The sequence below is a fragment of the Cellvibrio sp. pealriver genome (assembly GCF_001183545.1).
In the GTDB taxonomy this organism is placed as follows: Bacteria; Pseudomonadota; Gammaproteobacteria; order Pseudomonadales; family Cellvibrionaceae; genus Cellvibrio.
Window position 1 is genome coordinate 2,707,604 of the sequence record NZ_KQ236688.1, and the last position, 57,671, is coordinate 2,765,274.

General features: G+C 46.4%; 61 protein-coding genes (1 of these 61 cut by a window edge). 30 read left to right on the plus strand and 31 right to left on the minus strand.

What is annotated here, in order from left to right; all coding sequences use genetic code 11:
- Positions 1-27: 27 nt before the first annotated feature.
- Both VC28_RS11615 and VC28_RS11620 read right to left on the minus strand, forming a co-directional pair.
- Positions 28-759: an SIMPL domain-containing protein gene (locus VC28_RS11615; protein WP_049630788.1), complete on the minus strand. Its 732-nt coding sequence runs from the start codon at positions 757-759 to the stop codon at positions 28-30.
- A gap of 153 nt (positions 760-912) precedes the next feature.
- A complete protein-coding gene (locus tag VC28_RS11620) occupies positions 913-1,779 on the minus strand; it encodes a substrate-binding periplasmic protein (protein WP_049630789.1) in 867 nt (288 codons plus the stop codon).
- Positions 1,780-1,904: 125 nt separating this feature from the next.
- Here VC28_RS11620 and queG point away from each other — a divergent pair, with 125 nt between their 5' ends.
- From queG to VC28_RS11665, 9 genes are all read left to right on the plus strand, one after another.
- Positions 1,905-3,062: a tRNA epoxyqueuosine(34) reductase QueG gene (queG, locus tag VC28_RS11625; protein ID WP_049630790.1), complete on the plus strand. Its 1,158-nt coding sequence runs from the start codon at positions 1,905-1,907 to the stop codon at positions 3,060-3,062.
- A gap of 247 nt (positions 3,063-3,309) precedes the next feature.
- A complete protein-coding gene (gene gnd / locus VC28_RS11630; RefSeq protein WP_049630791.1) occupies positions 3,310-4,764 on the plus strand; it encodes a decarboxylating NADP(+)-dependent phosphogluconate dehydrogenase in 1,455 nt (484 codons plus the stop codon).
- Positions 4,765-4,848: 84 nt separating this feature from the next.
- Positions 4,849-5,649, plus strand: coding sequence for a DUF2971 domain-containing protein (locus VC28_RS11635; protein WP_049630792.1), 801 nt, complete (start codon positions 4,849-4,851; stop codon positions 5,647-5,649).
- A 56-nt stretch (positions 5,650-5,705) separates the two neighbouring features.
- Positions 5,706-6,104, plus strand: a complete 399-nt coding sequence (gene fos, locus VC28_RS11640; protein ID WP_049630793.1) for a fosfomycin resistance glutathione transferase — start codon at positions 5,706-5,708, stop codon at positions 6,102-6,104.
- Positions 6,105-6,169: 65 nt separating this feature from the next.
- A complete protein-coding gene (locus VC28_RS11645; protein ID WP_049630794.1) occupies positions 6,170-6,427 on the plus strand; it encodes a type II toxin-antitoxin system Phd/YefM family antitoxin in 258 nt (85 codons plus the stop codon).
- Positions 6,415-6,723, plus strand: a complete 309-nt coding sequence (locus VC28_RS11650) for a type II toxin-antitoxin system RelE/ParE family toxin (RefSeq protein ID WP_049630795.1) — start codon at positions 6,415-6,417, stop codon at positions 6,721-6,723. The genes VC28_RS11645 and VC28_RS11650 overlap by 13 nt, the downstream gene beginning before the upstream one ends.
- A gap of 27 nt (positions 6,724-6,750) precedes the next feature.
- Positions 6,751-7,149, plus strand: a complete 399-nt coding sequence (locus VC28_RS11655; protein ID WP_049630796.1) for a GFA family protein — start codon at positions 6,751-6,753, stop codon at positions 7,147-7,149.
- A gap of 81 nt (positions 7,150-7,230) precedes the next feature.
- Positions 7,231-8,328: a DUF2817 domain-containing protein gene (locus VC28_RS11660; RefSeq protein ID WP_053094197.1), complete on the plus strand. Its 1,098-nt coding sequence runs from the start codon at positions 7,231-7,233 to the stop codon at positions 8,326-8,328.
- Positions 8,329-8,423: 95 nt separating this feature from the next.
- On the plus strand, positions 8,424-10,613 hold the full coding sequence (locus tag VC28_RS11665; RefSeq protein WP_049630797.1) for a tetratricopeptide repeat protein: 2,190 nt from the start codon (positions 8,424-8,426) through the stop codon (positions 10,611-10,613).
- Between the two features lie 66 nt (positions 10,614-10,679).
- On the opposite strand, the gene VC28_RS11670 is transcribed toward VC28_RS11665, so the two are convergent.
- Genes VC28_RS11670 through rfbF form a run of 13 tightly spaced genes read right to left on the minus strand, consistent with a single transcriptional unit; the run spans position 10,680 to position 22,238 of the window.
- Positions 10,680-11,459, minus strand: coding sequence for a cephalosporin hydroxylase family protein (locus tag VC28_RS11670; RefSeq protein ID WP_049630798.1), 780 nt, complete (start codon positions 11,457-11,459; stop codon positions 10,680-10,682).
- Positions 11,456-12,160: a metallophosphoesterase family protein gene (locus tag VC28_RS11675; RefSeq protein ID WP_049630799.1), complete on the minus strand. Its 705-nt coding sequence runs from the start codon at positions 12,158-12,160 to the stop codon at positions 11,456-11,458. The genes VC28_RS11670 and VC28_RS11675 overlap by 4 nt, the downstream gene beginning before the upstream one ends.
- Positions 12,157-13,143, minus strand: coding sequence for an ATP-grasp domain-containing protein (locus tag VC28_RS11680; RefSeq protein ID WP_049630800.1), 987 nt, complete (start codon positions 13,141-13,143; stop codon positions 12,157-12,159). Before VC28_RS11680 ends, VC28_RS11675 begins: the two co-directional genes overlap by 4 nt.
- A complete protein-coding gene (locus VC28_RS11685; RefSeq protein ID WP_049630801.1) occupies positions 13,143-14,021 on the minus strand; it encodes an NAD-dependent epimerase/dehydratase family protein in 879 nt (292 codons plus the stop codon). The genes VC28_RS11680 and VC28_RS11685 overlap by 1 nt, the downstream gene beginning before the upstream one ends.
- Positions 14,018-14,740, minus strand: a complete 723-nt coding sequence (locus VC28_RS11690) for a class I SAM-dependent methyltransferase (protein ID WP_197085521.1) — start codon at positions 14,738-14,740, stop codon at positions 14,018-14,020. Before VC28_RS11690 ends, VC28_RS11685 begins: the two co-directional genes overlap by 4 nt.
- Positions 14,730-15,458, minus strand: a complete 729-nt coding sequence (locus VC28_RS11695; RefSeq protein ID WP_049630803.1) for a WbqC family protein — start codon at positions 15,456-15,458, stop codon at positions 14,730-14,732. Before VC28_RS11695 ends, VC28_RS11690 begins: the two co-directional genes overlap by 11 nt.
- Positions 15,458-16,603: a class I SAM-dependent methyltransferase gene (locus tag VC28_RS11700; protein WP_049630804.1), complete on the minus strand. Its 1,146-nt coding sequence runs from the start codon at positions 16,601-16,603 to the stop codon at positions 15,458-15,460. The genes VC28_RS11695 and VC28_RS11700 overlap by 1 nt, the downstream gene beginning before the upstream one ends.
- Before the next feature lie 36 nt (positions 16,604-16,639).
- Complete coding sequence (locus VC28_RS11705; protein WP_049630805.1) at positions 16,640-17,503, minus strand: phytanoyl-CoA dioxygenase family protein; 864 nt, start codon at positions 17,501-17,503, stop codon at positions 16,640-16,642.
- Positions 17,500-18,615 (minus strand): DegT/DnrJ/EryC1/StrS family aminotransferase, encoded by a 1,116-nt coding sequence (locus VC28_RS11710; RefSeq protein ID WP_049630806.1) that lies wholly within the window; start codon positions 18,613-18,615, stop codon positions 17,500-17,502. Before VC28_RS11710 ends, VC28_RS11705 begins: the two co-directional genes overlap by 4 nt.
- Positions 18,612-19,847: a class I SAM-dependent methyltransferase gene (locus VC28_RS11715; RefSeq protein WP_049630807.1), complete on the minus strand. Its 1,236-nt coding sequence runs from the start codon at positions 19,845-19,847 to the stop codon at positions 18,612-18,614. The genes VC28_RS11710 and VC28_RS11715 overlap by 4 nt, the downstream gene beginning before the upstream one ends.
- Complete coding sequence (locus VC28_RS11720; RefSeq protein ID WP_049630808.1) at positions 19,844-20,407, minus strand: dTDP-4-dehydrorhamnose 3,5-epimerase family protein; 564 nt, start codon at positions 20,405-20,407, stop codon at positions 19,844-19,846. The genes VC28_RS11715 and VC28_RS11720 overlap by 4 nt, the downstream gene beginning before the upstream one ends.
- Complete coding sequence (rfbG, locus tag VC28_RS11725; RefSeq protein WP_049630809.1) at positions 20,392-21,483, minus strand: CDP-glucose 4,6-dehydratase; 1,092 nt, start codon at positions 21,481-21,483, stop codon at positions 20,392-20,394. Before rfbG ends, VC28_RS11720 begins: the two co-directional genes overlap by 16 nt.
- The gene (rfbF, locus tag VC28_RS11730) at positions 21,465-22,238 is read right to left on the minus strand and encodes a glucose-1-phosphate cytidylyltransferase (protein ID WP_049630810.1); all 774 of its coding nucleotides are present in this window, start codon (positions 22,236-22,238) and stop codon (positions 21,465-21,467) included. Before rfbF ends, rfbG begins: the two co-directional genes overlap by 19 nt.
- A gap of 174 nt (positions 22,239-22,412) precedes the next feature.
- On the opposite strand from rfbF, the gene VC28_RS11735 reads away from it, so the two are divergent.
- From VC28_RS11735 to VC28_RS11770, 8 genes are all read left to right on the plus strand, one after another.
- A complete protein-coding gene (locus VC28_RS11735) occupies positions 22,413-23,231 on the plus strand; it encodes an alpha/beta fold hydrolase (protein ID WP_049630811.1) in 819 nt (272 codons plus the stop codon).
- Between the two features lie 127 nt (positions 23,232-23,358).
- The gene (locus VC28_RS11740) at positions 23,359-24,003 is read left to right on the plus strand and encodes a gluconate 2-dehydrogenase subunit 3 family protein (protein WP_082191516.1); all 645 of its coding nucleotides are present in this window, start codon (positions 23,359-23,361) and stop codon (positions 24,001-24,003) included.
- A gap of 76 nt (positions 24,004-24,079) precedes the next feature.
- Positions 24,080-25,813, plus strand: a complete 1,734-nt coding sequence (locus tag VC28_RS11745) for a GMC oxidoreductase (protein ID WP_049630812.1) — start codon at positions 24,080-24,082, stop codon at positions 25,811-25,813.
- Between the two features lie 84 nt (positions 25,814-25,897).
- Positions 25,898-26,764 carry a sugar phosphate isomerase/epimerase family protein gene (locus tag VC28_RS11750; RefSeq protein ID WP_049630813.1) on the plus strand — a complete coding sequence of 289 codons (867 nt, stop codon included), beginning with the start codon at positions 25,898-25,900 and terminating at the stop codon, positions 26,762-26,764.
- A 130-nt stretch (positions 26,765-26,894) separates the two neighbouring features.
- The gene (locus VC28_RS11755) at positions 26,895-27,965 is read left to right on the plus strand and encodes an SGNH/GDSL hydrolase family protein (RefSeq protein ID WP_049630814.1); all 1,071 of its coding nucleotides are present in this window, start codon (positions 26,895-26,897) and stop codon (positions 27,963-27,965) included.
- 111 nt (positions 27,966-28,076) lie between these two features.
- Positions 28,077-28,277 carry a ParD-like family protein gene (locus VC28_RS11760; protein WP_049630815.1) on the plus strand — a complete coding sequence of 67 codons (201 nt, stop codon included), beginning with the start codon at positions 28,077-28,079 and terminating at the stop codon, positions 28,275-28,277.
- Positions 28,270-29,046: a type I methionyl aminopeptidase gene (map, locus tag VC28_RS11765; RefSeq protein WP_049630816.1), complete on the plus strand. Its 777-nt coding sequence runs from the start codon at positions 28,270-28,272 to the stop codon at positions 29,044-29,046. Before VC28_RS11760 ends, map begins: the two co-directional genes overlap by 8 nt.
- Positions 29,047-29,257: 211 nt before the next feature.
- The gene (locus tag VC28_RS11770; RefSeq protein ID WP_049630817.1) at positions 29,258-30,232 is read left to right on the plus strand and encodes a family 43 glycosylhydrolase; all 975 of its coding nucleotides are present in this window, start codon (positions 29,258-29,260) and stop codon (positions 30,230-30,232) included.
- A gap of 135 nt (positions 30,233-30,367) precedes the next feature.
- Here the strand turns inward: VC28_RS11770 and VC28_RS11775 are convergent, their stop codons facing one another.
- From VC28_RS11775 to VC28_RS11790, 4 genes are all read right to left on the minus strand, one after another.
- On the minus strand, positions 30,368-32,554 hold the full coding sequence (locus tag VC28_RS11775) for a xanthine dehydrogenase family protein molybdopterin-binding subunit (RefSeq protein ID WP_049630818.1): 2,187 nt from the start codon (positions 32,552-32,554) through the stop codon (positions 30,368-30,370).
- Positions 32,555-33,019, minus strand: a complete 465-nt coding sequence (locus tag VC28_RS11780; RefSeq protein WP_049630819.1) for a (2Fe-2S)-binding protein — start codon at positions 33,017-33,019, stop codon at positions 32,555-32,557. It lies immediately after the preceding gene.
- An 87-nt stretch (positions 33,020-33,106) separates the two neighbouring features.
- The gene (locus VC28_RS11785) at positions 33,107-33,718 is read right to left on the minus strand and encodes a nucleotidyltransferase family protein (protein WP_049630820.1); all 612 of its coding nucleotides are present in this window, start codon (positions 33,716-33,718) and stop codon (positions 33,107-33,109) included.
- On the minus strand, positions 33,715-34,770 hold the full coding sequence (locus VC28_RS11790; protein ID WP_049630821.1) for an XdhC family protein: 1,056 nt from the start codon (positions 34,768-34,770) through the stop codon (positions 33,715-33,717). Before VC28_RS11790 ends, VC28_RS11785 begins: the two co-directional genes overlap by 4 nt.
- A gap of 258 nt (positions 34,771-35,028) precedes the next feature.
- Between VC28_RS11790 and VC28_RS11795 the strand changes: the two genes are divergently transcribed.
- The 3 genes from VC28_RS11795 to VC28_RS11805 all read left to right on the plus strand — a co-directional run bounded on the left by VC28_RS11795 (position 35,029) and on the right by VC28_RS11805 (position 37,688).
- Positions 35,029-36,195 carry a GGDEF domain-containing protein gene (locus tag VC28_RS11795; RefSeq protein WP_049630822.1) on the plus strand — a complete coding sequence of 389 codons (1,167 nt, stop codon included), beginning with the start codon at positions 35,029-35,031 and terminating at the stop codon, positions 36,193-36,195.
- A gap of 75 nt (positions 36,196-36,270) precedes the next feature.
- A complete protein-coding gene (locus tag VC28_RS11800; RefSeq protein WP_156184323.1) occupies positions 36,271-36,735 on the plus strand; it encodes a hypothetical protein in 465 nt (154 codons plus the stop codon).
- Positions 36,736-36,755: 20 nt separating this feature from the next.
- On the plus strand, positions 36,756-37,688 hold the full coding sequence (locus VC28_RS11805) for a hypothetical protein (protein WP_049630824.1): 933 nt from the start codon (positions 36,756-36,758) through the stop codon (positions 37,686-37,688).
- A gap of 38 nt (positions 37,689-37,726) precedes the next feature.
- Here VC28_RS11805 and VC28_RS11810 read toward each other — a convergent pair whose 3' ends face one another.
- Positions 37,727-38,380 (minus strand): phosphatase PAP2 family protein, encoded by a 654-nt coding sequence (locus VC28_RS11810; protein ID WP_049630825.1) that lies wholly within the window; start codon positions 38,378-38,380, stop codon positions 37,727-37,729.
- Positions 38,381-38,569: 189 nt separating this feature from the next.
- On the opposite strand from VC28_RS11810, the gene VC28_RS11815 reads away from it, so the two are divergent.
- The 8 genes from VC28_RS11815 (at position 38,570) to VC28_RS11850 (ending at position 43,218) form a co-directional block, all read left to right on the plus strand.
- Positions 38,570-39,493: a peptidoglycan-binding domain-containing protein gene (locus VC28_RS11815; protein ID WP_049630826.1), complete on the plus strand. Its 924-nt coding sequence runs from the start codon at positions 38,570-38,572 to the stop codon at positions 39,491-39,493.
- Positions 39,490-40,032 carry a hypothetical protein gene (locus tag VC28_RS11820; protein ID WP_049630827.1) on the plus strand — a complete coding sequence of 181 codons (543 nt, stop codon included), beginning with the start codon at positions 39,490-39,492 and terminating at the stop codon, positions 40,030-40,032. Before VC28_RS11815 ends, VC28_RS11820 begins: the two co-directional genes overlap by 4 nt.
- A 69-nt stretch (positions 40,033-40,101) precedes the next feature.
- A complete protein-coding gene (locus VC28_RS11825) occupies positions 40,102-40,644 on the plus strand; it encodes a hypothetical protein (RefSeq protein ID WP_049630828.1) in 543 nt (180 codons plus the stop codon).
- Positions 40,645-40,732: 88 nt separating this feature from the next.
- The gene (locus VC28_RS11830) at positions 40,733-41,074 is read left to right on the plus strand and encodes a type II toxin-antitoxin system RelE/ParE family toxin (protein ID WP_049630829.1); all 342 of its coding nucleotides are present in this window, start codon (positions 40,733-40,735) and stop codon (positions 41,072-41,074) included.
- On the plus strand, positions 41,067-41,354 hold the full coding sequence (gene nadS / locus VC28_RS11835) for a NadS family protein (RefSeq protein ID WP_049630830.1): 288 nt from the start codon (positions 41,067-41,069) through the stop codon (positions 41,352-41,354). Before VC28_RS11830 ends, nadS begins: the two co-directional genes overlap by 8 nt.
- 239 nt (positions 41,355-41,593) lie before the next feature.
- Positions 41,594-41,860 (plus strand): hypothetical protein, encoded by a 267-nt coding sequence (locus VC28_RS11840; RefSeq protein ID WP_049630831.1) that lies wholly within the window; start codon positions 41,594-41,596, stop codon positions 41,858-41,860.
- Positions 41,861-41,887: 27 nt separating this feature from the next.
- The gene (locus tag VC28_RS19755; protein ID WP_156184324.1) at positions 41,888-42,064 is read left to right on the plus strand and encodes a hypothetical protein; all 177 of its coding nucleotides are present in this window, start codon (positions 41,888-41,890) and stop codon (positions 42,062-42,064) included.
- A gap of 284 nt (positions 42,065-42,348) precedes the next feature.
- Positions 42,349-43,218, plus strand: coding sequence for a toll/interleukin-1 receptor domain-containing protein (locus tag VC28_RS11850; RefSeq protein ID WP_049630832.1), 870 nt, complete (start codon positions 42,349-42,351; stop codon positions 43,216-43,218).
- Between the two features lie 74 nt (positions 43,219-43,292).
- Here the strand turns inward: VC28_RS11850 and orn are convergent, their stop codons facing one another.
- Positions 43,293-43,838 carry an oligoribonuclease gene (orn, locus tag VC28_RS11855; protein WP_049632362.1) on the minus strand — a complete coding sequence of 182 codons (546 nt, stop codon included), beginning with the start codon at positions 43,836-43,838 and terminating at the stop codon, positions 43,293-43,295.
- A 119-nt stretch (positions 43,839-43,957) separates the two neighbouring features.
- On the opposite strand from orn, the gene rsgA reads away from it, so the two are divergent.
- Positions 43,958-44,977: a small ribosomal subunit biogenesis GTPase RsgA gene (gene rsgA, locus VC28_RS11860; RefSeq protein WP_049630833.1), complete on the plus strand. Its 1,020-nt coding sequence runs from the start codon at positions 43,958-43,960 to the stop codon at positions 44,975-44,977.
- A 180-nt stretch (positions 44,978-45,157) separates the two neighbouring features.
- On the plus strand, positions 45,158-45,967 hold the full coding sequence (locus VC28_RS11865) for a sulfurtransferase (protein WP_049630834.1): 810 nt from the start codon (positions 45,158-45,160) through the stop codon (positions 45,965-45,967).
- 124 nt (positions 45,968-46,091) lie between these two features.
- Here the strand turns inward: VC28_RS11865 and VC28_RS11870 are convergent, their stop codons facing one another.
- The 10 genes from VC28_RS11870 to VC28_RS11915 all read right to left on the minus strand — a co-directional run.
- The gene (locus VC28_RS11870; RefSeq protein WP_049630835.1) at positions 46,092-48,527 is read right to left on the minus strand and encodes an ABC transporter permease; all 2,436 of its coding nucleotides are present in this window, start codon (positions 48,525-48,527) and stop codon (positions 46,092-46,094) included.
- Positions 48,527-49,231 carry an ABC transporter ATP-binding protein gene (locus VC28_RS11875; protein WP_049630836.1) on the minus strand — a complete coding sequence of 235 codons (705 nt, stop codon included), beginning with the start codon at positions 49,229-49,231 and terminating at the stop codon, positions 48,527-48,529. The genes VC28_RS11870 and VC28_RS11875 overlap by 1 nt, the downstream gene beginning before the upstream one ends.
- 53 nt (positions 49,232-49,284) lie before the next feature.
- The gene (locus VC28_RS11880; RefSeq protein ID WP_231591734.1) at positions 49,285-50,625 is read right to left on the minus strand and encodes an efflux RND transporter periplasmic adaptor subunit; all 1,341 of its coding nucleotides are present in this window, start codon (positions 50,623-50,625) and stop codon (positions 49,285-49,287) included.
- A gap of 110 nt (positions 50,626-50,735) precedes the next feature.
- Complete coding sequence (locus VC28_RS11885) at positions 50,736-52,007, minus strand: sensor histidine kinase (protein WP_049630837.1); 1,272 nt, start codon at positions 52,005-52,007, stop codon at positions 50,736-50,738.
- Entirely contained in the window at positions 51,994-53,358 is a 1,365-nt protein-coding gene (locus VC28_RS11890) for a sigma-54-dependent transcriptional regulator (protein WP_049630838.1), read from the minus strand. Before VC28_RS11890 ends, VC28_RS11885 begins: the two co-directional genes overlap by 14 nt.
- 229 nt (positions 53,359-53,587) lie before the next feature.
- Complete coding sequence (locus VC28_RS11895; RefSeq protein ID WP_049630839.1) at positions 53,588-54,460, minus strand: PEP-CTERM sorting domain-containing protein; 873 nt, start codon at positions 54,458-54,460, stop codon at positions 53,588-53,590.
- A 202-nt stretch (positions 54,461-54,662) separates the two neighbouring features.
- Complete coding sequence (locus VC28_RS11900; protein ID WP_049630840.1) at positions 54,663-55,988, minus strand: ATP-binding protein; 1,326 nt, start codon at positions 55,986-55,988, stop codon at positions 54,663-54,665.
- 18 nt (positions 55,989-56,006) lie between these two features.
- Complete coding sequence (locus VC28_RS11905; RefSeq protein ID WP_049630841.1) at positions 56,007-56,726, minus strand: response regulator; 720 nt, start codon at positions 56,724-56,726, stop codon at positions 56,007-56,009.
- A gap of 38 nt (positions 56,727-56,764) precedes the next feature.
- Positions 56,765-57,178, minus strand: a complete 414-nt coding sequence (locus VC28_RS11910; protein ID WP_049630842.1) for a DUF3019 domain-containing protein — start codon at positions 57,176-57,178, stop codon at positions 56,765-56,767.
- A gap of 11 nt (positions 57,179-57,189) precedes the next feature.
- Positions 57,190-57,671: the 3' portion of a MipA/OmpV family protein gene (locus VC28_RS11915; RefSeq protein WP_049630843.1), read on the minus strand. 373 nt of this gene lie beyond the right edge of the window; 482 of the gene's 855 nt are visible here — the last part of the coding sequence; its start codon lies beyond the right edge, outside the window; its stop codon occupies positions 57,190-57,192.

The following is a 57,671-nucleotide window of genomic DNA, read 5'->3' on the forward strand; positions in this document are numbered from 1 at the left end:
CATTCACACAAGCGCAGCCTCACTTAATTACTTCAACAAATAAACAACATAAATTTGTGCGCTAATTCTCATTATTCCAGGCTCAAATGGTTCAGATGAATCGGCCATGCGCATTGCGCTGACCTCTGCAAGCTTTCCGGAACTTCCTCTCAACTGGCGATTAGGAATTAATTTCCAGCGCTCTTGTTCACGATCATTAAATTCAGAAATGGACCATGGCTCACCCACCGCCTTACCCTGGGATTTTGCCAGGCGATTAGCGCGGGCTTTGGCATCCTCCATTGCAGCGGCTTGCACTTTTTCTTCAATGGATTTTTTATCTGCAACAGTAAGGTTGGTGTTTATAGTTTCAGAAATTTTTGCATCAACCATTGCTTTCATCATGTCCGGATATTTTTTCAGATCGCGCAAATTAATATCGACCTGACGTGAAACACTATTGCCCGTCAATACACGCTGGTTATCTTTGTATTCATATTCAGGGCGGATATTTAACGCTGTGGTCGCAATATCATTCGTTTTGATACCAAATTTTTTCACTGTATCAATCAGCAAGCGTGAGCGCGCATCAACATCGGCTTTGGCTTTGGCCAAATCCATATCCACTTTCTGGATGCTAAGCGTAAACGTCATCATATCCGGCTCGACTTCCAGTTCTGCTGAACCTTCAACATACACATGAGGCTGTGCAGGTAATGGATTTGCGGCAACAAACGAACTGATTGCCATTAATGCGACTGCAAATAGTGCTGATTTCATAGATAACTCCTTAAGGAAAAAATACATCGCCAGTCTACCGCGACAACCTGAATCCGAACGAAATAACTTGTTAAAGAATGTAAACAACAAGGGCATCATTTCGATGCCCTTGTTGTAATGTTTTGAACGACTTCTGTGGAGGGAATAACACAACTAGAGACTATTCACATCAAGCCAAAGTTCAGGGCGGTTTATAGGCGTTTCTTTTGAGAGCGTTGGATTATCCAAATGCAAAATAATGCGATTTTTTATGTCTGCCTTTTCAAGCGCAGAACGAATGGATGGATCATTAAAAAATACTTTATCAAAACTACCATCAGCAATAGCGCGGTTTAAACCCAGCTCAATATCTTTGGCCAGAGCACCATTCGACTTGTTAGTAAAAAAATACATTGGCATTTTGTAAATCAACATGATGCGCTTTTCGACTTCTAATTGCAGACCACCAAAATTCACTTCCGACCAAGGTTCTGACACCCCGCGCGGAAAAGCGTCAAAACGCCCACCATCCAACATATACATAAGTCCAGCAAACTTTTGTGTGGTCACCACATTGAGATTATTAGCCTTCATTATTTTGGTATCTGCCCAAGTGGTGCCCTGCCCCAGTTTTATCTGCTTCAAGTCATCCAGTGTCTTCACGTGATCAAAACGCGCCTGATCGCCCTTGCGGATCAAAAAAATCCTATGCCCTAAAAAACCCTTCAAAATAGGAATGCGAATTGGGGTCAGCTCTGATTCCAATGTTTGATCCGTCGCCGCCCACATGATTTGGGTAACACCATTTTTAATATCCTCGATGACCCTGCCCTGGGTGCGCTGCTCGCCCGTCTGCGGAACCTGCACATACTTGCCGTCCGTGTGCTCAAATACCACCTTTAGCAGCTCGACCGCATAGCGATCCAAATCAGAGCTGATCGGCATGGTGCCAATTTTGGTGGGAGCTTGTGCTTGCGATGGGAGCGAAATAGAAAGTGAGAGAAGTAATAGTGTGGTGGTCATTAATAGTGGACGGGGCATGCTAACCTCAGGGTTATTGGTTTAGTTATATGTCTTTGAGTGTAGCCAAGATCAGCCAAAGTGCCCGTGCACTCACGCACCGTAATTCTGGCAAAATGCTCGCCTGTCCAGCCGAATGAACTCACATGCCAGACCTCGATCTCAATCAACTTGCCGCCGATATCAAACTCTGGGGGCGCGAACTCGGCTTCCAGCAAGTCGGCATTACCGATATTCATTTGCAGGATGCAGAAACGCGTTTGCAAGAATGGCTGGCGAAGGGTTATCACGGCAGCATGGAGTGGCTCGCCGCCCACGGCAACAAGCGCTCTCGCCCCAATGAATTATTACCTGGCACCCTGCGGGTGATTTCGGTACGGATGGATTATCTGCCGGGCGATACCGCGCAAATCAAAATCCTCAAAGACCCGACCAAAGCCTACATCTCGCGCTACACATTAGGGCGCGATTATCACAAGCTTATCCGCAAGCGGCTCAGCGTACTTGCGCAGAAAATCGATGATGCATTGCCGGAGGATTATCCCTTCAAAGGAAAGGGTCCACTCACAGGCCAAAATCGCGCTTTCGTTGACAGCGCACCGGTCATGGAGCGCCCACTTGCCGAAAAAGCCGGTTTGGGCTGGACGGGGAAGCACACGTTGATCATCAACAGCAACGCAGGTAGCTGGTTTTTTCTGGGTGAGATTTTTACTTTTATTCCGCTCCCAACAGATGAGCCACAACAGCTCAACCAATGTGGCGAATGCACCGCGTGCCTCAAAGTCTGCCCAACTGACGCATTCCCGCGCCCCTATGAATTGGATGCCCGCCGCTGCATTTCCTACCTAACCATCGAAAACAAAGGCGCGATTCCCGAAGAATTCCGCGAGCCCATCGGCAACCGTATTTTTGGCTGCGATGATTGCCAAGCCATATGCCCTTGGAACAAATACGCGCAATTCACTAACGAGACCGATTTTTTGCCACGACACGGCTTGGCCGATAGCGACTTGGTCGATCTTTTTAATTGGACAGAAGAGGAATTTTTAGCGCGCACCGAAGGCTCAGCGATTCGCCGCGTGGGCTATGAGGGCTGGCTTCGGAATATCGCCGTTGGCTTGGGTAATGCACCAGCTGATGAACGGATTATCACTGCACTGCGACAGAAGCAGCCGAGCGCATCACCACTGGTACAAGAACATATCGATTGGGCTTTGGCGCAACAGGCCAATCCCCAGCGTCGCCGCAAGCGGAAAATCCAGCAGATAAGGAACACTGCACAGCAAGATCAGGGGTTAAATTAAGTAAAACAATCACCAAAATAGCCATAAGTTTTCCGCTGTCGGCTGTTTTTTTGGCGCGCAAACAGGAATAATACGCACCCCTTCAAGAGCGCAGCCAAAAGAGCAGCGCCATTTAGATAGACATCGGTCAATCACTGCTCCCTGGATTGTCTCCGGGTCAGCGTTCGGTGACACAACGGCCGGAACTGCCCTGTTGAACTGCTCCTGCGAGCCAGGACATCAACCACAACGATAGGCTATTACTACTATGAAACCACTTTCCGATATAGGCTTGGTTGGCTTGGCTGTAATGGGTGAAAACCTCATCCTGAACATGGCTAGCAAAGGCTATACAGTTACCGCTTACAACCGCTCCGTAGAAAAAGTAGACGCATTTATTGAAGGCCGCGCTAAAGGCAAAACCATTCGTGGCGCGCGCTCTATTGAAGAGCTGGTCGCATCACTCGCTAAACCACGCAAAATCATGCTGATGGTAAAAGCCGGTAAAGCGGTAGACGACTTTATTGAATTGTTGATTCCACATTTGGAAGCTGGCGACATCATTATCGATGGCGGCAACACTCATTTCCCCGATACCGACCGTCGCACTGCTTATTTGGCGAGCAAAGGCCTGCGTTTCATTGGTACCGGCGTTTCCGGTGGTGAAGAAGGCGCACTGACTGGCCCATCCATTATGCCCGGCGGTTCACCTGAAGCTTGGCCATTCGTGAAAGACATTTTCCAAAGCATCTCTGCCAAAGTGGATGATGGCTCACCTTGCTGCGATTGGGTTGGCGAGAACGGCGCTGGCCACTTTGTGAAAATGGTTCACAACGGTATCGAATACGGCGATATGCAATTAATTTGCGAAGCCTACCAATTGTTGAAAGAAGTCGTTGGCCTGTCTGCAGATGAAATGCACGAGGTGTTTGCCGAGTGGAACAAAGGTGAACTCGATTCCTACCTGATCGAAATCACCCGCGATATCCTCGCGTACAAAGATACTGACGGCGAGCCACTGGTCGAGAAAATCCTCGACACCGCTGGCCAAAAAGGTACTGGTAAGTGGACTGGCGTAATCGCACTGGATTTGGGTGTACCGCTCACCCTGATTTCTGAAGCCGTATTCGCACGCTGCTTGTCATCGCAAAAAGCAGAGCGTGTTGAAGCCGCAAAAGTGATTAAAGGCCCAGCGGTGAATTTCACTGGCGACAAAAAAGCGTTCATCGACGATTTACGCAACGCGGTATTTGCATCAAAAATTATTTCTTACGCGCAAGGTTATTTGTTGATGCGTGAAGCCGCTAAAGAATACGGCTGGAATTTGAACTACGGTGGTATCGCGCTGATGTGGCGCGGCGGTTGTATTATTCGCTCATCTTTCCTCGGCAACATCAAAGAAGCATTCGATAAGAATCCTGAATTGAAAAACCTGCTGTTGGATGACTACTTCGCGAAGACTGTTGATGCCGCCCAAGCTGGCTGGCGTCGTGTTGCTGCGGCGGCGATTGTGAACGGCATCCCCGCTCCAACCATCACCTCAGCACTGACTTACTTCGACGGCTACCGCACTGCCCGTTTGCCAGCAAACTTGCTGCAAGCCCAGCGCGACTACTTCGGCGCGCACACCTACGAGCGCACCGACAAACCACGCGGTGAATTCTTCCACACCAACTGGACCGGCCGCGGCGGCAACACCGCATCGACTACTTACAACGTTTAAACTTTTAAACGCGGTGTGAGAAAACAAAAACCCCGAATCAGAAATGGTTCGGGGTTTTTGTTTTAAGCTTAAACGGAGATAAACATGAAAGTTTACAGATTTGAAAAAAACACTGAAGAGAGACTGCAGACAATTCTGGATGGATCAATTTATCTTTCAACTCCAGAGTCTTTCAATGATCTGGACGACTGCAGAATCAAGGCTATTTATACACCTAATTTCGACGAAAAATCCTACAACCAAGTACAAGCCTGCATTGAGACTCTTTATGATAATGAAGATAGTGATTACTTCCCTTTACCAAAGGAAATATTAACCATATCGAGAGAATTTCTTTCTTACGGAAGACCTCGCGAAAAAAACATAAAGGATCATTTAAAGGCTAATTTTGCCAAAGCATCGATCGTAAGAAAAATTCGCGACTATCTAAGAAAAACTACAGGCATCTGCTGCTTTTTTAAGGGAGCGCCTATACATCCACTAATGTGGGCACACTACGCCGCTGGCCATACAGGATTTTGTATAGAGTATGATATTGATGATATAGATCATCCCTTGGAAGACGTTAATTACACCACCAGAGCTTTAACACCATCGATAAACGAACTACTATTTTGTCCGCACGAAACATTTACAGAAATACTTACAACAAAAAGTCTTGAGTGGAGCTATGAAAAAGAGAGCAGGCTTATATATTTAGGTGAATTTCAGAATGAAGAAAGAGGTAAAAAAATTCCTCTACCAGAAACAATGAAACCATCCAGATTAATAAAGGGTGAAAAATTTGATTCCACAAAAAACACTTCATTGATAGAAAACCTTAACATTCCAACGGTTTTATACAAAAAATTTGTCAACCAGCACAGTTCATCAGAGCATTTTTAACACATAGGCTGGGCAGTCATGCCCAACCTACCAAGCAAACACGGATATTCTTAATAATGCTAACCGGCCTCAACCACATCACCATCGCAGTCAGCAACCTTGATACATCTTTTGTTTTCTACACGCAGCTATTGGGTTTTAAACCACAAGTACGTTGGGATGCAGGTGCTTATTTGAGCTTGGGGGATTTGTGGCTTTGTTTATCTTGCGATACCGCAATACCCAGTCAAGACTACTCACATCTCGCGCTCGATTGTGATGCGGATAATTTCAATGCAGTCGCCGCGCAATTACGTGAAGCTAATGTCATTGAATGGAAGAAAAATACCAGTGAAGGCGACTCTTTGTATTTCCTCGATCCCGATGGACATAAACTGGAAATTCACTGTGGCGACTTACAAAGCCGTTTGGCGGCATTGAAAGAAAAACCTTACAAAGGGTTGGTGTGGTTTTAGACCGCACTTGCCCCACCCAAAAACAGAGTGATACTATAGTGACACTTCATTTCTCGGGCATCACTATGAAAACCGAACTCGTTACTACATTAAAACGTGAAGCCACCAAAATATTGGCTGAGCTGCACGACACTAAAGAACCGGTGCTTATAACCGAGCATGGTTTACCTTCAGCTTACTTAGTTGATGTTAATGACTATGAGTTTATGATTGACCGTATGAAGCTATTAGAAGGAATAGCACGAGGTGAGAAGGCAATTCTAGAAGGACGAGTTTTATCGCATGTAGAAGCTAAGGAAAAGCTGAAAAAATGGCTCAAATAATTTGGACTGAACCAGCCATCAATGACCTCAATGAAATCGCCGAATACATTGCCCTAAGCAACCCCATTGCAGCGGCTGAACTAGTAGCGGATATTCTTACTAAAGTTGAACGCCTTGAACAATTTCCCAAATCGGGCAAGGTTCCCTTAGCCATTCCTGAACTGAATTACCGGGAACTGACAGCATCGCCCTGTCGGGTGCTTTATCGCACAGACAAAAATACCGTTCACATAATGCATGTCTGTCGCACAGAACGTAGCTTGCGTAAATTTCTAATAGAACGGGGAACACTGTAGGTTCACTCGCACCACAAGGAGATAGATATGCTAATCACCTACACCGGTAGCTGCCATTGCGGCACCGTGAAATTTGAGGCAGATCTGGATTTGGAGCAGAGCACTTATCGCTGCAATTGTTCTATTTGTCGCCAAACACGTTTTTGGCCTGCAGTTGCAAAAGAGGGCGGCTTGCGGATTCTGCAAGGCGAAGATCAACTCACCCGTTATACTTTTAACACACATAAAAACGAACATTATTTTTGCAAGCATTGCGGCGTGCGTGTATTCGGTATTGGCACAGAAACACCGATTGGTAAAATGTATGGCGTAAACATAGGTTGTCTGGACGTACTAGGCGATAAAGAATTAGCTGCACTGAAAATTACCTACGTAGATGGACTACACGACAAATTTGCGCCGCCGGAATACATAGATCACTTGTAATATTGCGCTGTCACAAAAGCGTCAAGAAAGCCCCGCACAAAAACCGCTATGCTCTCCAGTAGTAAATACGGAGAGCATTGAATGACAATCCAACTTCCGCGCTTTGCAACACCACAAATACAGCAAGTGATTGCCCAACGCAGCACTGACGCGCAGCAGGATTTTGCACAAAAAATTCCTGAATTGATGGAGTTGGAACGGCTAATCCTACAACATTCGCATATTGTTAATACGCATACAGAAATCTTACTGGAGTCCGCATGGGGCAATTTTCCGCTTTATTCGCTCACACTGGGAAATAAAAATCCCACAGCACCTACACTGCTCATGACTGGAGGTATGCACGGTATTGAGCGTATCGGCAGCCAGGTATTGCTCGCTTGGTTACAGACGTTATTAGCGCGCTTGCAGTGGGATTCTCACCTGCAACAATTACTCGACAAAATTCAATTAGTCCTTGTACCCATCTTGAACCCTGTTGGAATGTATTTAAACCAACGCGCTAACGGCAATGGCGTGGATTTAAATCGCAACGCACCTATTGATGCGGAAGGACGCGTACCACTGCTCGGGGGCGGCCACAGGCTCGGGCCATTTTTGCCGTGGTACCGTGGGCGCAAACGCGGAAAAATGGAAGCGGAAAATATTGCACTGGAAGTGATCATGCAGCGGCAAATTTTTAATCGCCCCTTTGCCGCCGTACTGGATTTGCATTCCGGTTTGGGAATGCAAGACCGGCTCTGGTTTCCACATGCCTATCGCAAAAAAGCGATTGGCAATATTGCAGAATACGTCGCCATGAAAACGCTGTGGGAGCGCAGCTACCCTAACCACACTTATTTATTTGAGCCTCAATCCATCCATTATTTATCCCACGGCGATTTATGGGATTATTTTTATTATCAGTCACGTGCACAACAGCAACCGTACTTTTTACCACTCACACTGGAAATGGGCTCATGGTTATGGGTAAAAAAAAGTCCGCGCCAATTGTTAAATATGGCCGGGTTGTTTAACCCGCAGATCCAACATCGTCACACCCGCGTGTTGCGCCGACATATACTCTTGCTGGATTTTCTGCTCGCTGCCACACTCAATCACCCTCACTGGTTGCCGGATGAAAAACAAGCCGGAATTTTTCGCCAGACGGCGAATAATTTATGGTTTAACGGATTATAAACAACGCATTTACGCCTTCTGCTGATATGCTATCTTGTTAGATCATTCACATCGCTGGCTTAAGCCTTCAAAAGAATAATCTGCAGGAGCATTTAATGCTTAAAAAAGCCCCCAGCCAAACTGAACTAAACGCTCTGATTTATGCCATCAATAGTAGCGATTTCACCGCAGCAGAAAACATGGCGGCAAGTTTGAGCAAAGCTTATCCAAAATCCGTTATCATTTGGAAAATATTAGGCGTTGCGATTGCAGAGCAAGGGCGATATGCAGACGCCATTGTACCTATGCAAAAAGTAATAACCTTGGATCCAAAAGATGCAGAGGCGCATCGCAATATGGCCAGCATCCTGGATCAACTCGACAAAACAGAAACAGCAGAAATACATTTTCGCAAAGCGATATCGTTAAATTCGCAAGACCCAATCAGCAACCAACTACTCGGAAAACTATTAAACAAAAAAAAGAATTACGTTGAAGCAGAAAAATATTCACGCAAAGCAATTGCACTGCAATATGACCTTGCTGATGCACACGACCAATTGGGCATCGCTTTGTTAGGGCAACAAAAACAAGCAGATGCAGAAGCGAGTTTTAATACTGCCATTATGCTCAACCCTATGATGGCGGACGCTTATAATAATCTTGGAATAACCCAAAACGAACAAGGACGATACCAGGAAGCCGACGCAAACTATCGAAAAGCAATAGAATTAAATCCCCAACATACGAATGCATACAATAATCTTGCGACCAATTTTATGCATCAGCATCTTATATTAGAGGCCGAAGCAGCTTATCGCATGGCCGTGGAAGTGGATCCATTGAATACAATGGCACTTAGCAACTGGGGTCGGTTATTACACTTACAAGGCAACCAGGTGCATGCAAAAGAATTACTGGAAAAGGCACTCGAGATAAAACCTGACTTCCCTGAAGCATTAAATAATCTGGGCAATGTCCACAAAGAGTTGGGTGATCATGACACCGCGATAGCCTGTTATCGAAAAGCAACGGATATCGATATTAACGCCTTACATGCGTACAGCAATTTGTTATTAATTGGTGGCTACCACGCCAAAATCCCATTAGAACAATTGATAGAGGATGCCAAAGGATACGGCAAACGAGTAGCCCAACTTGCACAAACAAAATATAGCCGCTGGCTAGCACCAACACCGCTAAAGAATGATGTGAAAATTCGCATCGGTTTTGTATCCGGTGATTTAAGAAAACATGCAGTGATGTTTTTTTTGGAAGGCTTGTTACGTAATATCGATAAAAATCAATTTGAACTTATCGCCTACTCTACACAACCTGAAGAAGATGAAGTGACGCATCGGATTAAATCGCACTTCATAAAATGGCAACCTATTTTCGGCAAAAGCGACCAAGCTGCCGCAAACATTATTTATCAGGATGCAGTCCATATCCTATTTGATCTTTCCGGCCATACCGCACATAACCGGCTACCGGTATTCGCCTACAAGCCCGCGCCCATTCAGGTAACATGGGCAGGCTACCCTGCAACAACCGGCATGGATGAGATGGACTACATTCTTGCTGATAAATATCTCGTGCCTGCAGGTCAAGAACAGCAATTTGTTGAAAACGTGTGGCGCTTCCCCGAGGTCTCGGGATGTTTTGCACCGCTTATTGACGACATTCCGGTTGGCGATTTACCTGCACTGAAAAATGGTTACATCACCTTTGGCTGCTTAAACAACTTAATCAAAATGAATGATGATGTGGTTGAAGTCTGGTCACAGGTTTTACACGCTGTACCCAACTCGAAACTTTTTCTTCAAGCTTATCAGTTGAGTGAGCCATCAGTGCTGAAAAAAACCTATGTACGTTATGCTGCTCATGGCATCCCGCCAGACAGATTAATTCTGGAAGGAAAAACACCACGTTTGGATTACTTTAAATCTTACAATAAAATTGATATTGCGCTGGATCCATTTCCTTGCCCAGGCGGAACAACAACCGCTGACACACTCTGGATGAGCGTGCCAGTATTGACACTCAAAGGACATGACTATTGGGGGCGCTTTGGTGAAGCCATAGCCAATTATGTTGGCCAACCCGAGTGGGTTGCTCAGGACAAGCAAGACTATGTCCGCAAAGCCGCACACTTTGCGGCTGATATTGATTTATTAAAAGAAATGCGACAAACCCTGCGCACAAAAGCGCTGGCATCTCCGCTATTCGATGCCCCGCGGTTTACCCGTAACTTTGAATCTGTTTTGAAAGGGATGTTGGAGAAATGGCAAAAAGATAATTCGTAGTGTTTATTCGCCTCAATTACTAAAGCACATAAGCGTAAGCGGGGCGAATAAATCAGCCGCAAACAATTATAACCTTTTTAGAAAACCTTCTCTCGCCACTGTAATTTGCAGTTTTGCATCGATTTTAGTGTCGACGATGAAATCAGAATTGTGTTTTAAAAATTCACGAACAGCCGTTTTGGGGCTATTTCCTGGTCGCCACTCACGATTAGAGAACAAACTATCAGGCATATCTTCAATCAAAGTATCAAACACAACACAGTAACTTCCTGAAGAAACTAAAGGCGCATATGCATTCAGCTCTTCCAATACATGTTGATGTGTGTGATTGGAATCCAAACATACCAATATTCGTTCATAACCCTGTGCAGCTTGTTTTACAGTAGCAATAACATTTTCGTCGATGCTGGAGCCTTGAAACATTTGGATTTTATGAGCCAATGGATGAGACTCTATTGCCTCGCGATTGTGCTGGCGAATATCAATATCAATCCCAATCACTTTGCGCTTGCTCTTCAAGGGATCAAGAACCTCGCCCCCAGTTACAGCCTCGGTATAATCCAGCATTGCCAATAATGATGCATTGAGTATGAGCGAGCCCCCATGCGCAATTCCGGTTTCAATAATCAGATCCGGTTTAATCGCCCAGATCAACTCCTGCATGATAACCATATCCTGCGGGTATTGAATAATTGGGCGCCCCATCCAAGCAAAATTGTAGCTGTAGTTGCCAGGCAAGCTAACATCCAACATCCACTGCAAGGATTTTGCTGGCAGCTCTGCGTTATTCGCCAGTGCGTCTATATTGGATTGAACCTGCTGACGAAAAAGCTCTGAGTTATTCATATGCCCTCATGTTTAATTATGCTTACGGAATCAATTCGCCCACCGATCTGGGCTCCGATGTACAAGTTTTTATAAAAATTTTCTGCGAAACCAGCAGACTTCATAGTTGATACTGTTTTATCAATATCGTACGCAACGCGAAAAACCTCTACAGAGTCATTATGCAAAATAGCATAGGCTGCTCTGGGGTCTCCATCTCTTGGCTGCCCGACCGAACCGGGATTGCAATATAGCCGATCACCAAAATGTGCCAACACTTGTACGTGAGTATGGCCGGTAAAAAATCGCTTCGCTTTTTCAGGAAAAACCGATTCAGAAATACGATATAAATATTGGTCGAGATAATTATCCCACCCGCCATGAGTAAAATAATCTTCATCCTGAATGAGATAGGGAATCGACTTGCTTAGCCAGTCAAGTTGAGGCTGAGTTACCACGCTTTTTTGAAAAGCAATAATGTCATTAACAACCTTTGAACGAGGGCAATTAGTGTGACCCAATAAGTAGCTGTCATGATTTCCCATCACATTAAGCACATTGTGTTGCTGCAATAAATCTATGCATTCACCCGGCTCAGCACCGTAACCGGCAATATCGCCGAGCGAGAGAAACTGCTGACAGCCTCTTTTTTTTGCATCCTCAAGCACTGCTTCAAGAGCGGTAAAATTGGAATGTACATCAGAGAGAATAGCAATATTCACAGGATAAAATCCTCATAGTATCGCCATCCCTTACCAGACTTTATTTTGACAAGACTTGGCTCTTGCTGCAGAAGATAGTGGGCAACACACATTGCTGCTTCGTTGTAACCAAACGCAGTCCTGAGAGAATTACTACTGGAAATTCTCGGATTAATTTCTAACAGATACCAAATATCCCCGTGCTTTCTAAATTGATAGTTAGTAGGCCCGACCGGAGACAGCATCTGGCTTAACTGTGCAATCAGTTCAACAATCCCGGGTTCTTCACAAACTTCTGCATACTGCGTATTGCCAGCTACCGACAATTTTCGCCGAAAGATGATCGGTGCCAGAGATCGGCCATCACCCAATCCAAATGCAGCCGCTGTATATTCGGTCTCATCCGAACCGATTTTTGGCTGCACCAGAAACGAGTATTTCACTTTCTTTTTCCAATACAAAAAGTCAGACTCATCTTCCAGCTCAACAATACCGCGTGAACCATTTCCACAGCGTGGCTTCAGAATGTAGGGAGGAGAACCAAGCTGCGTAAGGCACTCCTGCCAACTTTCAGGCAAGAGACTCGGAATAGCGATAACATGTGCTCGCTGCAAGAATTGAAAGGTATGCCATTTGTCTTTTGCCAACTCGATAAGAGTTGGATTGTTAAGCGCAATACAAGTATTCAGAAAATGTTGCCGATGCTGATTAAGAAAAAAAACATCCACCTCCAAACCAGGGATGATTAGATCAACTTGCTGTTCAACTATCAGACTCATCCAAAAATCCAAATAAGCAGAATCTTCCTCATCTACCTTTGGTTTTTCAACACATAGATCACAAAGCGATTGTGCGAAAGGAGTGATCTGTTTATCGACACCGATGATAGTCACATCAAATCCGGATTGGCGTAATGATTTTGCGATGCCTTGGCCAATAATTGCGCCCACGCCGGTAATAGCTATACGAAACAATGAATTAGATTTTTCTTTTTTTATGTTCATCAGTTGGGATCCACGGAGCCAAAATTACCTTCCAGATTCATTGACTTTATTGTCGCAAATGTATTTTCGAGCGAAATTTCTGGTACAAAACTGAGCGCCCTCCAGCAGGACGCACCATCAGGATAAACAACCTCCCTAAAAGGAACCTTAGCTGGATCACACTGATATCGACCTCCACGATTAAAAACCTTATAAGCTAATTCCACTAACTCTTGCATCGCTATTGTTTGAGGGTAGATAGCATCAAATATACCAGTAACATCATTGACGGCTGCATGTCGTAGCATCCGGGCCGCATCATCCACATGCAAAAAATTCCGCGCAGCAGATGCACTTGGCATATTGAGATCCGCTCCCTTGGCCGCATACGCAATCGCCCTACATATCCATAATTGATGTCGGATACAACGACCAAACGTATCGTAAAGCTGGGTAAAGCGTAGTGAACAAAAATCGATACCGGACTTTTTAAGCAACCATGTAAATTGTTGTTCCGCTAATGCTTTACTAAATCCATAACTGTTATATCCCGACGGATCAAAATCCGGCCTTGATGAAAGTGTTCCTGCATAAATAAATTTTTGGCATCCCAATTGGGTCGAAAGGAGAGCAACTTTTAATGCACTATGAGCATTCACTTTTAGGTTAAGTGCGATACCTGCATCATCATCGCCACCAAAACTGGCTGCGCAATGAAAAAAAGTGTCAGCTTTTAATTGGATTTTGGACAAATCAACATTGTCGCCAGACAAATCAAATTGAATGTCTGAATCTGACGATCGGCCAATACGGATAACAGAAATATTTTTTCCGGCAAGTTGTTGGCATAATGCTTGGCCAAGCATTGAATTTGCACCAAGCACAGCAACCTGTTTCATACCAGCTTAATTTCCATCAATAAGCCCACACAAAGATCCGGGAATTCAATTCCAACACGCAACATAGCCTGTAGGTTCGCTTCAAAATCTGTCAGCGTTTTTAATACATTAAGCGGTAATGGCTTCAGGTAAATTCCTTCTTCATAGACAACTTTATAACCCAGCGTCTCAACTTCTGCCCTTAATGTGTCTCTGCAATATTGTCGCTTATGGCCTAACGCAAGATCATTGGCATTAAGACTGTAAATATCATCAATTAAGCCCAGCTCCAAACCCAAGCGGCGATTCATTGATTTGGCATTAGGAACAGCAATAAATATTCTGCAGCCAGGTGCCATGAATTTTTTAAAATGCGCAAGAACAAGCGCAGGATCATCAACATGCTCAAGCACAAAACCCATGATAATAACGTCAAATTTTTCAGCAGTTTCAAACGTTTCAAAATAGCCGTATTGCAAATCAACGTTTAAATCAGGGTGAGCCGCTCTAAAATCATCAATAACCACCGAAGACCCTTCGACAATAACATGACGATCGGTAGCTGCATTGAAAATAGCTGCCGTAAATCCATGACCTATACCCAGTTCGAGAAGATTTTTGCAATGCCCGAAGCGCTCCACAATACGCTTGGGGTACCAGTGCAGAATAAGATCATTTTCAATAGCGCTGGCAGCACCAGGCTTGTATTCACTGGTCACCAGATTTAAATCATTCATCATGCTTCTCCAGAAAACTGCGCCAATTACGTGTAGTAGATTGCATTACATCTATTCCCATATGGCCACAATTTGCAATTAAATCCAATGCTGAAACATAGGGTGTGAAAGCTCCATGTTGTTGCGGGTAAGCCATGCAGTGATAATTCATATACTCCACTTCTACACCGGCATCGAAAAATTTTTGATGATTCAGATAATGACGCGCACCATGGCCCGTAATGTACTCGGTACCACCAAGCTCCTTAACAATAGCCAAAACGCGATCGCTGCCTTCACCGCCAATAGCAAGATCGCGACTATCCAAAAATGTTACCCGCTCATGAAGATTAAAATAATTAACTAGCGCCAACATGGAAGCGCGGGCAATTTCACTCAGACTGCCATGTTGGTGAGATGACAACACAGAATCATAAAGCGCCAGAGCATCATTTGCGTAAGGAGAGCTGCCCAGACTCTCCTGCAATAAATATTTATGCTTTCCAAACCATAATTCCGGTGCCTGCACGGATACATCCTGAATTTTCATTCCCAAATGCAAATCCTTTAAGGGGAGGGTTAACCAACGGCTTCCAGAGGGCGTTTTCAATTGAACCCTGTTGGTAAAACTCCCTTTAGAAAAGGCAACATCGTCGTAGTGTACAAATATATCCGCAAGCTTGATTTGCTCAAGCATGCCCACCCACGGGAAAAACATTGATTGCGATATAACAATACGCATTAATGCTCAGCCATATAAATTAACGTTCGAGCCTCGCTTATAAAAGGCATTGTCGCCATCACATTACGCGCAATCTTTGGATTTAGCCCGACAAATACTGTTTTGACCTCAGTGGGAATATCTACAGGCTTTTTAATCACGATATTAAACAGCGATCTGTTCTGTAAAAAGTCATTATTATCAAGAAAGCAGACAACTTTCTCAGGCTGCAGCAAATGCGCATGAACAAATGCACCATAAAAACCTGCACCGTAGATTGCAATTGGATTCGCGCAATTTCGCTCGGAAGATTGGATGTGATTGCCAATATTACGCCAAAACGAAGCGATTTCCGCCACTTGATTGGAGCAGTCTTCAACTGCAACTTCAACACTGTGATGATTGCGTTTTTTTGCAACAATCGTCATAGCTCCACGATGGCTCTGCAGATCAATATCAATCAGCGACAAGCCTGCATCATTTAACAATCTTTGCATAGATTTCGGCGTAAAATGATTAACATGATCAACCACAATAAAATCCGCAACGTTATTAAACATATTGGGAACTATTGCATAAAAAGTGCCCCCTTCATTTAATAACGACGCTATTTCCGAGATCACTTTTTTAACGCTTGCAATATGCTCCAGCGAAAAGAATGATGTAATCAAATCAAAACGATTGAGCCAATTACGGGGAATAGTGTTCACTGCACACTTATCTGGCGTAGTCATCTTTTCCCAATAAGGACGGTAGGCTTCACTGACATCATAAAAATGACAATCAAGGTCAGGATATAGCTCCAGCATTTTTTTCATCATGCTCGACTTTGCGCAACCAAAATCCAACACTTTTTGTTGTGATTGAAACTGGATTTTACGTTGCATGACGGCTAACTGATGGTCCGTCCTGTAACGTGCAACACCATCAACAACCTCATAAAGCTGATCTTCGTCTTCATGATAGAGGTTGATGTTGTAATGCTCAGCATAAAATACTGCTGCATCTGGTAAATCTTCACTATATACATGACCACAAGAGGCACACTCATAAATTTGAGTGTGCACTGGCAAAATCTGGCACCCTGATGTCAAACTTTTTTCAATCGCAGAGCGATACACTACAGAGGTGTCTTGCGATTCACATACATGGCAACGATAAGTCATACCCAATCCTGACAATTCAAAAAACAATACTAATGATTATTCTGATGGCTGATGGACACACAGTTCTGGATGCACATCCGCAAAATCAACTCCGGACGCATAAGAGCCGATCCAATTATGTTTGCGCCCTACCGGCTCACTAAAATCAAACCACCTGAACTGCATACTCCATAATGCGCGATTGCTATTATTAATTCCGCTTTGATGTAACACCATAAAATCCATAATCAGTAGATCACCCGGTTTGGTGCAAGGGGAAATCATTTCATACTTGCTGACCAGTGCCTGCTCATTATGCAATCGTGCAGCATAACCACCGGTTTGCCCTTGATTATTGGTTTCATATTGAATCAAAGGAAAAAGCCCTTCTTTATGAGAGCCGGGCAAAATATTTACCGGCCCATTTTCAGGCAACACATTGATCAATGGCGACCAAAATACCAATCCATTCAAACTGCGTAATTGCCCTGGATATTCCTGATGCCAGGCCGCACGGTATTTTTCTTCAAACGGATTGTTAATGCGTATACCAAATCCACCCGCAGCAATCCCCGCAATCGCACCAGCTCGCAATTGCTGAAACACTTTTTCATTTTTTAAATCAGCAACCAGCGCCATAAAAGCAGGTATCTGTTTTACTGCGTCGTAAATAACGCCCCCATAACGACGATTTATGTTTATAACCTCCAAATAGCCATCATCAAAGGTTTCAAACGCATAAGGTTTACGCTTAACTGGCAAGTCATATTCACGAATAACCTCGCCAATAATGTCGTAAGCTCGCCTGCAGATAGGTTCAATTTTTTCCAAAGGATAAAAATTTTCAAGAAGAATAAATCCATTGCGCTCAAACTGTGCAATCTGATGTTCGCCCAGTAAAAGCGACGTGTGATTCGTCATTTCACACTCCTGATAATGCCATCAATTACGCTGACCACTATTTCCTGTTGCTGGATACTCATCTGCGGATAACTCGGCAAATTTATTGCACGCTGACAAATTCCATACGCATTTTTATTTTCTGGCTTATCGGTAAACATGGGCAAACTGCTGAGAGGCCAAAAGAATACCCGTGCATCGATATTGGCGGCTTTAAAAGCCTCCAATAATTGGAATTGTTGGATATTGCTGGATTCAGAAAAAACAACGGTAGGCATCCAATAGGCGTTGCGGCAACCGGAAGGCTCCGGATTTAACGCAACTGCATCATAAGAAGACAGCAGCGTTTTATATCGTGAAAACACTTCCCGCTTGGCATTCACCAGCTCATCAATACGTTCTAATTGCGCACAACCCAAAGCCGCTTGAATATTGGACATTTTAAATTTATAACCCACCTCATCCGGCCAAAATTGTTTTTGTTGGTGCCGACTGCGCCCATGATTATTGAGTGTTAGTACGCGCTCATATAATTCACTGTTATTGGTAACAAACATCCCGCCTTCACCGGTGGTCATGGTTTTGGTACCGTGAAAAGAAAAGGTACCAAACGCTCCCATACTGCCCGCTTTGTGGTGGTGGTATTCTGAACCCAATGCTTCTGCGGCATCTTCAATTAAATGCAGTTGATATTTTTCTGCCAGTGCACGCAACGCATCCATATCACATAAATTGCCATAAAGATGCACCGCAATAATCGCTTTAGTCCGCGCGGTAATAGCACGCTCAACCTGTTGCGGATCTATACACCAGGTATCCGGTAAAATATCGACAAACACAGGCGTAGCACCGGCGTGCACCACAGGAGCGACCGATGCAATCCAATTGGTGTCTGCCAGTATCACTTCATCGCCCGCGCCTATTCCCGCAGCCGCCAACCCAAGCTGTAGTGCGCCGGTACAGCTGGATGTTGCCACCGCGTGTTTTACACCAAGATAACGCGCAAAATGTTCTTCAAATCGATTGATGTAGTCATAACAATGTGCACCCCAGCCATTTTTAACTGCATCCATTACATACTCATGTTCGAGTGCAGTAATTGAAGGCTGGGTATATACAATCCGTTCAGTCATTGGATGATCAACTCCGGAATAGCGGTAACAAATTTGCACTCAGGTTTAACTTGTGATTTTAGTTGCGCAGTAATTTCATCGCGCAAATTCCACGGCAATATCACCACGTAATCAGGATTACATTCTGTTAGTTGCGCTGGCGATAGTATGGGTATGTGGCTACCAGGCAGAAACTTCCCCTGCTTGGACGGGGCTGCATCAAATACGGCCGATATCAACCCGCTGCCAATGTGCGCGTAATTTAAAAAGGTATTGCCTTTTGCAGCAGCACCATAAGCAACTACCACTTTATTATCAGCGTGAGCCTGTTGTAAAAACGCAACAAAGCGATCGACAACGTCGGTGATGATTGATTGGAAATCGGTGTAGCCTTTTACACTGGCCATTTCGTGCTGTATTTCTTCCGCTAAGATATTTTCCACACTGGAATCAACTGCCACATTCGATAAGTCCACAGCAGACGCCAATCTTGCCCATACGCGCAAACTACCGCCGTGGGGGGGTAATTTCTCTACTTTATAAACAACCAAACCTGCAGCGCGTAAAATACGCTGCACACTATGCAGCGATAAATACGAATAGTGTTCGTGATAAATAGTATCGAACTGTCGCTGTTGAATCAGGTTTAGCAGATGTGGGAATTCCAGGCTGCACACACCATCCGGTTTGAGCAGTTGCGCTATGCCCTCCACGAAATCATTAATATCGGGCACATGGGCAAGAACATTGTTGGCAATAATTAGATCGGCTTTTCCATAATCTGAATTGATGTTATGCGCCAAACGTTTACCAAAAAAATCCTCAACAATAGTGATGCCTTTTTTTCTGGCTGCATCGGCTGTTGCGTTCGTTGGCTCAACACCCAGGCAAGGAATTTCACTGCGCACAAAATGCTGCAACAAGTAGCCATCGTTAGCGGCAAGCTCTATCACAAAACTATTTTCATTCAGTTTTAGCTGCGCAATCGCCGCCTCTGTAAAACGCTGGGCATGGGCAACCCAGGTAGTGGATGTTGAAGAAAAGTAAGCATAATCCGCGGTAAATAATTCTTCGGCGCGATTAAAATCTTCCGTCTGCACCAACCAGCAATGGTTACACACCCACACCCGCAACGGATAGGCGCGCTCACTGGCACATTGCTCGCGCGAATGAGGATACGCATTGGATGGCGGCATCTCACCCAAGTCAGCAAACGGAATAGTTAATAATTGCTGGCAATGTCTACACTTCATAATCCGCTATCCCGTTTAGATTCAAATGCTTTATCGCGCTCCGATAAAAAACGGATAGGCAAAGGCCACTGAATAGCAAATGCAGGATCATCCACGCGCACACCTGCATCCCAATCAGCACGGTAATCCTGCGTGTGCAGATACAGTAGCTGCGAGTTATCTTCCAGCGCTTGAAAGCCATGCGCACACCCCGGCGGAATCAATAGCATCTGCTGATTGTCCGCACTTAACTCAACGGCGATATGCTGCCCATAAGTTGGTGAATCACTGCGTAAATCCAACACCACGTCATACACGCGGCCTGTAATGCAACGCACGAGTTTTGTTTCGGTTACTGCTTCAGGCTCTGGCGCTTTTTGGTAATGCATTCCACGCACAGTACCCGCACGCAAATTAAGTGAGTGATTGATTTGGCGGATGGACTCTTCACCTAACAGGGATTGCAATGTGGATAAACAAAACCATCGGCTAAATGCACCACGCTCATCGATATGCGGCTGCGATGCAATCAGCATCACGCCCGGCAAAGCGGTTTCACTTATTGTTAGTGGCTGACCCATATCAATCCTGCTTGCTGTGCACAGCGAATATAAAAGTCCAACTGTTGTACAGAGATAATATTATTGTGCTGATAAAACTGTTGATACCACTGCGCTGTGTGCTGGGCAGTTTGTGCAAAATTCCATACCGGCTGCCACTGCAACTGCGTTTGTGCAGCGCGGCTATCGAGCATTAAATTAAGCGCTTCGTGTACATGGGGTGGTGGCGCTTCTGACCAGATCAACTCCGGCCAATGTGTTTTCATTTGCACGAGTACATCAGCAACGGTTTTGTTATCGCGCTGATCCGGCCCGAAATTCCAGGCGCGTGCTTTATCGGCCTCACCCATTAACAAATGTTGCGCAACACATAAATAACCAGAGAGCGAATCCAACACATGTTGCCAAGGTCTTATCGCCTGCGGGTGACGGATCATTAACGGCGAGTCGCTATGCATCGCGCGGATAATATCCGGCACCAAACGGTCGCGCGCCCAGTCACCACCACCAATCACATTACCTGCGCGCGCGCTCGCCACTAATACGTTTTGTTTTGAAAAAAAACTGCGCCGGTAAGATTGCACAACCAATTCACACGCCGCTTTGGATGCACTGTAAGGATCGTGGCCGCCGAGCGGATCGGATTCAATAAAGTGTTCACCGCGCTCGGCATTTTCGTACACCTTGTCGGTGGTGATCACCACAATCGCTTTTACGGATGGCTGATGCCGGCACGCCTCTAACACATTTACCGTGCCCATCACGTTGGTTTGCCAGGTAGCGATAGGGTCTTCGTAAGAAGCGCGCACTAATGGCTGGGCCGCAAAATGAATTACCAATTCAGGAGCTGCCTGCTGCATTACCGCCGTTATATCTTGGCGATTATTGATGTCAGCAAAATGGCTGTTTAGCGATAACCTCAACAAATCCCAATGCGCGGGATGCGTGTCGGGCGGCAAGGCAATGCCGGTCACATTTGCACCCAATTGCCGCAGCCATAACGCCAACCAACTGCCTTTAAAACCAGTGTGCCCTGTCAGCAGAATATTTATCCCGCGAAAGCAGTCGTTGAATAACATCATTGCCAGGTTTTCCATGGCGCTTCACCGGAAGCCCACAATGCTTCCAGTTGGGTTTTATCGCGCAGGGTATCCATCGGTTGCCAAAATCCGTGATGTTCAAACGCCATTAATTGATTGGATTCCGCAAGCACTTTTAGCGGCTGGTCTTCCCAGCTGGTTTGGTCGCTCTCAATTAAATCGAGGCAGTTGGGCGATAACACAAAAAATCCACCATTGATCATGCCGCCGTCGCCGCGCGGTTTTTCAGTAAATCCTTTTACCTGATTGCCATCGCACGTCAGCGCACCATAGCGCCCCGGCGGTTGTACTGCCGTCACTGTTGCGCGTTTTTTATGTTGGAGGTGAAACGCAATTAATTCGCGAATGTTGACATCAGAAAGACCATCGCCATAGGTAAAACAAAAAGCGTCGTCGTCTTTTAAAAATTCTTTGGCGTATTTCAAACGACCACCGGTCAAGGTGTGCTCGCCGGTATTTAACAGGGTGACTTTCCAGGGCTCGGCAGCATGGTGATGCACTTGCATCTCGTTGGTGGACATGTCAAAGGTGACATCGGACATGTGCAAAAAATAATTCGCAAAATATTCCTTGATGACATACCCCTTGTAGCCGCAGCAGATAATAAATTCATTCACGCCGTGCGCGGAGTAGTGCTTCATGATGTGCCACAGAATTGGCTTACCGCCGATTTCAATCATCGGCTTGGGTTTGAGATGCGTCTCTTCTGAAATACGGGTTCCCAAACCACCCGCCAAAATGACTGCTTTCATAGCCACTCCTTTTATTCGTTGTTATCGTTCGAGTATAGAAAACATTACCATCTACACAACAAGCGCCTTCAATTCACACAATCGTCAACCTGTGCTTGGCAATAATCCCGTATTATTTTTCACAGCGCATTTTTTCATACCTTTTTTCATGCCCTTTTTCATGGAGCAAGCACTATGCAGATCATTTTGCTGCGCGGCCTCGCACGCGAAGCTGGGCACTGGCTGGAGTTTCCCGACTATCTGCACGCAGTGCTTGGCGACCACTGCCAGCTGCACTTAGTCGATTTCCCCGGCTGTGGCCGCTATTACCAACGCGATGCACTGACCTCCATTGCCGCCATGACCGATCATGCCCGCGCTGAATTTGCATCGGCCTTATCCTCGCCTTTATCTTCACACAACACACCCACTTCACCGGTATTGCTTATCGGCATCTCCATGGGCGGCATGGTTGCGCTGGATTGGGCGCAGCGTTTCCCACAAGAACTGGATGGACTGACGCTGATCAATTCCAGCGCAGGCAACCAACCATTTTGGTGGCGATTAAAACCCGCCGCCTGGCCAACCATGCTGCGGACAATGTTTGCCGCTCCCGATACCCGCGAAAGCCTTGTTTTAAAGGTAGTTAGCAACCAACGTGCCGACTACAACTTACACCTTAAACGATGGCTGGAAATACAACAGCAACGCCCAATTACCCGAAATACCATCATCACCATGCTGCGCGCAGCCGCCGCGTTTAAACCCAAAGCCGACTGCAGGGTACAAGGGCTGATACTCGCCAGCGAGCAAGACCGGATGGTGTCGGTACGCGCAAGTCGGGCATTGGCAAGGCAATTCCAGTGGCCAATTTATAGCCATCCTTCTGCCGGACATGATCTGCCGATGGACGATCCACAATGGGTTGCGATGCAAATAAAACACTGGCTCGACCAGCACGCATCAAATCCCATAAAAATACAATGTAAACGGTTACAAATTTACAAATATTGACCCCTCTTAACCAATCGCCCTACTAGACTTGAGCCAACCCTGCCGAAAAAGAGCGGGGAATACATCCCGTGTTTGCCCATGCTCCTGACCGCAATGAGTAGCACAACAATAATGATCGAGGCTCTTAATGAACAACCCTAACCTGCTTATTCCATCCGTCGCGGAAGACATTGCCATATCCCAGGAGCAGGAAGTTAATACATCGCGCCGCACTGCCATTAAACAGCTGGCGGCTTTTTGTGGTCTGGCGTTATCGGCCAACTCGCTATCGGCACTGGCTGGCGCTGTTACCGCGCCGACCGATTTTAACCGCAGCAAAAAAACCTTCTTCAATACTGACCAATTGGCGCTGGTGCGCGAATTGGGCGAAATTATTATCCCCACTACAGACACCCCCGGTGCAATTGCTGCGGGCGTGCATGATTTCATCAATCATTTTGTCGTTTACTGCGCAGATAAAGACGAGCAGCAACAACTCTTGAGTGGTTTAAAAACCATTGAGGATCGCGCGCAAAACGATTTCAAAAAAACCTTCCTGTCACTCGATAAAAATCAACAGTTCGATTTGTTGACCAATATGGAAAAAGCCACCAACGGCTTTACGCCTGCTGACCGAGCCTTTTTCAAACAATTAAAAGGGTTGGTGACATTTGGTTATTACACATCGGAAATTGGTGCCACCCAAGAGCTTGCCTACCTCGCCATTCCCGGCGGTTACAAAGGCAACTTTAAATTCAAGGAGGTCGGCAAGGCCTGGGCAATTCCTTACTGATCCCACGCCATTGACCGATAACTGCCGGCATAACACCCGGTTGATTTTTTTGAATGACTTTATGTGATGAATCCCCATGGATAAAAATATTTATATCGTTAAAAGCAAAGAAATTTTTGATGCAATTGTGGTTGGCTCCGGCATCTCCGGCGGTTGGGCCGCAAAAGAATTGACCGAGAAAGGCTTGAAGACGTTGATGGTAGAACGCGGCCGCCCGGTTGAGCATCGCAAAGATTACGTCGGTGAAGGTATCAAGCCCTGGCAAATGCCCTTCCGCGGAAAAGTGGAAAGCGCGATTGTGGATGAGCAACATTATGTGCAGCAAAAATGCTACGCCTTTAATGATGCAACCAAACACTTTTTTGGCAACGATAAAGATTACCCTTACAGCACACCCAAAGATAAACCCTTTGATTGGATTCGCGGCAATCAGCTAGGCGGAAAATCGCTGTTGTGGCATCGCCAATCCTATCGCTGGAGCGAGCACGACTTCACCGCCAACGCGCGCGATGGCCACGGTGTGGATTGGCCCATCCGCTACAAAGATATTGAAAAATGGTACGACCATGTTGAACTGCATGCGGGCATTAGTGGCTCGGTAGAAAATCTGGACATTTTGCCCGACAGCAAATTTTTGCCACCATTTGAAATGAACGCGGTCGAGAAAGAAATGAAAGCCCGCATTGAAAAAAAATGGAAGACGCGCAAATTAATTATGGGCCGTTGCGCGCATTTGTCTGTGCCTGCACCGCATCACATTGCGCAGGGGCGCATCCAATGCCAAACGCGCAATGAGTGTCAAAAAGGCTGCTCATTCGGCGCATATTTTTCCACCCAAAGCTCTACGCTGCCATCCGCCCTGGCGACCAATAATTTAAGCATCGCCACCAACAGCATTGTGCACAGCGTGATTTACGATCCTAAAACCAATCGCGCTACCGGTGTGCGGGTGATCGATGCCGAGACAATGGAAACACGCGAATATTTTGCCAAAGTGATTTTCCTGTGCGCATCCACCTTGGGCACTACGCAAATTATGCTCAACTCGGTCAGCGAAAGTTTTCCCACCGGCATCGCCAACTCTTCCGGCGCACTCGGCCATTATTTAATGGATCACCTTTATGGCGCGGGTGCATCCGGTCGAGTAGAAGGTTTTACCGATGAATATTATTCAGGCCGCCGTCCAACCGGATTGGTGATGCCGCGCTTCACCAACTACACCGAAATGAATCCCAACTTTTTGCGCGGCTATCAGCTGACCGGCAGTGCGCAGCGTCAAGGCTGGGATAATTTCACCCAGGCAGATGGCTTTGGTGCAGACTACAAACACAACATCCGCAATGCGGGCAGTTGGATATTCAATTTAGGCGGTTCAGGTGAAATGTTGCCGCGCTATGAAAATCAGGTGTCGTTGCACCCCACACTGAAAGACAAATGGGGCATGCCGCAATTGCACATCGAATGCGAACTAACAGAAAACGATTGGAAAATGTTTGAAAACATTGCCGATACCGCCGCTGAAATTTTGGAAGGCATCGGCGTGAAAGATGTGAAGAAAAGAATCGAGGCCAAGAATGGTTGGGCACCGGGTCTGGCAATTCACGAAATGGGCACTGCACGCATGGGCAAAGACCCCAAAACCTCGGTACTCAATGGTTGGAACCAGACGCACGATATTCCCAACTTGTTCGTCACCGATGGTGCCAGTATGAGCTCTTGCGCATCACAAAATCCATCACTGACCTATATGGCGCTGACAGCACGCGCTGCCGACTACGCCGTGCAGCAATTGAAGCTCGGTAAAATATAAAACCGTGTATTTTTTAAAAAACCACAAGCACTACTACAGCGACAACATAAACACAATTAACAGCCGATAACACAGGAAACCACTATGACAACACTATCCAAGACAATTAAAGCCATTACTATGGCTGCTATTGCCAGCGTTAGCATTTCAACATTCGCTGCCGATGTTGCGCCAACATCACCACAACTGAGCGTACAACTCTGGTCAATTAAAGATGACGTCGCTGCCGACTTTGAAGGCACTTTGAAAAAACTGAAAGCCATGGGTTTTCAGGGCGTGGAATTTGCGGGTAACTTTGGCGCTTACGCTAACGACCCTAAAGGACTGAAAGCATTTTTGGAAAAAACCGGATTAAAAGCATCTGGCGCACACGTGCCGTTTGAAAAATTGAATGATGCAAATTTCGATGCAACCGTCGCGTTCTACAAAGCGATCGATTGCAAATATTTGATTATCCCAATGGATCACCGCGCATTCACTGCAGAGGGTGCAAAACAAGTCGCAGCCGAGCTGGAAACCATCCAGAAAAAATTGGACGCACATGGCATGCATACCGGTTATCACAACCACAAACCGGAAATGCTTGGTGAAATGGGTAAAACACCTTGGGATGTGATTGGTAAAAACACCGCTCATGGTGTGATCTTGCAACAAGATGTGGGTTGGACTGAAGTGGCCGGTAAAAACCCTGTTGATTTCGTTAAAGCCTATCCTGGCCGCACCATCCTCACTCACTACAAAGCGGCAGCACCGGATGAAGGTAACAAAGAACATCCAATTCTTGGTCAAGATACTACTGACTGGAAAGCCTTGATAGAAGCCAACAAAACAGTCGGCGGCACCTTGTGGTTTGTGGTAGAGCAAGAAGTGTATCCGGAAGGTATGTCACCTATGCAAAGCGTAGAGGCATCACTGAAAGGCCTGCAAAAAATTATTGCAGATTCAAAATAAGAGCCGCAGCATGAAAAACGCCGCACTGCGGCGTTTTTTTTATTTTTACAGCATATAAAATTCGATGTAAAAATCGCATTTAAGACATATTAAAAAACCTGCTTAACAAATAAAAAAGATAGGAATAACAATGAACCTGACACGTATTTTTATGGGCTTGGCAAGTATTGCGTTCAGCGCAAGCCTGTGCGCCCAAGCGGCATTAACCCAACTTCCCGCACACTCTGGCGGGCGCGTATTGGTCACCACCAATGAAGCCGGAGAAAAAGCCTACGAATATTCCTGGCCGGGCGTGTATTTTGAAACGGCATTTGAAGGCGATTCGCTGACACTGAAGTTTGATGACGACCAAAATAATTTCCAGTTGATTATTGATTCAGGCGAGCCTATTGCGATTAAAAAGCCAGGCAAAACGGATTACCTGGTACCAAACCTGACCAAAGGCAAGCACCGTGTGCGCCTGGAAAAAATCAGCGAAACCCAATCCAGCAGCGGCCACTTTCTAGGTTTTTATAGCGATGACAAACCTGCAGCCCTGCCCAAGCGCAAACGCCAAATTGAATTTATTGGCGACTCTTACACCGTAGGTTATGGAAACATATCGCCCAGCCGCGAATGCACTAATGACGAGTTGTTCAACACCACCAATACACAATTGGCATTTGGCCCACTGGTCGGCAAACATTTCAATGCAGATTACCAGATCAACGCGTCATCCGGTTTTGGCATTGTGCGCAATTACAACGGCCACTCGCCCGATAAAAATTTAATTGGCCTGTATCCATTCACCTTGCACACCAATAACTACCTCTACGCTAGCAGCTGGCAACCACAAGTGATTGTGATTGGTCTGGGCACTAATGATTTTTCTACACAGTTAAATGAAAACGAACGTTGGAAAACCCGTGCAGACTTGCAGCAGGATTATGTAACCAAATACGTGGAGTTTGTAAAAAGCCTGCACAACAAGCATCCTAAAGCGCAGTTTGTATTAATGGCATCAGACAAAATGGAGGGCGAACTTGCGGGGCAAGTCACTAAAGCGACTGAACAATTAAAATCCTCTGGTTTGAAAAAAATCGACACCATTATTTTTAGCGATTTGGATTACCAAGGCTGCCATTGGCATCCATCGGCAAACGATGACAAACTGCTCGCTGATTTGATTATCAAACATTTACAAAGTAAAAAGGTCTGGTAATCGCCCCTTGCACCGGCATTACTGTTAGACCCGAACATTCGCTTGCTAAAACACCACACTCAATATACGATTTATATACAAAACATATATTAATCATATATTGAGGTATTTATGGGCATCGTCAAAATCAGCGATGAACTGCACGAAGAGATCCGCAAAGCCAGCTCGGCCATGGTTCGCTCCATTAACTCACAAGCCGAATTCTGGATCAAAATTGGCATGCTCGCCGAAACCAATCCAACCCTGACCTACACCGATATCCTGCGCGAACAACTGCGTCAGGCCACTGGCGAGCCTGTGGTTTATGAATAGTATTGTTCTGAAAAGCGCGCGTGAGCTGGAGCTGATGCGTGAATCCGGGCGCTTGCTTGCAACGGTGTTTGATTATCTCAATCCGTTGATTAAGCCAGGCATTTCCACCATGGAAATTAATGATCTGGCCGAGGCATTTATTGTCAATACGCTGCACGCCCGACCGGCAAGCAAAGGCCAGTATGACTATCCCTACTCACTCAACACCTCAATCAACGATGTGGTTTGTCACGGCATGCCGTCATCAACGCAGCTTTTAAAAAACGGCGACATTATCAATGTGGATATCACATTGGAAAAAAATGGTTTTATCGCCGACTCCAGCAAAATGTACATGCTGGGCGAGGTATCGCCTTTAGCACAACGTCTGGTCAATCACACCTATGAAGCCATGTGGCGAGGAATTCGCGCGGTAAAACCCGGCGCAACGATTGGCGATATTGGTCATGCAATCCAACAATACGCCGTAGCACAAGGTTATTCAGTTGTACGCGAATACTGCGGTCATGGTATTGGTGAGCAAATGCATGAAGAACCACAGATACTGCATTACGGCAAACCCAATTCCGGAGTGGTTTTGCGCGAAGGAATGACCTTTACCATCGAGCCGATGATTAATCAGGGTGAGGCCAAAGTGAAGTTAAAACGCGATGGTTGGACAGTTGTCACGCGCGATAAAAAATTATCTGCGCAATGGGAACATACCATCGCAGTTACTGCAGACGGATTTGAAGTATTAACATTGCGCGATGAAGAACGCATGCAGTAACCGCAAACACGAACTCCTACACAACGTAAATAAACGCATATTCACTGGACAATAATAATCTCTATCGGTATAGATACGCCGGGTTACTGCACTACAGCAATCATCACTGCATTTCCCTATAAAAATACAACAATATAAAAATACAAAAAAACTGCGCTATGTTATCGGTATATTTTCGGTCAATTTTTATCAACAACCGGAAAAAATTATTATGAAATCCACTATCGCAACAGCGCTCTTTTTTTCATTGGCAACAGCCAGCTGCCTTGCCCAAAACCCGTTACATTTTGGCAACAATATCCGCACTGCTGATCCCTCTGGCCATGTATGGCCTGATGGAAAAATGTATCTCTATACCTCGCACGATGAAGAATGCCAGGAAGACTTTCATATGAAAGACTGGTATGCGTTTTCATCGTCCAACTTAGTGGATTGGAAAACCCACGGCCCGATATTGTCGATCAAGGATTTAACCTGGGCCGATAATTTTGCATGGGCACCCGATGCGGCTTATAAAAATGGAAAATATTATTTGATCTTTCCCGCAGGTACAGGCTTCAAAGACCGGGTAAATCCGGAAAAAAGTACCAAATGGATGGGGCTCGGTGTGGCGGTAAGTGATTCACCCACTGGCCCATTTAAAGATGCGATAGGAAAACCCTTATGGACCACGCCCTATGCGAATGACCCCAGCGTATTGATCGATGATGATGGCAAAGTCTATTTGTATTTCCATGGCATGAATGCGGATTATCAAGTCGCTGAAATGGCGGACGATTTACTCAGCATAAAAGGGGGACTGCAAAAAATGGATATGGGTGGTTATGAACCCAAAATGGAAGGCCCTTGGGTGTTTAAACGCAACGGCATTTATTATTTCACCATGCCGGAAAATAACCGCGTGCTCACTTACTACACTTCCAAATCGCCCAAAGGCCCGTGGAAATATCAGGGCGAAATCATGAATGAAGAACACGGTAACAACCATCACTCGATTGTTGAATATCAGGGCCAATGGATTTTATTTTACCACCGCTGGTTAGAAACACCCGGCTGCCACAAAAAGCAGCGCCATGTCGCAGCTGAATATGTGCACTTCAATGAAGACGGCACCATCAAACCGATTAAACGAACCACAACCGGTGTTGGCGATTTTCCGGAGCGCATTAAAAATCTGAAAAAATAATCCATCGATAACATAATCAATCGGTAACATAATCAATCGGTAACATAATCAATCGGTAACATAATCAATCGGTAAATAAAAAACGCCGCTCAATGAGCGGCGTTTTTTATTACATTTCAGATTACATAAATCAATTTACACTTTATCGCCAATCGGCAATTTGGTAATCGGCTTACCGGTTGCCGCAAACAATGCGTTGGCGACGGCACCTGCAATGGGTGGCAAACCAGGTTCACCAACACCGGAAGGCATCTCGGCGGATGGAACAATATGCACTTCTATTTTGGGCATACTGCTGATGCGCAGCAGTGGGTAGTTATGGAAATTGGTTTGCTCGACTACACCATTTTTTAACGTAATCGCTTCACCCAATGCAGCGCTTAAGCCCATACCGATGCCACCTTCCATCTGCGCGATAATCACATCCGGATTAACGGCAACGCCGCAGTCCACGGCGCACACAACGCGCTCAACTTTAAATGTGTTATCGGCATTCACCCGCACTTCAGCGACCTGCGCAACCCAGGTACCAAAGGATTTATGCACCGAAATTCCGCGCGACACACCTTTCGCCAGTGGCTTGCTCCAATTGGCTTTTTCAGCAACCAGATTCAACACACCCAATGCGCGCGGCTCTTTGGCAAGCAGCTCGCGGCGAAAAATAACCGGATCTTTTTTAGCGACTTTTGCAAGTTGATCAACAAATGTTTCCATCACAAACGCATTGCCGGAATGGCCGACCGAACGCCACCAAAGCACAGGGATTTTGATATCCATTTCGGTTCCCTGTACTAACAAATTAGGAATAGCGTAATGGGTATCACTGATACCTTCTACGATACTGCCATCCAATTTATCGCCAGGGAAAAGCGATTGCGCCACCGCATGGTGCTGCCATGCCAGCAGTTTTCCATCGTCAGTTACCGCACCACATAAATGATGAACAGCCATAGGGCGATAAAATGCATTCAGGATTTCATCTTCCCGCGTCCATACCATTTTTATCGCTTTGCCCGGCAATTGTTTTGCAATGGCAGCAGCATCTACCACGTAATCATTGGGGCAAGCACGGCGACCAAAACTGCCACCGGCGTAGAGCGTATTAATTTTTACCTGTTCTGTTTTTAAACCGGTGGTTTGCGCCACTTGCTGTTGATCAACCGTTGGCATTTGGCAGGCGTACCACAACTCACAATACTGCTTTTCAAATTTAATAACGCAATTGAGCGGCTCAATTGGTGTGTGGGCAAGGAAGGGCAATTCATATTCGGCCGAGATCACATTTTTTGCACTTGCCAATACCTTGGCTGCATCGCCAATATTTTTATCCACCATGCCGGATTTTTTTGCCGCAGCGTGGCAGTCCTTAAACAGTTGCTCACTGCCACGGCTTTCACATGCCGAAAGATCCCACTCTATTTGCAACAGTTTGCGCGCTTGTTGTGCAGACCAAAAATCTTTAGCGACTACGGCAACACCGCGTGGAATTTCCACCACGGCAATAACACCAGGCGCTGCTTTGGCTTTGCTTGCATCCAACTTTTTCACTTTGCCATGCACTTGTGGCGGGTAGGCGACCAATGCAGTCAGCAAACCAGGGAATTGAATGTCTTGCGTGTAAATTGCAGTACCGTTGGTTTTTTCAAACGTATCCTTGCGTGGAACTTTTTTGCCAATCAATTGAAACTGTTTGGGATCTTTCAACACCGGTTTTTGCGGAGCGGGCAAGAGCGCAGCTTTTGCGGCCAATTCACCGAAGGTGGCTTTATGCGCGCCATGGGAAAGCACACCTTGACTGACTTGAATGTCCGCTGCGGGTACTTTCCATTGCGCTGCCGCCGTTTCCACTAACATTGCGCGCGCGGCTGCACCGGCTTCGCGCAACTGTGCCCAGGAGTTACCAATAGAGGATGAACCACCGGTTCCCTGCATTTGCCCCCAAAATACATTGTTGTATTTGCTGTTGTCGGCCGGTGCAAATTCCCAATCCATTTGTTCCCAGCTTGCATCCAATTCTTCTGCAACAATTGCGGTCAAACCGGTACTAACGCCCTGCCCCATATCCAAATGCTTGATGACCAAAATCACTTTGTTATCCGGTGTGATTTTGATAAATGCATTGAAGCGCGGAGCATTACTTTCGAGTGGGGCATTGGTGCCAAGCGGAATGTTATTGGCTGCCTGTGCATTGATACTGACAAAACCACTGCCAATCAATAAACCACCGCCTGCACTCATCGCCTGTAAAAAATGGCGGCGCGATACTGCCAGTGAATCCTGACCGGATTCCGTTTGGTTTTTTTTGCGTTCGAGAAATTTCATTTAGACTTTCTCCCCCAATTGATCGGCAGCCTGATGAATCGCCGCGCGTATGCGGTGATAGGTTGCACAGCGGCAGAGGTTGCCGCTCATCGCCGCATCGATTTGCTCATCGGTAGGATTGTTATTGGTTTGCAGCAGCGCAGTGGCCGACATCATTTGCCCCGACTGGCAATAACCGCATTGCACTACATCCAGATCGCGCCAGGCTTGTTGCACGGCATTAAAGGCGGGCGAGTTTATCGTTTCAATTGTTTGGATATCCGCACCGGCCACAGCCGATACCGGCAAACTACAAGAGCGCACCGGGGTACCATTCATGTGCACAGTACAGGCACCGCAAAGCGCCATGCCGCAACCCAGTTTGGTGCCAGTCATATTCAGGTGATCGCGCAATGCCCACAGCAGTGGCGTATCCGGGGCAATATCCAATTGTTGGACTTTGCCATTAATTTTGAGCGAAATCATCGGGGTCTCCTTTGCAAAAATATTCAATCGGCTAACGCACGGTAATGGATAAATTATTTAAACGGTGAAAACGAAAAAGATGAATGACTATATAATTTTTTTACTGTATTCCATGAAGTCAGCCGGTGTGTCTATATCAAACTCTGCCGATGGCATAGCGACAGGCATGACGTGATCGGCGTAGCGCTGCAATAAATATTTCGCACCGCGGTCGCCACGGCATTCATACAAGCGCGCTTTAAATACTGCAGGGAAAATCGCCGGAACGCCGAGCGTATCGGCAAAACTGGCACAGGCAATTTTTTTTGGATGTTCACACCATGCGCGATAAAGCCGCTGTAAATCCTGCGCACTGATAAACGGTTGGTCACCTAACAACACCAATACCGGATTGGCATTTTGTAATTGCTTAATACCAAACGCGAGCGAATGCCCAAGCCCTAAATTCCACGCGCGAAATTCCAGAAACTGAATTGCACAGCCAGCGGTTTTTTTAGGGAATGCATCCAACACCGGAAGCGCTTGCTGCAACTGAGAATAAAATGCGCCGCCGACGATATAAATACCAGCCGGTTCCAGTTTGCGCGCTGCCGCAATACTGTGGGCAAGCAAAGGCTTGCCATTCCACTCGGCCAATAATTTGCAGCCGCCAAAACGGCTGGCATTACCCGCAGCAAGAATCAAGCAATCCAGTTTCATGAATTCACCACCCGATTTGCCAACGCTGTAAATTCATTTTGTGCAACGGCCCCCAGCGGCAGGGCACTACTACCAAATAAACGCGCATGGCATTCCGCCAATACCGAAAGCGCAATACTTTCCGGCAGATCACCACCCAGCGCCAAGCCCATAGGGCCACTCACAGGGTAGCGCAATTGCGCCTCGGTTAATCCTTTCATTGCCAACACTTGCGCTTTACGTTGCGCAGGCCCAAGCAGACCAATGTAGGGATTACACAATTCGCGCGATTCCAAATAGGCAATCGCCACTGCATCCAGTTCCATATTGTGATGCGCAATCACTACCGCATCGACTTGCTGCAAAAACGCAGCATCCAAGCCCGTAACTGCTACTGTTTGCGTTTCAATATCAGCGGGAAAGTGCGCGCGTTTTCCTTCATTTAAACGCGCATCCGCAAGTGTCACTCGCCACCCCAGTGTATTGGCGAGCTGGCACACCGGAATCAAATCGATGCCGCTGCCTAGCACCAGAAGATGCGGAACAGGATTGATCAAAGTCGATAACTGTTGGCCAGTGCCGCTGCTGTGCACACGGCCATGCTGACGCTGGCTAAAGGCGCGCAGGCAAGGCATAAAATCCGCGCGCGCGTCATCAATTGCCAAATGGTATTCGCAGGCTTGCTGTTGTTGCAGATGGGAAAACACCTGCGGCAAATGTAAATACTGGTTTTGTGCAGTGCAGGGGTGCAGCACAATTTCGGCTGCGCCGCCGCAACCAATCCCGAGCCGCCAGGCGATGTTATCTTCGTCGGTTGCGTCGTAAATCAGGCGGCGTGATTTCCCCAGCGCAATTACTTTGCGCGCTTGTAATAATAAATCCGATTCAAGGCAGCCGCCGCTCAACAAACCCAACTGGTCACCGGCATCGCTCAACAACATCAGCGCGCCGGTTTTGCGGTAGACAGATCCACGCGTATCAATCACTGCGCCCAGCACCCAATTGGCCGCGTCTTTTAACGGCAGCCAGCGCGCCAGCAAATGATAAAAATGATGGGAGCTTGTATTGGGCATAGCAGGTTCACCTGGTTTTTATAAGAGGGACGCAACCTGACAGGATAATCCCATCTGCCTTGCTGGAAAGATAGCGTTGTTAACAAAACTAAACAGCGCCGTGACAAATAGCATCGCGCACTGAAAGCACTAGTAAATTTGCATCTGAGAAAAATACGGGTAATGACATGAGGATATAAAACAATACATGCCAAACCCCTTATACTTTTATGGCTGCGCGCTCCCCGCTCCTGACTCTTGATAAGACATGGATTTACCATGGCACTCTTTGATCTCGTCAATACCATAGGCTTCACGCTCTATTTCGGGTTTGCCGTTTTATTGCTATGGCTCAGCCGAATACCACGCACCAATGCCGGAACCGGATACTGGGGTATCGCGATTTTTTTTGGTTTTTGCGCACGTCTGACGCTGTATCTTTCAGGTACCCTTTTTGAAATCACTGCAACAGAACATCTCTATGCATTTTTTATTAGCATGGAGAAAGTGTTTTTACTGGCAGGTGTATTCCGGTTTTTTAATTTACTGCATTACACACGACCTTATTTATTATTTGTTGCACTCGCATTGCTCTGGATAGCAAGCAGTTGGTTGGCTGGTTTTAATCGTGTGTTATTTTCGTTGGGAGTCGGATTTTTCAATGCAGTATCGCTACTGTTGTTTGCGTTTATCGCCTACCGCGAACGCGACACCATCCCGCACAAAGTCATGTTATGGATATCAATCATCTGCATATTATTTATGCTTCACTGGCTGACGTATCCGGTCTTGCGTTTTCACGACAGCTGGATGGTTCCCGGCTTTTTGATCGGCACATCGCTCGCGATGCTGTTGTACTTAAGTTTGATCTCAGCGGTATTACTGCAATTCCAAAAACGCTTATTGGATGCAGAGCGCCACGCGCTCGACCTCGCCTATCACGACCCACTCACCGGCCTGAACAACAAACGCTACATGACCACGCTATTTGACCAAGCGTTAATCCTTGCCACGCGCCCACACCAGATGCTCGCGGTTATTTATATCGACCTGGATAACTTCAAACCCATCAACGATACCGCTGGCCACATGGTGGGCGATGAAGTCTTGAAAGTGATCGCCAAACGCCTGCTGGATAACACCCGCAGCACCGACATTTGCGCGCGCATAGGCGGCGATGAATTTGTAGTGATTGCCACACAATTGGAAAATACCGAACACGCAAACCAAATTGCCGAAAAAATATTGCAGCAATGCTGCAGCCCGGTAGAGATCAACCAACACCACTACCAACTCGGTGCCAGCATAGGCGTAAGCATTTACCCCGCTCACGGTATTGATTTAAACCAGTTATTACAACAAGCTGACCAAGCAATGTATGATGTGAAAAAAAATGGCAAAAGCGGGTTTCAGGTTTTTCATTCCAGCAGCACCCATCCGCTGTAGACCTTCATTATATTTTTATCCCTGAATATACTTTTCGCCCGATATGCCAGCCTTCAATAACAACCAAGGAATAAGATGAACCCCTACACGCCACCTAATAGCCAGTTATTATCGGGAAACAAAACAGCTTCTGTAACACGCCTGTTAGGCATACTTTCTCTCGTCATCCCAATAACGTTTCTTGCATCATGGCTGATGGTGCCTTATATGAATGGCACTATCGCATCCCTTTATTATCCAAAAGGCAGCGACGACTATTGGTCTGTTCGTTATGCAGCGGATATATTGAATACCTTCATTATTTTTTTCATAGGTTCATCTGTTGCAGCTTTACTGATAAAAGGCCGCCCCATACAGTCTACATTCCCTGTTGGCTTTTTGGGTTTAGCCGCTTTTTTTTACGAGCTTGGCGGTTTTGATTGTATTGGGCGCTGCGGCCCACCACTCTGGTATGACTTGCTTTCTTTCACCAAACACCTATCGGCCGCGTTATTGGCTGGTATTATATTTCGCCGCAATTCGCATCTATCTAATAAATAACAGCATCAAAAGGAATACATATGAAGTTGGCAACTCCCCTACTGATATTATTATTTTTACTTACCGTAACCGGCTGCGCACAAAGCCCTGAAAAACCATCGCAAAACACGCCTGTTGCTAAAACAGAAAAAACACAAAAAGCTCCCAAAGCGGCCAAGAAGCCCAAGGTCACAAAAGCGGGAAAGATGGCAGTGATTGGCGACCCAACCAATGCTTCGATTATCCGCGTAATACCACAGGCAGGTTTTTTTGCCACGCAACATGATTGGTCAAACATCAAGAAAATCATCAACGACAAAAAAGAGACAATCTATACCGCATCCTTGTGGGATGGAAAATCCGCCCAAAGCATTAGCCTTCCCCCAGGCCGTTACACAATTTTGTATTCCTGCCATTTCAATAATCTGTGGAATGACAACTGGGTTAAGGTCGATACTGAAGCAGGCGCGGATTACACCATATTCTGTATTCAGGAAACGCGCGGAAAAACCATTATTGGTGTCGATAATGTAGTCGCCTTCCATTCGTTTTTTGAAAAGACCAGTGAAGTAGAAACCAAAAAGGCAATTTACAAAAATATTATTGCCAATCCCCCCAAAGAAAATTTGAACGCTTCAATACCTGAAAACCACACCCGATTGATTATCTATTTCTTACCGGGAAATATGCTGGGAACAGAAAACCGTGTGAATTACGACATCAAACTTAACGGCAAACAGATCGACTTTGTGAGCGGGGCAAAATATGTAGTGCACGATGTTGCCAACGGCACTTATGATTTTTCCATATTGAGCGAAGGGCTATTCAAAATGGGGGCAAAGTTTCCCGTTGCTGCAAACGGCGGAACCTTGTATATCAAATGTCAGGAAAGCAGCCTGTGGCCGATGAAGTGCGAACAAACCAACAGCGAACCAGAAGGATTCACCAACATAAAACCCATGCGCATGTTTTAAGTTGCAACAGTGGCGGGAGCAGTCCCGCCACTCACACTTCACAAAAAATATTTATGCACAAGCGCAATCACAAACAACAAATAAAGCAAATGAACAACCACAATGCCTTTTTTGTTGTTGATATGAATCGGTAAACCTGCGCTTACACTTGCTACAAAAATCCCCAGCCCTGCGCCTGCCAACACATCCGCAGGCCAATGCACACCCAGCGCAATACGCGAGATTCCAATCGCCGCCAACAGCGTTCCTAAAGCGATTTTTCCCAGCAAGTTCAGCTTCAAAAAATGAAATAACAATGTGCCCAATAAAAATGCCGCAATCGTATGCCCCGAGGGCATAGAAAAGCTGGTCACAGTCATAGGTTCCACCAACAAATGAAATGGCTGATCAAAGCTGGTGGTATGCTCAGGGCGAGGTACAGCAAATAAATATTTAAACCCGTTAGACACAATCAACCCGACAACCGCTGCAATTGCACCTTTAAACAACGCGTCATTATTTTTTCTGAGCAACAGATAAAAAATACACCCCGCCACTGAACCTTCACCAATCGTCGTAATGGCAGTCCACACAAAACGATTGGGGAAAAGAGAATTGATGTAGATAAATAAAGATTGGTTAAGCGCAGGTAAAAAAAACAGCACAGCACCAGCGAGTATTAGCACTACAGCAGTAATAAACGATAATTTCATTGTTAATCCTTATCGGCATTTATTCATTCAGGTATTAATGATTGACCATAAAAAAACCATAAAGTTATTGTGACAAACCTCATAAAACCAATACAACCCGCAAATGCTCTAAAATTCACAGGATATACTCCATCCATCTCGCACGAGATACACAACCAGAATGTTCAATGGAGTTGCCAAGGAGGCAATATGAATACCGGAATAATAAAATCCGTAGGAAAAAACGGGATCAACACAAAGGATGATGTGATATTCATCCAAACTGCACTCAATAAATACGCCAAAAAGCACGCCAACAATACCTTCCCCCTTAAAGTCGATGGCATTTGCGGCAACAAAACCATTCAAGCGATTTTCAACTTCCAAAAAAATCACGTCGGCATATCGGTGCCCGATGCACGCATTGATCCGAATGGGAGAAGCTTCCGCCACCTTACATCCACCTCTCCCATCGCTATCGCAACATCGAATACCGCAAGCACTAAACCCATCAGCTTTATGTTGAACGAAACTCATGTCACCTATGCCAGTGATATTCCGGAAAACCGGAGGATCGTTTCGGCCTACGCGATTAATGTCGTCAAGCTTGCACTTATTGAAAGCAAGATGACTCATGCGGTGATTACCTCCACCTTGCGCACACCGCAGGATCAAGCAGAGATTATGTATAAGAATGCGAAAGCGGATTTCACCCAACAAGAAAGGCTTTATGGTTCTGCTGGCGATTCAGTCTTGGCGGTGTACAAAGCAAACAAAACAAAAAGCAAAGACCAGGTCATTAAGCTAATGAAAGAAAAAATTGAATCGCTTCTTGATGAGAATAAAAGAACATCCCAACATTGCGTCACACTGGAGTCATTCAAATCAGTGAATACATTTGATATTGGTTGCGGCTCAACCGAAAGAGCACCGGGTAATTTTGATAAAAAAGCATTAACCAAAGCCTTTTTTGCACTGGAAAAACAAGGCTACATAAAAAAGTGTATTGATGAAACCATGCTTAAAAATAACTGCTGGCATTTAGAAGTTGTGCCCAACGCAAAAGACATTAACCTATACAGGATAGAATCAATGCTGATTCCATCAAGCTCAATTGCAAGGAGATACGTGTGAAGAATTTTTTTATTATTTACTTAGCTTGTTTTTCATCATTAAGTTATGCGGATAAGGATTGTGATATTTCATCCAAAAACCTCACCTTCAAAACACCAAAATCTAGCGACATTGCCAATACATTCTGGCAAGACGACAAAGATGGTTATGAAACCATTAAGCGACTTCACATCACCTATAAAGATGGATCAATCGCTGTACTGGAGCACAAATTCTGCTCTATGTATAACTTTGAAGTGGCTTATTACGCTGCAGATAGAGAAACGGTGAAAAACACTGATCTAATTCAAAAGAAAGGCCAATATTTTTTCACTTATGCATCTATTCAAGGTGGAGACCAACAAGAAGCAATAGAAACAATGGCAAACAACTTGGATGAGAAAAAATTCAACCCCGAAAAAGAAGCCTCAACAGGTTATGATGGATCTCACCCACGGTACGGAAGAGCCGAATACATTATTGATTACCGCCCTCTCGATAGTGCATCTATACATGAAGCCGCCATCACTTTTTATATGGGGTTAGGGGGAATGCATTAATCTCACATTTACTTCTACCCACAAGGCGGCAACATGCCGCCTTTTTTATTAACAACAAGGATGACAACAATGAAACATTTTATTACAGGCTTACTTATTACCTGCAGTGCAATTTGCAGCGCAGAACAACAATGCAGCATCAAATCAACAGACTTAAATTTTGTTACCCCAAAAGCTGACAACATTGCTAATACCTACTGGCAAGATAATAAAGAGAATGGCGAATCTGTTAAGCGTTTATATATAACTTACAAAGATGGCTCTACAGCCGTTATCAAACATACATTCTGCTCAGAATACAAATTCGAAGCGGTTTACTACATGGAAGATCAAGAGCAGACGAACTCGACAAAGAAAATAAAAACATCGCTCACAACATTCCTCTCGTACGTTGCACATAAAGACAACATGCAAAAAAAAGCCATCAAAACAATGATGGCCGAGCTGGATAAATACACCTTTGTTCCCGATGAAGTGATTGGCGCAACCTACAATGGACATGAATCCGTTTATGGCGACACCAGTTACAGCATTCTTTATTCCCCTTTGAATTATTCCACGATCTATAGCGCAGCCATTTCTGTGGAGGTTGGTATAGGGGGAATACACTAAAACCATCTTAAAGGCGACGGAATGTCGCCTTTGACTTCATTCAAAATACGGATTGATTGCTGTAATCCAATGGATTAGGATAGATATTATGCACACCATTGTGGAATTACCTGAATTTATTCAGAAATCACAAGGACTGTTGACCGACGAAGAAAAGCGACTCCTTATCAACCACTTAGCCACACATCCTCAAGCGGGAGATTTGATTCAGGGTACAGGAGGAATCAGAAAGCTGCGCTGGGCAATTCAAAGTAAAGGCAAGAGTGGTGGAGCCAGGATTATTTATTACTACCACAATGAAAGTATTCCACTGTTTTTACTGACTGCCTTCGGCAAAAATGAAAAAGCCAATATTTCAGCAGCAGAACGCAATGATCTGGCTAAATTAACCAACCTGTTACGCAAGTACTACGGAGCACATCATGAGTAACGCATTTTCCAGTATTAAACAGGGACTTGAAGAAGCTATCGATTTTGCTAACGGAAATACCGGCAAAGCAGTAGTGCATGAGTTCAATGCAATCGATGTAAAAAATCTGCGCACCAAAATCGGAATGTCACAAAATGAATTTGCATCTGCGTTTGGGATTAGCGTTGCAACACTGCGCCACTGGGAACGAGGGGATCGCTCACCACATGGCCCAGCGTTGGTTTTATTGAATGTAGTAGCAAAAGAACCTCAAGCAGTTTTGAGAGCGCTACGCGCTTAATGGGCGATTCCAACATCGCCCTTAAACCATACATCACCACATCCAACAAACCCATAACCCACTGATTGCCCTACATTTTTCAATCTGCCATCGATAACAATACCCCGCTCAGAACTGCCGTAATGTCGCGTAATTCGCCATAAACGCCAATTTGGTGATAATCTCCCCGCTCAAACATTGACCGTAGAACGCGCCACCGCGCGGCAAACCACTGCACCCATCAGTGGCAAGGAGTACAAATGCGCAGACCAATCCTGTTGCTTATCATCATGGCAATCGCGTTTTCCCAAAGCGACATCCTGTCACCCAATATCCTCAACGGCGTGTTATTCCCTTTACTTTTTTCTGCCGCGCTTCTGGTATTGCTCATCTGGCTTATAGGTCGATCACGCGGCAATCGCAGAGGTGATGGGGGATCAGGTGATGCAGGTGGTGGTTATTATTATGGTGGGAAAAGTGGTGATGGCGGTTCGGGGGATGCAGGTGGAGATGGTGGCGGTGACTAACAGCTCGCAAACATTACAGAGCACATTATGAGTAACGCTTTTTCCAGTATTAAACAGCGGCTTGAAGAAGCTATCGATTTTGCTAAAGGATATACCAACAAAGCAGTAGTGCATGAATTCAATTCTATCGATGTGAAAAATCTGATAGCCAAAATCGAAAAATTGCAAAATGAATTGGCATCCGCATTTTTGGTGGTAGTTTAGAAACCTTGTTTTTTCGTATTGGTTTAATTCAGTGATGGAGAAAGAACCGTTGGCTGCACTTAGGGTACGGACACCCTCATCATGCCCCCCTAATCTCCCACCATCTTCTAATGACTTTTAATTATTTATTGCCGTAGTTTGGTAATTTCGATTATCAAATGGCACTAAAATGTTGAATATCGCACAAAATCAAAGAGAAAATCTAATCACATATTTGGCATATAAAGTAAATTTTTAATGCACCTAAACACCAAAGCCATCCATAAATTTGGAAAACAAACTACATGACTGATTTAAGAAAAAATGCTATTGCTTTTTTACAAAAAAGATTCCCATCTGCCCCAGTACTAAACAATGAGATAACATTTTTTAGTACCGATGGAAGCGAATCTTTTAAAATATGGCCAATGATTGCTCAGGACCCCCTTTCGGGCATGAAGCAAAGAGCAATAGCAATTGAACAATTAGGAAGTAAAGATGAGATTTATGACATAGCACTACATATGGATAAATTGTTCTCAGACTTGGATTCATCAGTTTATGTGAAAATGGGGAACAGCCTTAAACCAGCAGGAAATGAGATTGATACTAATCAAATGATTTTTTCACCGAGAGTAATTCTTTACACAAATAAAATTATTACATCTATGGAGAACGTATTTCAAACGTTCAACTCCGTAAATACGCTAATTGATCTTATAGATGAAAGTAAAATATACAAAACTCTTTTTGTTTCCTATGGTGGAACCGATGAAATATCCGCCATTAAAATAAATAAAAAGATTAAAGCCAAGGGAATCAAGACATGGTTTTTTCCAGATGATGCTAATCCGGGAGATAAGCTACATCGAATGATGCATGATGGCGTTAACAATCATGATCGAGTTTTGCTGATCTGCTCCAGAGAGTCGCTAAATAGGCCGGGCGTTTTAAATGAAATTGAAAGGATTCTTGAGAGGGAAGCAAGAGAAGGCGGATCAGAAATTCTGATACCCGTTACGCTAGATGATTACGTATACACAGAATGGGCACCGAATCGATCGGATATTGCAAACCAAATAAGGTCAAGAGTAATTATCAAACTAGAAACAGAAAGCGATCAGTTTGATAACTCAATAGAAAAATTGGTAAAAATACTGACTCAAAATGGCTAACGAATTTAATATAAAAATTCCGTTAAACAAAGGCACCAACCGGTGCCTTTAGTTTTTTAATCTCTCACCACACATCAATCCATCTTAAAAAACGTAGCGCGATAATGCTGCAGTTCTGCAATTGAATCTTTAATATCATCCAACGCTAAATGCGCGCCGGATTTTTTTACGCCAGCGATGACATCTGGCCGCCAGCGGCGGGCTAATTCTTTTACGGTGCTTACATCTAAATTGCGGTAGTGGAAATAGTCTTCCAGTTTGGGCATGCCGCGCACTAAGAAGCGGCGGTCTTGGCAGATGGAGTTGCCGCAGATGGGGGATTTGCCTTTGGGTACCCATTGTTCTAAAAATTTAATGGTTTCCGCTTCTGCTTGCTCAATGCTGATTTGGCTTTCGCGCACGCGTTGGGTGAGGCCGGATTTGCCGTGTTGGTTGGTGTTCCAGTCATCCATATTTAACATGATGCTGTCAGGCTGATGGATGGCGAATACGGGGCCTTCGGCGAGGATGTTGAGGTCGGCGTCGGTGACGATGGTGGCGATCTCGATGATCACGTCGGTATCGGGATTCAGGCCGGTCATTTCCAGATCGATCCAGATAAGGTTGTTTTCATTCAACATAGGTAATTCCTCGACAACATGGGTTTTTACTTCGTAAATAGGGCACAATTGCGCGCAGCTTAAAGTAATTACCCAGTCTAGCCAAACATCACCCATTTCACAGGCCAGTTCACCCACGCATGTCCAAACGCAAACTTACTCGCCGCCAGCAATGGCGCATCGATAAAATTCAGGAAGAACGCACCGCACGCGCGGCCAAACGCGATTCTTTGGCCGACGAACAATTAAATGACAGCGATTTGGGGCCTGAACAGCACGGGCTGATCATTACCCATTACGGCACCCAGGTGGTGGTGGAAGCGACCGAGGGCGAGGATGCAGGCAAGCACCAGCGCTGCCACTTCCGCAGCAACCTTGGCTCGCTGGTGACTGGCGATAGAGTGGTGTGGCGCACCGGCAACCCGATGGGTGTGGTGGTGGCGGTTATGCCGCGCGATTCCGCCTTGCAGCGGCCAGACCCGCATGGCGATATGAAAACCGTGGCCGCGAATATTGACCGCATTATGATTGTGGTCGCGCCCTACCCTGAGCCGCACGCGAATTTGATTGACCGCTACTTGGTAGCGGCGAATGCAATTGATATGGAACCGGTGTTGGTGATTAATAAAACCGACCGCATTGATGACAGCACACGCGACAAAATTACCTATCTTGAAACAACTTATCGCAACTTAGGTTACAAAGTGCTTATGGTATCCACCAAGACCGAAACCGGGCTTGATGAATTGCGTGAATATCTCACCCACTACACCAGCGTGTTTGTAGGGCAATCGGGCGTGGGAAAATCATCGCTGATTAATGCGCTGTTACCGGAATCCAATTTGCGCGTGGGCGATTTGTCGGAGCGACAACAAGGTACACATACCACCACCAGCGCGACACTTTTACACTTTCCCGGCGGCGGGCATTTGATCGATTCGCCCGGTATTCGCGAATTTGGTTTATGGCACATGGAAGAAGATGAAGTGCTGGAAGGGTTTATCGAATTCAAACCCTTTATTGGTCACTGTAAATTTCGCGACTGCTCGCATCGCCATGAACCCGGCTGTGCAATTTTAAAAGCACTGGACGATGGCAAGATCAGCGAAACGCGAATGGATTCTTACCGTTATATTTTGCGAACGTTAAACGAAAATTGAATCCCTCCCCTGCCCTCCCTTTTTCAAAGGGAAGGAGACAAACCCACTTTGAAACTGGGTGCGCACAAGAGAGAGGCAACTCCCCTCTAAGTGAAACTCACCCACTTTGAAAAAGGGGGTCGGCGCAGCCGGGGGGATTATTAATCGGTCATTTTTTATTTTTATAAAAGGAACAAATCCATGGCACTACCTTTTGTAATCGAGCCAACGCAACTTGCTGCACTCTTGGCGCAACCGGTGAATAACAAATTATTAATTATCGACATGTGTGCCGAGCAAACGTATTTGCAAGGGCACATCGACGGCGCAATTCACGTTCCGCCGCATAAAATTTTAAGCGGCCAACCGCCGGTACCGGGCAAGATCGCACCGGTTGAACAACTCAATCGCGTATTTTCATTTTTAGGCTTAACACCAGACACTCACGTAGTGGTGTACGACGATGAAGGCGGTGGTTGGGCAGGCCGAATGATTTGGACACTCGATGCCATCGGCCATAAACATTATTCGTATTTGAATGGCGGGCTGCATGCATGGCTTGCGTCTGGCCAATCGCTCACCAAAGAAATTCCGGTGCTTACACCAACGCAAGTCAGCGTGAAAATTGACCCTAAAGTCGTTATTGAAATAACGGATATTTTAGGTGAAATGGATCGCGCGGATTTTGTAGTATGGGATGCACGCAGCCCGGCAGAATATTCCGGTGAACGTATGACCGCGCAAAAAAATGGCCACATTCCCGGCGCGATTAATTGCGATTGGACCAACCTGATGGATCGCGATAACGCATTAAGAATCCGCACCGATGCGCGCGAATATTTAGCAGCGCTCGGCTTCACTGCTGACAAAAGAATTATCACCCACTGCCAAAGCCATCACCGCTCCGGCTTTACGTATTTGGTGGGCAAAGCGGTTGGATTAAATATTCGCGGCTACCACGGCTCATGGGCAGAATGGGGTAACCACCCGACAACACCGGTAGTGCAATAAATCCCCCGCACTTCCAAGAACAAACAAAACAACTACATAAAAATAACTACATACAAACAACTACATAAAAAGTAAACACATCACCATCGCCGGGCTTTAACAAAAGCCCAGCGATTTTATGTTGTTAATTTCCCCTTAGCACTTCACTGGCTGGCTGACGCACAAGGCTCCACACCGATAACAGCGATGTTGCGGCGGCGAGCGCTACAATAATGACAAACGGAAGCACCCAGCCCAGCACAGTGGAATTCAACGTGTAGGATGTTGTTTGTATCCAGATCCATAACGCAAGCAACACCACCAACGCGGCTGCCAAACCTGCGATGACCGGCATCAGGTTATCTTGAAAAATCCGCCACACAATCGTGCTTGGGCGCGCACCAATTGCCATACGGATTCCCAATTCAAAACGGCGTAAACGAACGCTGTAACTCAGCACACCGTAAATACCAATAGCGGCCAACACAAAAGCCAATAACGCCAACACCGCCGCTACGTAAGCAGCGGTTTTTTGGTGAGCAGTCAGCACCGCTAACGCATATTCCGTGGTGCGAAGATTAAAGACTTTTAATTCTGGATGAAATTTTGCGGCGGCTTGGTTAATGTCGATTGCTGTCAGGGTTTTGCCCGGCTTCATTTTAATTAATACCTCGGGCGAGTCGGATAAGGAGGCCTGGAAAAAACGCAGTGATTCGCCACGCACAGGAATTTGCAAATCTTTTACCACACCAATAATTTCAAGCCCTTGCGGATTAGTATCGCCATTGCGGTAGATGGTTTTTCCCAGCACTTGTCCGTCGGGTTGCAGAGTGCGCGCCAAGGATTCATTCACGATAACAACCCTTGCATTTTCGCGCGCTTCAGCGTTGGTAAAGTAGCGGCCCGCCACCAGCGGAATATTGATGATCTGCAAAAAAGAACCATCGCAAAAATTGGGCGTTGCCAGGATTTTTTGCTCGCCGCCAAATTCGGTTAATACGAATTGGGAAAAAGGCGCGTTGTAACTCACCGGTGAACCAATTGAAATGCCCACGGCTTCTACATCGGCACGGCTGGATAATTCCTGCTGCAAACCTACAAACATTGTCTCAAGTTCTTGCGACGACATGTCATCGCGCAGGGTTGCAACGCTCAGACGCGCCTGCAACTGATCTTTGGTTTCATAACCCAAGGGCTTATGAATTTCACGCATGCTTTGCACAAACACCTGCAAGCTCACCGTCAACAAAATGCCCGTGAGCGCGACCTGGCTTAAAATTAATAGCCAGCGCGCGCGTTTTGAAATTTGCAAACCTGTGCCTTTACCGCTGGATTGCAATACACGGTTAAGTGACCGGTAATTAATTTGACGGCTCACCAATGCAGCAAACACAAACGCCAATACCAACGCAACCAGCACCGCAAACACCACCGTCTGGCCATTCAAATGCAACTCATGCAAGCGCGGCATAAATCCGTGTGCGGCCACTTTCAGTGCGTGCAGCAATCCGTAGGCAACAATGACAGACAGCACACAAGCCGCCAGCATCAACACAACAATTTCGCTGAGCAAGCTGCGAAAAATATGTATCGGCTGCGCACCCAATGCCGCTTGTATTGCCATAGTGCGCTCTTTATTTGCGGCGCGCGCTAAAATCAGGTTGATCACATTGGTGCCCGCAATCAGCACTAACAACATCACCCCCGCTAACATTAATAAACTCTGTTTGCTGGCCGCGCCTAAAATCAGTTCGTCCAGCGAATGTAATTTAAAACCTATGCCATCTTTTGCTGCATCGATATCCACCGCATTTTGTTTGAAACGCGCAGCCCCCTGGCTACTGATTTCATGCTCAATCGCGCTGAGGCTATAGCCTTCGTTGGGCGTAGCGACCATCATGGTGGCGATTAAATTGGTGTTCCAGTTGTCGCGGAAAGCTTCGGGATAATCGTTGTAATCAAAGGGCAACCAGATATCGGTTTCCATACCTGCCTTGCGCAGTTCGGGCTCAATAAAATCGGGGGCGGTAACGCCAATAATTTTAAATTCTATCTCCATGATATTGAGCGTTTTTCCAAGCACTTCCGGATCTAATTGAAAAATACGCTGCCAGGTGTTGTAACTGATAATCGCCACTGGCTCCATAGCGTAAAGCTCGGCCTCTTGGTTAAAGCGGCGGCCTAATATCATGGGCACATCAAACAGATTAAAAAATTCCGGCGTAACATTCGCGGTCATTAATACCGGGCTGTCAGGTAAGCGCCGCTCAACTGAATCGGTGTAAAACACCAGCGCTTTTTGTTTCAGCTTATCGCTGGGTTGCGAATAAATATCCACCCAACTGGGATAAGGCGCGCCCTTGTCTTTCAACAATTCACCGCTGTGATAGCGCTGGCCTTTAAACACAATAATCTTGTCAGCATCGGGATACGGAAAAGGTGCGGCGAGCAATTGATAATTCAAATTAAACATTGCCACCAACGCGCCGAGCGTAATGCCGAGCGTTAATACAATAGTCACGGCATAACCGCGCGCATTGGCTAACGAGGCAAACGCGACCTTCAGGTCATAGGCGCGCATCACGCCACCACCTTCATGATTTGGGTATCGATAATTTTTCCGTCGAGTAAATGTAATTTGCGACTGGCCATATCGGCGTAGCGCGGGTCGTGCGTCACCATACACAAGGTGGTTCCCTGTGCATTCAGTTGTTGCAGCATTTCCATAACTGCATCGCCGTTGCGTGAATCCAGGTTGCCTGTTGGTTCATCCACCAACAGCAATGCAGGGTTGCCGACCAACGCGCGGGCGATAGCAATACGCTGTTGCTGGCCACCGGAAAGTTGATTAGGTTTGTGCTGTGCGCGATGCGCCATATCCACTATTTGCAAACACTCCACCACTTTTTGTGCAATCGCTTTCTCACCCATTTTTTGGCGGCGATAGCGCAGCGGCAGCGCAATGTTGTCAAACACCGACAGCTCATCAATTAAATTAAACGACTGAAAAATAAAACCGATTTTTTCATTGCGGATATAGGCTGCGTCACTCAAGCTTAAGCGGCTCACGTCGTGATCACCAATAGAATATTGGCCGCTTGTTGGCATATCCAATAATCCCAGTAGCGACAACAGGGTTGATTTTCCACAGCCGGATGGCCCGCAAATAGAAACGAAATCGCCTTTATAAATGTCCAGATCAATGCCGCGCAGTGCATGGGTTTCCATGTCTTCTGTGCTGTAGACTTTGGTGATCCCGGTCATCTTGAGAGTCAGTTCACGCATGGTATTTCCTTTGAAATAAATTATTAAACATTATTTAATCCGCGATCTTTTATTTAATCCACTATCTGAATGCTATTCACATCGTGAAGGCGCGTCATATCCGACAAAATAAAACGATCATGCTCATGTGCGCCTTTTGTAATCTGGATATATTTTCCGGCATCGGCACCAAAACCTAACTCTTGTCGCTCGGCCGATTTATTGTTATCGGCCAACCGGAATAGCGCGTGTTGGCTGTAGTGCTGCACATTCACCGGGCGCTCGATAAATAACGTATCGCTAATGTGGCCGGTCACGATGGTGGCATCCACACTTAATTCAGGCCGTGCCGATGCAGGCACACCTTCGGTAAACGCAATCTCTACTTCAATGGTGCCATCGCGCACTTCTGGCGTGATGCGTGTGAGAACGCCCGCTGCTTGCTCGCGACGAGTGTTAATACTTGCGGCCTGGCCTACTTTAAGTTGCTCCGCTCTAGATTGCGGTACACGGATTAGCGCTTTTAAATCTTTATCGCTACCGACCAACGCCAATTCTTGCCCGGCAATCACACTCTGCCCCAATTCAACCGGCATCCGCTGCACAACGCCTTCAATTCCAGCGCGCACAATTAAACGATCCGCTCGCTGCTGCATATTTTGGTAATGGGTATCGGCCTGGTTAATTTGCTCTTGCTGAATAATCAGCGCTTCGTGCATCACTTCTTTAAGTTGCTCGATACGTTGCGTTTGCAAATTCACTCGCTCTTGCATTTGCTCCAGCTCCAGCAAAGTCGTTTTATATGCGAGCATTGATACTGCGCCGCCCGCTAATTTTTTTTCTGCCTCGCTGCGCAGCTGTACCGATTTAAACCCGGCGGTTAATTCTGCCAACACCGCTTGCTCGGCTAACAACTCGCGCTGGTTATTTAATTTCAGCCGCCGCAAATTGGCATGTTCTTGCGTTAAGGCCATGTTGGCTGCTTTGACTTCCTGTACGAGTTCGGGATTATTCAAGCGCAAAATAATGCTGTCGGCGTTTACTTCTGCACCTGAGCGCAACAATACTTCTGCTACTGTTGCGGGTGTTAATGCGGTGATCAAGGTTTGTTTGTCGGAGCGCAGTACGCCGTAACCATCCACAGTGATTTGCAGATCACCGCGCTGCACTGCGGCCGATACCAATGTACTGCGTTCCAATTTCTGTTGCCCCGCGGGTTGCATAATTGCCACAGCGAGTAAAACAAAAACGATCAATACAGCAACACCAATCAATATGGGCCGATTGAAACGGGGGGGAGCTTTAGGTTTAACAATATCCATAAGGTGTATTTTGTAGTCGCGATAGAGTGCAGGCATTACAAAGTCTGTGCCAAAACCTAAGACGTTGATTTTTATCGCTTTGGTTTTAGTCACTGCAAAAATTCACGCACATGCGTCCGATATCGGACGCTGAATTCCGGAATCGGACGCGTGTAAATCTGTGGATGTATGTGGATGTGTGCAGGGGAATATGTGGGTGTAAATCAGGATGGAGAAGGCTCAAATTGGATAAGCGCACAAGCACCTTGTCCGCTAGAGTTGTTGGCTAACGTCAGATGCCCGCCCATCTGCTCGATGATATGTCGGCTCAAACTTAGGCCTATGCCTTGCCCTTGATGTTTGGTACTGTAAAAGGGCACAAATAAATTATCGGGATTCGCGATGCCCTGCCCTGCATCGATAATGCGAATCTCACTGCCCTGCTCACGCTGTGAAAAAATCATTTCAATCGTACCGGGTGGGCTGCCCGCTTCAATCGCATTTTTAATCAAGTTGATCAGCACTTGCTGCAACAAGACTGAATCCACCCACAATTCGGTTTGCAATCCTTTTGCACGCAATTGTGCATCGGGAAATAGCGCTGCAAGGCGCTGGAATAACGCGCTTGCCTGCAACCACTGGTACTGCACATGCAGAGGTTTATGCAACTCGGCGTAGCGGCTGACAAAATCCTGCAAATGCTGGCAGCGTTCGCCAATTAATTCCAGGGCTTGCTGCTCGCGCTCGCCGGCTAATTTCCCTTGCAAACTTTGGCTTAGCGCCGCAACCGGCGTGAGTGAATTGCGAATTTCATGGCTTAAAATGCGAATGAGTTTTTGCCAGGCTTCCACCTGATTTTCACGCAAGACCGACTGGATATTAATAAAGACCAACAATTGGTAACTCTGGCCTTGATCGAGAAAGCGGCTATGGCGAATTTGCCACTGTTGCGCTTTGGCAGCGTCTTTAAATTGCCACTCCGGTTCTGCAATTAAACCCAGCAATGAAGGCGATGCGTGGCGCATGGTCTGCCAAGGGCTGCCGAATAAATCCGCAAAGGCCGCATTGGCATAACTCAATTGCACGCGATGATCGAATACCACAATCGGTGTATTTAATTGATCAATCAAGCGATACAACAAAAAGAGTTGTTGGTCGTAATCCGTTTTATTGCGCTGTAATGACTCGCCCAGCGCAGTCACTTGCTGATGGAATTCAGCCACTTTTCCCTGGGCGAAAACCGGTTTTGCGTGCAGGCTGTAATCCTGGTTTTGCAGCGCCTCCAATTGCACACTGGCGCGACGAAATGCACTGAAAATTGCGCGATAAATACGGCGGAATACCATTCCATTAAACACAAGCAACAATAGCGCAACCAGCAAGACTTGCCATACCTGCAATGCAAACAATAAAAATGCACAGCACACTAATTGCAATAACAGACCGACAATAAACGCGACCTTGAGCTTGGCCTCTAATGAATTAATTCGCCACATTGTGTTTCTCTAACCGGCGATACAATGACGATTTGGTGATACCCAATAAATCCGCCGCTTTTTGTTTATTGCCATTGCATTCCTGCAGCGCTTGATTGATTAACTGCAACTCGGCTGATTCGAGCGTCATCATCGGCAAGGAATTATTTGCTGCAGCGGTTTTGGTGTGTGCACTCACCGGCAAGCTCAATTGCAGCGCGGTTAATTCGCCCTGCTGTGTAAGTAATACCGCGCGCTCCATCATATGGCTCAGCTCGCGCACATTACCCGGCCAGGAATAAGCCTGCAGGGCTTTCAATGCACAGGCAGATAACACCAGTTCAGGTTTGCGATAACGCTGGCCGTGTTTTTTAACAAAAAACGCTGCCAACACCGCAATGTCTTCCGGACGTTCGCGCAGCGATGGCACACGGAATTCGAGCGTGTTCAAGCGATAATACAAATCCTGCCGAAATGAGCCCTCAGCGATCATCGCCGCAAAATCGCCATTGGTCGCGCTAATGATACGCACATCGGTGCGCTGGGTTTGGCTGGAGCCCAGCATTTCAAATTCACCCGATTCCAACACGCGCAATAATTTTGCCTGCTGCGCGGGCGCGATGGTGGCAATCTCATCCAAAAATAAACTGCCGCCTTTGGCCAATTCAAAACGGCCAATGCGCTGCTCTTTTGCATCGGTAAACGCGCCTTTTTTGTGGCCGAAAAATTCGCTCTCAAATAGCGATTCCGGTATCGCGCCTAAATTGACCGAGATAAATGCATGGGCCGCGCGATGGGAATTCACATGAAGCCAATGCGCCAGCTGGCTTTTGCCAGTGCCATTTTCGCCGGTCAGTAAAATATTGGCATCGGTCGCAGCCACTGCAGCAAGCTGTTGCATGAGTTGGTTCATGGCATCGCTCTGCCACACCAATTCAGGGGCTGCGCCTTCCAGACGCTGGCTGAGCGCGCGGTTTTTTCGGTTTAGCGTTTGCAATTGCAACTGCTGTTGCAGCACTTGATGTAAGCGCTGGTTGTTCCAGGGTTTTTCAATAAAATCGCCCGCGCCTAATTGCATGGCACGAACGATCAATTCGGTATTGGACCACGCGGTCATCGCGACCACCGGAATATCCAACGCCTGTTGTTGCAACCAACCCAGAAATGCCAGACCTTCATCGCCAGAAGTGGTATCCAACCCGAAGTTCATATCCAGCAAAATCAGATCCGCTTTCTGTTGCGCCAACCAGGTTTTTGCATGCGCAGGGGATTCAGCTTCCGCTACTGCAAAACCAAAATCTTCCAATACAAAGCGCGCCGAAAGTCGGACTTCGCGTTTGTCTTCTATGACTAAAATCGTGGATGCGTGCATGACAACCCGTTGCGTTCTCAGGATGGAATAATTCGCATTCTAAGCGCAATCAGGATGAGAGACGGAATTTTTTATGGCGGGAGCTGTTAGGACAAGAACAAAACAACATCAAAACAACAGCAGAACAGGAGCAAATAAATACGCAATGGGACAGGGCACTGCAGCATCATGTCTGTACCCGCATGACAGATACAACAGCCTCTGTCATGCAGGATCAGTTAACCAAAGGTTATGCGCGACGGCGCGCGATACCTAAACCAAGCAAGCCCAAACCGAACATCAACAATACTGATGGCTCGGGAACTTCTACCTTGGGAGGAGTAATACCAAAAACATCCTGTACGTTAGCGGTGGGAATATTCCCCGCCAGGATACGCACTTGGTCGAACACCATGCCGTCACCCAAGATCCAACTAAAGTTTCCTGCAGAGATAAAGTTACCGCGCATTGCACCAACAAAGTCGCCGTTCACTTGAGCCAAGCCTGAGCCATACATGTTGAAGAGCACGTTGTCGGCGCTGACTCCGTCCAGAATGATGCCGGCATCACAGCCGATAAATGCATCTTTACAGAGGAAAAAATCGTTTGAAACGTTAATGACGAATTGGTCGCTCGCACTCCCTTTCAACGTCAGATTTTTACCATTATTCAAATTGATGCTGCCGTTAATGTTGAAGACATTGAGGCTTCCGGTAGCGTTAAGAGTGGTAGAGTCATTGATGGCACCTAGGTTTGTACCTGTCTTACCCAGATTGAGCGCTTGTGTCGATGCGGCACCGATATCGGCAAATATCGCATCCCACTCTGCATCGCTCAATGTGCGGGTTTCACCGGTAACCACCAAGCCTGGCGCAGCATTGATGAATCCACCGTGTAAATCGCCTTCAATGATAGTGCCTGGCGCAGCACCAACTACCCAGCGAGCACCTACGTTGCCGTATACATGCGAGGCAGATCCGAGATTTAAGGAACCTTGGGGAATTTGACCTGCACTGAGCAACGTGTAGTGCTGTGCCAAGCCCAGATCGACAGGCACCGCAAATGCAGCGCTTGAGGTTAATACACACGCCATTACGGCGGATTTAAAAATTTGCTTAATCACATGAACACCTTTGGTTGATTGTCAGGCCTCATGCCGTATTTATAAGATTTGTATGTAAGAGATTTTGTTTTAATAAGTAGTGGCCATTACGGCGACGTTTAAATCAGCAATTTTTGCACCATTTTGGGAAGACCCCACAAAAACAGTGACTTAGATCACATTAAGGATTTTACGGATGACAACGTTGTAAAACAAGCCGACGCTATTTTGTCAGGTTGATATCAGCGCCATCTGACGGGCTATCAGCAACATGAGCGGAAGCATGAGCGGAAACAGGAAAGTAAATGCTGGCGCACAAGCCACCCAATGCAGCGGACTCCGCCAACACCAGCTGTGCCCTGTGCCACTCCACGATGCGGGCGACAATCGCCAGCCCAAGGCCGTGCCCACGGTAACTACTGCCCTGTTCGCTGCGATAAAACGGCTTTAGCACCTTTTCACGTTCGTGTGGCGCAATCCCGCAACCGTTGTCTTCCACATCCAGCCGCAGGTATCCGCCTTCCACAGCAAGGCCGAGATGCACAACGCCCTTGCCGTAATGCAGCGCATTTTGCAAAAGGTTATGAACCAGCATAGCGGTGTAATCAGGGTCTATATCCACCGCCACTGCGCGCGCCTCTGTGGCCAAGTTGAGCGTTATCTGATCGCCGTATACATCGCCATGCAATTGCACAAGCAGATCAGCCAGCACCATCGGGCGGCGCTCAAACGCGATATTGGCCTGCTCCAGACGCGCGTAATTCAGCAGTGCTTCTACCAGCGCTTCCATCGCCGTTAAATCGCGGTTTAAGTGCGCGATATTGTTTTGCTGCGCCTCGGTCAGTTCATCTTCCTGCAACACTTCCAAACCAAAACGCAAACGCGCAAGTGGCGTGCGTAAATCGTGCGAGAGCCCGCGCGACAATAATTTATTGTCCGCGATTAATTGCTCAATGCGCTGCGCCATGCGATTGAACTCCAGTTCAATACTGTGGATGTAAGAACCTGCATCCGGTTCAATGCGCAGGGTTAAATCGCCCGCACCAAATGACTGTGCGGTTTTGCGCAACAGCGATAAGCGGCGCAGCAGCGGATACAACCAAATCAGCACCACTAAAATAACGCCGCCGTAAAATAACAGCGTGAGCAACCAACGCAGCGAGTGCTGCGCATCCTGATGCAATTCTTCCGGCAGGGTTAACGACAACACCTGTTGGTGCGCAGGCAAATAAAAATGCAAGGTCAACTGATCGCCCGATTCCAACAACAGCGGTTCACCGGCAATAAATTTTGCTTTTACATCGCCCGGCAAAGGGAAATTTTTTTCGTCGGTCAATTGCGGCTGCAATGGAATACTGGCCAATCCGGCATGCAAATCGCCGCGTTGCTGATCGAGCGAATATGCCAGTGCTGCGCCCAGGGTTTTATAGGCGCTGAAGGCGGGATCTTCGGTGGCAAAACGCGCGCTGTACCAGCGGTCTATTCCCCACCCCAATCCAACTACTGCCGAAATAACCACTATGAGCAGTGAGAGCGTCAAACGTTGCACAGACAATTACCCGTCATGTTATTCCCAGGCTTCAGGCGAAAATAAATAACCCTTCGCCCACACGGTTTTGATACGCACAGGTTGTTCGGGATTATCGTGCAGTTTTTTGCGCAAGCGCGAAATGCGGATATCGATCGAGCGATCAAAACCATCGTATTCAATACCGCGCAATTGCGTGACCAATTCTTCGCGGCGGATCACCTTGCCCGCATTGCTTGCCAGCAACCAGAGCACATCAAATTCATGCGCGGTAATGGCGACAACTTCATCGCGGTAAAAAACCGTTTTGGCATCGCGCAGGATTTTTAATTGGCCAAAACGCAAAATGCCCTGTGTGGATGGCTCTTGCGGTTCGCGGCGCAACAGCGCTTTCAAACGCGCAAGCAACACACGCGGGCGAACCGGTTTGGACAGGTAATCATTTGCGCCTAATTCCAAACCTAAAATTTCATCTGCCTCCTCACCGCAGGCAGTGAGCATTAAAATTGGTTGCGGATAAAACATACGCAATTCACGGCATACATCAAAGCCACTTTTGTACGGCAGCATCACATCAAGAATCACCAGATCCGGCGCGTGCTGTTGCACATAAGCAGCGACCTGGTCACCACGCGCAATGTGGTGTACACGATAATTGTGCCCGCGCAGATAATTCACAATCCACTCGGCGAGCGATGCATCATCTTCCACCAATACAATACTGGCTTGATGCTCTGTCGTTACTGCTAGCGTATTCATGACTGTATTGTTTTCCAAAAGGATCAAGGCGATGCGTTTTAAAATAAACGCCAGTGGGTTTTTCGGCGGGTATTGGATTTATAAACCCAAGCCACTTCCATAGTGGCTTGTGCCAATAATTGTTGCTGCGCGTTTTTTAATTGCAACACTTGCGATTGCGCGCTGGCAAATTCATACGCGTAATTACCTTGTGCCTGCGCTTGCCAACAATGTAACGGCTCGGGTTGGTCATCGACATACAAACAATAGTTTCCCACCTGTGCACTACTCCATGATATTTGCACACTCTGGTAACACACTTGCCCTTGGTGCAACGCAACACAGCGCACCGGAGTTAACAATACACTGGCTTGCGTTTCAGCTTGATGAGTAGGCGCATCGTCTGCCACACACAATAAAGGCGACAGTAAAATCGCTGCGATGACTAACAATCCTTGAAAAATTTTTGCCATATCCATCGCCGCTAGAATACGTAACTAATGGACGTGGCAATCATGTCGCCATGATTATCCAGAATAAGCGGACTCTGCTCGGCATCTGTTCCTATATCGATACGGCGAACCAGCCCACGCAACACCCACTTTTCGCTGAGTGGATAGGTCGCACCCAGCTCGCCGACATAAGAAACCGCAGACGATGCAGTAAACACCGGAAACCGCTCGGACGCTTCTGCTTCATCAATTGCAAAATAATAATTGGTGATCTGGCGCGAGCGATAAGTTGCACCGACAATGCCGTGAATCGTCCAGTTGCGGTATTGCCAGTGGCGTGCGAGCTTGAGCGAATATAATTCGCCGTGATGGGTATTGCTGATGTCAGTGAGTGCGTGCAGTTGCACAATATAATTACCGAGATACGCCGTTGCGCGCGGCCCCGACATAAAATCGCCACGCCGCCGGTTTAATCCGCGGTAATCGTTAGACTCTTCCGCACTCATTTCATCGT

Bases quoted from the DNA above. Each gene is read 5' to 3' on its own strand.
- VC28_RS11615 (WP_049630788.1), bottom strand. From the start codon at position 759: ATGAAATCAGCACTATTTGCAGTCGCATTAATGGCAATCAGTTCGTTT.
- VC28_RS11620 (WP_049630789.1), bottom strand. From the start codon at position 1,779: ATGCCCCGTCCACTATTAATGACCACCACACTATTACTTCTCTCACTT.
- queG (WP_049630790.1), top strand. From the start codon at position 1,905: ATGCCAGACCTCGATCTCAATCAACTTGCCGCCGATATCAAACTCTGG.
- gnd (WP_049630791.1), top strand. From the start codon at position 3,310: ATGAAACCACTTTCCGATATAGGCTTGGTTGGCTTGGCTGTAATGGGT.
- VC28_RS11635 (WP_049630792.1), top strand. From the start codon at position 4,849: ATGAAAGTTTACAGATTTGAAAAAAACACTGAAGAGAGACTGCAGACA.
- fos (WP_049630793.1), top strand. From the start codon at position 5,706: ATGCTAACCGGCCTCAACCACATCACCATCGCAGTCAGCAACCTTGAT.
- VC28_RS11645 (WP_049630794.1), top strand. From the start codon at position 6,170: ATGAAAACCGAACTCGTTACTACATTAAAACGTGAAGCCACCAAAATA.
- VC28_RS11650 (WP_049630795.1), top strand. From the start codon at position 6,415: ATGGCTCAAATAATTTGGACTGAACCAGCCATCAATGACCTCAATGAA.
- VC28_RS11655 (WP_049630796.1), top strand. From the start codon at position 6,751: ATGCTAATCACCTACACCGGTAGCTGCCATTGCGGCACCGTGAAATTT.
- VC28_RS11660 (WP_053094197.1), top strand. From the start codon at position 7,231: ATGACAATCCAACTTCCGCGCTTTGCAACACCACAAATACAGCAAGTG.
- VC28_RS11665 (WP_049630797.1), top strand. From the start codon at position 8,424: ATGCTTAAAAAAGCCCCCAGCCAAACTGAACTAAACGCTCTGATTTAT.
- VC28_RS11670 (WP_049630798.1), bottom strand. From the start codon at position 11,459: ATGAATAACTCAGAGCTTTTTCGTCAGCAGGTTCAATCCAATATAGAC.
- VC28_RS11680 (WP_049630800.1), bottom strand. From the start codon at position 13,143: ATGAACATAAAAAAAGAAAAATCTAATTCATTGTTTCGTATAGCTATT.
- VC28_RS11685 (WP_049630801.1), bottom strand. From the start codon at position 14,021: ATGAAACAGGTTGCTGTGCTTGGTGCAAATTCAATGCTTGGCCAAGCA.
- VC28_RS11690 (WP_197085521.1), bottom strand. From the start codon at position 14,740: ATGATGAATGATTTAAATCTGGTGACCAGTGAATACAAGCCTGGTGCT.
- VC28_RS11695 (WP_049630803.1), bottom strand. From the start codon at position 15,458: ATGCGTATTGTTATATCGCAATCAATGTTTTTCCCGTGGGTGGGCATG.
- VC28_RS11700 (WP_049630804.1), bottom strand. From the start codon at position 16,603: ATGACTTATCGTTGCCATGTATGTGAATCGCAAGACACCTCTGTAGTG.
- VC28_RS11705 (WP_049630805.1), bottom strand. From the start codon at position 17,503: ATGACGAATCACACGTCGCTTTTACTGGGCGAACATCAGATTGCACAG.
- VC28_RS11710 (WP_049630806.1), bottom strand. From the start codon at position 18,615: ATGACTGAACGGATTGTATATACCCAGCCTTCAATTACTGCACTCGAA.
- VC28_RS11715 (WP_049630807.1), bottom strand. From the start codon at position 19,847: ATGAAGTGTAGACATTGCCAGCAATTATTAACTATTCCGTTTGCTGAC.
- VC28_RS11720 (WP_049630808.1), bottom strand. From the start codon at position 20,407: ATGGGTCAGCCACTAACAATAAGTGAAACCGCTTTGCCGGGCGTGATG.
- rfbG (WP_049630809.1), bottom strand. From the start codon at position 21,483: ATGGAAAACCTGGCAATGATGTTATTCAACGACTGCTTTCGCGGGATA.
- rfbF (WP_049630810.1), bottom strand. From the start codon at position 22,238: ATGAAAGCAGTCATTTTGGCGGGTGGTTTGGGAACCCGTATTTCAGAA.
- VC28_RS11735 (WP_049630811.1), top strand. From the start codon at position 22,413: ATGCAGATCATTTTGCTGCGCGGCCTCGCACGCGAAGCTGGGCACTGG.
- VC28_RS11740 (WP_082191516.1), top strand. From the start codon at position 23,359: ATGAACAACCCTAACCTGCTTATTCCATCCGTCGCGGAAGACATTGCC.
- VC28_RS11745 (WP_049630812.1), top strand. From the start codon at position 24,080: ATGGATAAAAATATTTATATCGTTAAAAGCAAAGAAATTTTTGATGCA.
- VC28_RS11750 (WP_049630813.1), top strand. From the start codon at position 25,898: ATGACAACACTATCCAAGACAATTAAAGCCATTACTATGGCTGCTATT.
- VC28_RS11755 (WP_049630814.1), top strand. From the start codon at position 26,895: ATGAACCTGACACGTATTTTTATGGGCTTGGCAAGTATTGCGTTCAGC.
- VC28_RS11760 (WP_049630815.1), top strand. From the start codon at position 28,077: ATGGGCATCGTCAAAATCAGCGATGAACTGCACGAAGAGATCCGCAAA.
- map (WP_049630816.1), top strand. From the start codon at position 28,270: ATGAATAGTATTGTTCTGAAAAGCGCGCGTGAGCTGGAGCTGATGCGT.
- VC28_RS11770 (WP_049630817.1), top strand. From the start codon at position 29,258: ATGAAATCCACTATCGCAACAGCGCTCTTTTTTTCATTGGCAACAGCC.
- VC28_RS11775 (WP_049630818.1), bottom strand. From the start codon at position 32,554: ATGAAATTTCTCGAACGCAAAAAAAACCAAACGGAATCCGGTCAGGAT.
- VC28_RS11780 (WP_049630819.1), bottom strand. From the start codon at position 33,019: ATGATTTCGCTCAAAATTAATGGCAAAGTCCAACAATTGGATATTGCC.
- VC28_RS11785 (WP_049630820.1), bottom strand. From the start codon at position 33,718: ATGAAACTGGATTGCTTGATTCTTGCTGCGGGTAATGCCAGCCGTTTT.
- VC28_RS11790 (WP_049630821.1), bottom strand. From the start codon at position 34,770: ATGCCCAATACAAGCTCCCATCATTTTTATCATTTGCTGGCGCGCTGG.
- VC28_RS11795 (WP_049630822.1), top strand. From the start codon at position 35,029: ATGGCACTCTTTGATCTCGTCAATACCATAGGCTTCACGCTCTATTTC.
- VC28_RS11800 (WP_156184323.1), top strand. From the start codon at position 36,271: ATGAACCCCTACACGCCACCTAATAGCCAGTTATTATCGGGAAACAAA.
- VC28_RS11805 (WP_049630824.1), top strand. From the start codon at position 36,756: ATGAAGTTGGCAACTCCCCTACTGATATTATTATTTTTACTTACCGTA.
- VC28_RS11810 (WP_049630825.1), bottom strand. From the start codon at position 38,380: ATGAAATTATCGTTTATTACTGCTGTAGTGCTAATACTCGCTGGTGCT.
- VC28_RS11815 (WP_049630826.1), top strand. From the start codon at position 38,570: ATGAATACCGGAATAATAAAATCCGTAGGAAAAAACGGGATCAACACA.
- VC28_RS11825 (WP_049630828.1), top strand. From the start codon at position 40,102: ATGAAACATTTTATTACAGGCTTACTTATTACCTGCAGTGCAATTTGC.
- VC28_RS11830 (WP_049630829.1), top strand. From the start codon at position 40,733: ATGCACACCATTGTGGAATTACCTGAATTTATTCAGAAATCACAAGGA.
- nadS (WP_049630830.1), top strand. From the start codon at position 41,067: ATGAGTAACGCATTTTCCAGTATTAAACAGGGACTTGAAGAAGCTATC.
- VC28_RS11840 (WP_049630831.1), top strand. From the start codon at position 41,594: ATGCGCAGACCAATCCTGTTGCTTATCATCATGGCAATCGCGTTTTCC.
- VC28_RS19755 (WP_156184324.1), top strand. From the start codon at position 41,888: ATGAGTAACGCTTTTTCCAGTATTAAACAGCGGCTTGAAGAAGCTATC.
- VC28_RS11850 (WP_049630832.1), top strand. From the start codon at position 42,349: ATGACTGATTTAAGAAAAAATGCTATTGCTTTTTTACAAAAAAGATTC.
- orn (WP_049632362.1), bottom strand. From the start codon at position 43,838: ATGTTGAATGAAAACAACCTTATCTGGATCGATCTGGAAATGACCGGC.
- rsgA (WP_049630833.1), top strand. From the start codon at position 43,958: ATGTCCAAACGCAAACTTACTCGCCGCCAGCAATGGCGCATCGATAAA.
- VC28_RS11865 (WP_049630834.1), top strand. From the start codon at position 45,158: ATGGCACTACCTTTTGTAATCGAGCCAACGCAACTTGCTGCACTCTTG.
- VC28_RS11870 (WP_049630835.1), bottom strand. From the start codon at position 48,527: ATGCGCGCCTATGACCTGAAGGTCGCGTTTGCCTCGTTAGCCAATGCG.
- VC28_RS11875 (WP_049630836.1), bottom strand. From the start codon at position 49,231: ATGCGTGAACTGACTCTCAAGATGACCGGGATCACCAAAGTCTACAGC.
- VC28_RS11885 (WP_049630837.1), bottom strand. From the start codon at position 52,007: ATGTGGCGAATTAATTCATTAGAGGCCAAGCTCAAGGTCGCGTTTATT.
- VC28_RS11890 (WP_049630838.1), bottom strand. From the start codon at position 53,358: ATGCACGCATCCACGATTTTAGTCATAGAAGACAAACGCGAAGTCCGA.
- VC28_RS11905 (WP_049630841.1), bottom strand. From the start codon at position 56,726: ATGAATACGCTAGCAGTAACGACAGAGCATCAAGCCAGTATTGTATTG.
- VC28_RS11910 (WP_049630842.1), bottom strand. From the start codon at position 57,178: ATGGCAAAAATTTTTCAAGGATTGTTAGTCATCGCAGCGATTTTACTG.